We start from the raw sequence: 57,671 nt of genomic DNA, 5'->3' as shown, positions 1-57,671 counted from the left end.
TCGGTATTAGATTGTGATAAAGAATATGTAGTTAAGAGTAGGGAAAATAGGATTAAAAAATAATATTTCATGATATAGCAAGATTGATGGAATAAATATAATGATTATCTAGTTTTAAGGCTAGTGCATTTATTGAATTTTAATTGAATTTGTAAGAAAATACAAAATATATATGTATTTCGTCGAATAAATTATCCTTTTTGTCGTTAATTTTGTAGTTTTAACGATATGAATAGTCTAGGATTGTTTAAATATCAGCTTGATATTTAATGGAAATTTAAATAAGCCCTGATAAACAATTCTGAGTAATTTTTTTGATCTTCATATTTTAGTTAGTTAGTGAAAAGTCTCAAGATTTTCTGTCTTGAGACTTTTTTTCAATGTTGCTTCAAGAGTCAATTAATAGCTATTGACTAGCATAACTTTAACCCCTTTTTAGAATTTCGGAACTAAATCAAACTATTGCTATGCATTTCATAGGAGTTATTTGCATCCTAGGGAAGTTTATCGTCTAAATATGAGCTTTTATGCGAATATTTGAGCATGTATAAGGAATATTGGTTTAGTTTGATTAGCCTATTAATCATTAAATTAAACTTAATTGAATTGTTTGAATCTAAAAATAGCATCTATCTCTTTGTTGATGTTTTTATTGACTGTAGCACATGTATATGCTACTAACAATATAGGTATGTGTGAAGATAAACTCGATTTAGAGCAACCAACAAATGATTTAAGGCGTAAAATTAGGTTAGGCTTTACAGCCCCAAGCACAATGCACAGGCAGTTATTATTAACAGAAGATGAAAATGCAACTCCTGGTATTGATTGGGGTTATGATGGCGCTTACTTAGAAACGGATTATGCAGATATGTACTGGTTGATAGAAGATCAGTTATTTACAATCCAAGGAACAAATGCAGTAGATGAGAGTACTAATTTCCCAATAGGATTTCATATTCTTAATGATGGTATTGCGACCATAGGCATTGACGCACTAGAAAATATTTCTGATGATTTTAATCTTTATCTGTATGATACTGAACTTGACACTTATCATAATTTAAGGAATAGTGCCTACGAGTTTTATGCCGAAGCAGGTGAATACCTAGACCGTTTTGTGTTAGCCTTTTCAACATCGGAAGCTTCTTTATCAATAGATGAAAATAAAATCGATAAGTTCAAGATATACTATGACAGTCATATAAATACATTAACATTAAGCAATCCTTTTAGCATTACGTTAAGGAAATTATCTGTTTATAATATTGCAGGTCAATTAATTCATACGGATGTATTAAATGAAGCCTCCTTAAAGCTTAATGTACAATTTAGCAATAGACCGTCTCAAGGGACATACATTGTTTTAATTGAAACAGATACAGGAACAGTTTCTAAAAAGGTTTTATTTTATTGAGTATAAAACCCTGTTGTCATTGACAAAAAATAAGATTAAGAGCTATTAAAAAAGCCAATTCTATTGAATTGGCTTTTTCATCTCTAACTTTAAACTAGATTAAAAACAGTACTCGTTTTCCTCAGATAATTTATCCGCAATTTGAGTGCGAAGTGCGACAACATTTGGCATGTTGGTATATTTTGTGAAGCGTTTTAAGCCCATAAGCATCATGCGCTGTTCATCTCCCTCTGCAAAACTCACTATACCTTCCTTGGCATTTTTAGTAATGATGTCAATGGCATTGTATAAATATAATTTTGCCATGGCGATTTGATGGGTTTGAGCCTCTTCACCAAAGCGTTTAGCATTTTTTTCAGTTCTTAAAATTGTAGATTCTGTCATATAAATCTCAATTAAAATGTTTGAGGCAGCCATTAATAATTGTTGGTGTTGTTCTAAATCTGGACCAAATTTCTGGACTGCAGAACCTGCTACCATTAAGAATACTTTCTTCAACTTGGCGATAATCGCTTTTTCTTCTGAAAATAATTCTGAATAATCTGGAGTATCGAAAGATGGAATGCCCATTAATTCGTCGGCTACTTTCATTGCAGGACCCAATAAATCCACATGACCTTTCATAGCTTTCTTTACCAGCATACCAACGGCTAACATTCTGTTGATTTCGTTAGTTCCTTCATAAATACGGGAAATACGAGCATCTCTCCAAGCAGCTTCCATTGGTGTATCGGCTGAGAATCCCATACCTCCAAAAACTTGGATACCTTCATCAGAACAATTCTGAATATCTTCTGAAACAGCCACTTTTAAAATGGAGCATTCTATGGCATATTCTTCAACGCCTTTTAATTCCGCTTCATGATGTGAGTTCCCAGATTCTTGTCTTATCGCAATACGGTCCTCTATATTTTTAGCAGCTCTATAACAAGCGGACTCACCAGCGTAACAACTTGTAGCCATTTCAGCTAGTTTAGATTTAATGGCTCCGAATTTCACAATTGGAGTTTTAAACTGCACACGCTCATTAGCATATTTTACAGCTTCTGTAATAACACGACGTTGTGCATCTAAACAAGCGGCTGCTAATTTTATTCGGCCAACGTTAAGTGCATTCATTGCAATTTTAAACCCACCACCACGCTCAGATAACATGTTTTCCACAGGGACTTTGGTTTCATTAAAGAATACCTGACGTGTAGAGGAGGAGTGAATACCTAGTTTGTGTTCTTCTTCACCTAAGGTTATGCCATTGGGATTGTCCTTATCAAATTCTACAATGAAACCAGTAATATTCTTATCATCCTCAATTCTAGCAAAAACGATAAAAGTTTCAGCAAATCCAGCATTGGAAATCCACATCTTTTGCCCAGAAATCAAATAGTGTTTTCCGTCGTCAGAAAGCACAGCTTTTGTTTTTCCTGAATTGGCATCCGATCCTGCACCTGGCTCCGTTAAACAATAGGCTCCAAACTTTTCACCAGTTGCTAAGGCAGGTACATATTTTTGTTTTTGTTCTTCTGTACCATATAAGGTGATTGGCATGGTGCCAATTCCTGTATGCGCACCAAATGCCGTGGCTATGGATCCTGTCGCGCCAGAAATGTAATCGCAAACTAACATCGTAGACACAAAGCCCATTTCTAATCCATCATATTCAGCAGGTACTGCGATACCTAATAATCCTAATTCTCCAGCTTTATGCATTATCTCTTCAGTAAAGGCATAGTCTTTCTTTTCAAAACGCTCTTTGTTAGGCCAGATTTCTCTGTCCACAAATTCCTTTACGGTTTCTAACATCATTTTTTGTTCTTCGGAAAAATCTTCTGGTGTGAATACGTCTTCACAATTGGTTTCCTTAACAAGGAATTGCCCACCTCTTAAAATGTCTTTTTCAACAGTTGTAGTACTCATTTTTATTTTGTTTTTAGAAAAGAGAAAATAGAGTAGAGAGTGAAGACTTAAGCACTAAGTCCATTTTGAAATCCCATAGTCATTTTTTGAAATTCCTCTATTTTTTCTTCAAGTTTATTTAACGTTTGATTATCTATATAGTTTCTATAATGCGCAACTAAAAGTTGGGTGCTAAGTTCAAAAGAAGAGCCCAGTGAAATATTCAAATAATTAATAAATGATTTATCACTTTTTGCTGAACCTTCGGCAATGTTACTTGGCATTGATACCGAACATCTACTCATTTGAGATGATAAGTCATAACGTTCATGTTTAGGAAATTCAACAATAATATCTGAAACTTCAAATGAAATTTCCAAGCCTAATTGCCATATTTTCAAATTTTTATAGTTGTGTCTTTTTCTAGAGCTCATAAGTCTATAATCTTTTTTCTATAATCCCTTATCTTTTAATTAAGAAATTCGAATATCCCAGCGGCTCCTTGTCCAGTACCTACGCACATGGTTACCATGCCGTATTTATTCTGCATATCACGTTTACGCATTTCATCAAACAATTGTACTGAAAGCTTAGCGCCAGTACAGCCTAGAGGATGACCAAGTGCTATAGCACCACCATTCACATTGACGATATCTTGTTTTAAATCTAGTTCTCTTATCACAGCTAATGATTGAGAGGCAAACGCTTCGTTCAATTCAATCAATTCAATATCACTTTGCGAGAGTCCAGCTTGCTTTAATGCTTTTGGAATAGCAGCTACAGGACCAATTCCCATAATTCTTGGTGGTACTCCAGCAGCAGCATAACTTACTAATCTTGCAATAGGTTCTAGATTTAGTTCTTGGACCATATCCTCACTCATCACCAATACAAAAGCTGCGCCATCGCTCGTTTGCGAAGAGTTGCCTGCGGTCACTGAACCACCTTGCGCAAAAACAGGTCGTAATTTTGCTAAGGCTTCTTTACTCGTTCCCTGTCTTGGACCTTCATCTTTTGAAACGGTAAAATTTCGGTTAGCTTTTTTACCATTGGCATCGACATAGGTTTCAGCGACTTCAATCGGCACAATTTGATCTTGAAAACGCCCTTCAGCTAGAGCTTTTAAAGCTTTCATGTGCGAATTGTACGCAAACTCATCCTGATCTTCTCTTGATACCTTATACTTTTCGGCAACAGCTTCTGCAGTATTGCCCATTCCCCAATAATAATCCTCATGTCCAGAGTTGACAATCTCATAATTAAGTTCGGGTTTAAAACCTGTCATAGGTACCGAACTCATACTTTCGGCACCGCCTGCAATAATACAATCTGCCATACCTGCTTGAATTTTTGCAACAGCCATGGCAATGGTTTCTAATCCTGAAGAGCAAAAACGATTCACTGTAACTCCAGGCACATCAACTGTATTTAATCCTATTAATGATATGATACGTGCCATGTTAAGCCCTTGAGAGCCCTCTGGCATGGCATTACCAACAATAACATCATCAATTCTAGTAACATCAAAATCTGGTAATTTGTTCATCATATACTGAATCGTTTCAGCAGCGAGTTCGTCAGCCCTCTTAAATCGGAAACCACCTCTTTTGGATTTACCTACAGCCGTTCTATAGCCTTTTACTATATATACTTGTTTCATAACATAAAATCAATTATCGTATTCTAATCTTGCTTTAAATTTTTCTTGCTTGTTTGTTTCGTTACGGGCATCATAAACCCAATAATCACCTAGTACCGATTCATAGGCAATTTTAATATTTACATATTGTAGATTTTCTAAAAGGTCTCTGGTTTCATCTGTCCAACTAAGTCCCATCAACACTTGTTCCTCACCAGGTTTAAAGACATAGTTATTAACGTCATTTGTTTTTAAAATATCATATCCAAACGTTCTGTCTGGTTTTAGTGAATCCAAAAGTTCATCGATATCCTTTAAAGGGTGATTTTTAAAACTAACTTCAACCGATTTTACAAGAGCAGGGCCAATGCCATTATTAAAAACCTTAATATTAAAACCCTCGTTACTGTAACTTTGGGTGGTCTTTAAGTAAGGCCACACCATAGCTTTTTGCTGTGATTTCATAATGTTAGCCTCATAAATAGAAGTCACCATAGCTATCACACTTATAACTAGAGCCAAAATGGTTCCAAAACTTTGTAATCTATCTGTTCTCGACTTAGTCATGTTAAGGATTAATTACGTAATGGTTTACCTGTTTTTAACATATGCTGAATGCGTTCTAATGTTTTACGCTCAGTACATAGCGATAAGAATGCTTCACGCTCTAAATCCAATAAATACTGTTCAGTTACTAATGACGGTTCGGATAAATCACCACCAGCCATAACGTAAGCCAACTTATTTGCTATTTTTTGGTCATGCTCGCTTATGTAGTGACTCGCTTCCATAGCATCCGTCCCTACTAAGAACATGCCTAAGGCTTGCTTACCTAACACCTTTACATCTTTTCGTTTTACAGGATGCGTATAACCAGCATCAGCCATTAATTTGGCATGTGCTTTAGCTGTGGCAATCTGACGATCCTTATTCACAATTACGATGTCTTTTCCTTTTTGTAAGACACCTAAGTCAAAGGCTTCGTATGCAGAGGTAGCTACTTTTGCCATTCCTATGGTAAGGAAGTATTCTTGCAGCACATTTAACTCAACATCACCTTTTCTAAACGTATCAGATGCTCTTAGGGCCATTTCTTTGGAACCTCCTCCTCCAGGAATCACACCAACACCAAACTCCACCAGACCTATGTAAGTTTCTGCTGCAGCCACTACTTTATCGGCATGCATGGATAATTCACAAGCGCCTCCCAATGACATGCCGTGAGGTGCTGCAACCGTTGGGATGGCTGAGTAACGCATACGCATCATAGTATCCTGAAAATACTTAATGGCCATATTTAGTTCGTCATATTCCTGTTCTACAGCCATCATAAATATCATACCTATATTAGCACCAACAGAGAAGTTGGCTCCTTGGTTACCGATGACCAAACCTTCAAAATCTTTTTCTGCTAAATCAACTGCTTTATTCAATCCTGTAAGAACATCTCCACCAATGGTGTTCATTTTGGACTGGAATTCACAGTTCAAAATACCATCACCTAAGTCTTCTATAACAACTCCTGAGTTCTTAAATACTTCATTTGATGTTCTGATGTTATCAAGTATGATGAAACTATCTTGTCCTGGAATTTTCTCCTGTGATTTCTTTGGAATATCGTACGCGTATGTGGCTCCATCTTTTATAGTGTAGAACGAAGTACTTCCTGAAGCTAGCATGTCATTGACCCATGCACTTGGCTCTAACCCTTCGGCTTTCATCATGGCTATACCTGCTTCAACTCCTATGGCATCCCAAATTTGGAAGGGTCCATGTTCCCAGCCAAATCCTGCTTTCATAGCATCATCTATTTTGTATAAATCATCTGTGATTTCTGGAATACGATTAGATACATATGCAAATAAAGCCGAAAGCGTTTTACGGTAAAATTCACCTGCTTTGTCTTTACCTTTAGCGAGCACCTTGAAACGATCTGCAACTTTGTCTATGGTTTTTGTAAGCTCTAAAGTCGCAAATTTTGCACGCTGCTTTTCTCGATATTCGAGAGTGTTTAGATCTAAAGATAAAATGTCTTTCTTACCTTCAGGTGATACATGTTTTTTGTAGAAACCTTGCCCTGTCTTACTTCCTAACCATTTGTTTTCCATCATGGTATTGATGAAGTCTGGTAACTGAAATAATTCATGACGCTCATCATCTGGGCAATTTTCCCTAATGCCATTCGCTACATGTACTAAAGTATCTAAACCAACCACATCAACGGTTCTGAACGTTGCAGATTTAGGGCGTCCAATTACTGGACCTGATAATTTATCAACTTCTTCAATAGTTAAATCCAAATCCTTAACCGTATGGAATAAACTCATAATGCTGAATATACCTATACGGTTACCAATAAATGCTGGTGTGTCTTTGGCCACTACCGAGGTTTTTCCTAGGAATTGTTCTCCATAACCGTTTAAAAACTCTAATACTGAGGCATCAGTTTTTGGTCCTGGAATAATTTCGAACAATTTTAAGTAACGTGCAGGATTGAAGAAGTGCGTTCCGCAAAAGTGCTTCTGAAAATCCTCGCTTCGGCCTTCGCTCATGAATTTTATAGGAATACCTGAAGTGTTCGATGTAATAAGTGTGCCAGGAGTTCTGTATTTTTCTAATTTTTCAAAAACTTGTTGCTTAATGTCCAAACGCTCAACAACCACCTCCATAATCCAGTCTACATCAGCCACTTTAGCAATATCGTCTTCTAAATTACCTGTAGTAATTCTGTTTTTGAAAGAAGGGTGGTAGAGTGGAGCGGGTTTGGATTTGATAGATGCATTTAAGGCATCATTAACCAAACGATTTCTCACCGCTTTGTCTTCCAAAGTTAAGCCTTTAGCTTTCTCTTTATCATTAAGTTCTCTTGGAACGATATCCAGTAAAAGTACATCAACACCGATATTAGCAAAATGGCAAGCAATTCCGCTTCCCATAATACCAGAACCGACGATAGCGATTTTCTTTATTCTTCGTTTACTCATTATTTTAAAATATGTTCTTTTTGATTGTATATTTTTTTGTTAGATATCATATTGTTTATTAGCTCGGCAACTTCATAGAAATGCTCAATTTTTTCAGTAGAAATATTAGATCTTATGGCATTGTCAAAAATTAGTACACGCTCTTTGGAATACTCTCTTTTTTCCCTGCCAAAGTCCGTTAAGTGGATTAATACTCCACGACCGTCCTCTGGATTTGGTTTACGTTCTATTAACCCCTTTTCTTCCATCGTCTTTAGCGTACGTGAAAGACTGGTTGCTTCCATACCCATTTTTGGACCCAAGGAGGTAGAAGGAGTCCCTTTTTCTGGGTCAATACTCAACAATGCAAAACCCGTAGCCATCGTTGTGTCGAATTTAGAAGCTTCTTCATTATACATTTTATTTACTGCTAACCATGTGGTTCTCAGTACATAATCTATTGTTTTGTCTTTCATTGAATTTAGTTTGGTTTCCAAAGATAGTAAAAAATACTATGCATGCATAATAAATTATTCAAAATTAAGACAGCAGGTTTATAGTTATGTGATTTCAGTTTTATAGGAGTTTTCTAGTTATGGATAAATGATATCCATTAAGGCTTGTATCGCGAATTGCTAATTATTTAAAATAGAAGACCTTTGTAATTACATGTTCATAGCCAGTCTAAAAAAGATTGACTTTTTTATATGCTACTATTAGGGAACTAAAAAAGTATTGAGAGGAAACTACTGTGGGATAGTTCTCTATTAAGGGGAAGATATATCTTTTGCTTATTAGTTGTAGAATTGCTCTACGGTAACCTTAAGTTCAGCTTTAGCATTTTCAGCGACTATGTTTATTTTATAATATCCGATTGTAGGACTTTTAATTACTTTATGAATATTGCTTATTACATTTTCCTTTACAGTAGAACTTTGATTTGGAGTATCGGATTTTGAACCTCCTACAGTAAAAGACCCATAGTTTTTTCCTGTTTCAGAGTTTATAATTTCAACAGCTATTAAACCTTCCTTAAGTTCGCAATTAACCGTGAAATGAAGGCTTAATGCATCTTCAGTAACATATGTTTCAATAAAACGTTTTTCTGAGCTATCCTCAAAAACAAGCTCACTTGTAGTTTTAGAATAGGTGTCTTGACCAAATGTTGTGTTTGGTAATGCTAAAATGACAAAGCATACGATTACTGTTTTAAAATATTTCATGCGTTTTGTGATTAAATAGTTTTAAAATTAGGCATCAATTATTATTCCAAAATGGATTAATACAAAGATTAAAACTTAAATTATCATCTCGAACTTTTTTAGGGCTAACAATATCTATTATTGCCGATATATTTTTTCGTACAAATTGTCGTATTTTTCCCTGATAACACTTCGCTTCATTTTCATGGTAGGAGTAAGGTGACCATCATCAATAGTCCAAGCTTCGGAAGTCAACTCGAAACGTTTTATCTGCTCCCATTTTCCGAAATTCTTGTTGTATTTATCAACTTCCTTTTGTATGCGTTTAATCACTTTTTTTGATGTTGCAATTTCTTGTTCGGAAGTGCCAATGTCATGATTTTTGTGTTCTATCCAATCTCTAATGAATTCAAAATTAGGTTGGATAATAGCTCCTGGCATTTTTTCACCTTCTCCAACCACCATTACTTGTTCGATAAACAAAGATTGCTTTAAGTCATTTTCCAATAATGTAGGAATGATATATTTACCACCAGAGGTTTTAAACATTTCTTTTTTACGTCCTGTGATTTTCAGGAAACCATTTTTGTCTATAATACCTTTGTCGCCAGTATGGAAATAATCTCCTGTCATTACACTGGCTGTTTTTTCTTGGTCTTTGTAATAACCTAGCATCACATTTGGACCCTTAATTAGAATTTCGCCATCTTCTGCAATTTTAACCTCAACATTATCTATAGGTTTACCGACTGTTCCAACTTTGTAATGGTGATCTCTATACATTCCTACCGAGACCACGGGTGAGGTCTCAGTAAGCCCATAACCTTCCATAACTTGCATTTGGCCTGCACAAAAAACCCTAGATAATCTAGGTTGTAAGGCTGCACTACCAGAAACCATAGTTTTTAATTCTCCGCCTAGCGCTTCTCGCCACTTGCTAAATATAAGCTTGTTAGCGATGCTCAATTTAAATTCGTACCAAGAACCATTTGCTCTGTAGGGTTCCCATTTTTCGCCCAGTTCTACTGCCCAGTAAAATAGTTTCTGTTTTATTCCGGATAATTCATCAGCTTTAAGCATTATTTTATCAAAAACTTTTTCGAGAAGTCGTGGTACCACACTCATTAAATGTGGTTTTATTTCCTTGGCATTATCACCTATTTTATCCAAGCCTTCGGCAAAGTAAACACTTGTGCCTGCATACTGATATATATAGATAAGAACGCGCTCAAAAATATGGCAAATAGGTAAGAAGCTGAGAACTCTTGTTTCCCCATCAATTGGTGGCAATCGTTTTGACGCGTCTAGAGCATTACTCGTAATATTCCAATGCGACAACATAACCCCTTTAGGCTTACCTGTTGTACCAGAGGTGTATATTATCGTTGCTAAATCGTTAGGTTGTACAGCGTCCTTTCTAGCTTCAACTTCGTTTTGGTTGCTCTCATCTTTACCCAATTCAAGTAATTCAGAATAATGCTTACATCCATCAATATGGTCAAAGGAATAAACATCTTTCAATTTAGTATTGTCTTGTACCTTTTTTATTTTTTCCAAGACTTCTTCATCAGAAACGAAGCAGTAAATGGATTCACTGTGATTTAATACATATTCATAATCTTCTGCTGAAATCGTTGGATAAATAGGTATGTTCTGTGCACCGACCTGAAGCACACCAATATCCATAATATTCCACTCGGTTCGGTTCGTCGAGGATATCACAGCAATTTTGTCGTCTTTCTTTACGCCCATTTTTATCAGTGCACGGCTTACAGCATTGGCTTTATCAATATATTCTTGGGTTGATATTGGTGTCCATTCACCATTGTATTTAGTCACTAAGGCCTTAGCGTTTGGCTTATGTTGCAGTTGATAGTAAGGGAAATCAAAGAGGCGTTTAACGTCTGTCATAATTTAGAATATGCAAAAAATTAATAGGGATTTTTACGAAAATAAGAAATTTAGGTCGAATTTTTTTACCCTCTGTTAATTAATAAGATGAAATAGAATATTTTAAGATTTATTTTGCTTTTTAAAGAAATATAAAAAGGGCTTTATCGAATAAAGCCCTTTGAAATTGTGATACTTTTCACCCTAACAACTAATAAAATTTAAGTCACAATCCTAAGTGATTAATCAATATTATTAGCAAAAAAGTATCACGGTAAAAATAATAATAATTTATGATTAGTTGGTTGAATCTCAGCTATAAAGATTTCTAACCGCACCAATTCTTTTTTTAAAAGCTTAAGAAATGAAAAAATTATAATTTAAATAAATCCTGTAGTGCCTTAACTCAAACGTTTTCGCTAGCTATCCCTTTAATGACAAGGGGTTTTAAAAAGCAAAACATGATAAAAATCAGCATTAATGATTTATTTCATATCTAATTTTGTATTACAGAAAAGACAATTTTTAGATATAAATATTTATAGTAATCATGGAAGTAAAACAATTTTTAGAGGGTCTTTGGACTAAATCGATAAATGTAAGAAGTTTTGTGTTCAACAATATCACCCCATACCATGGCTCAAGTGAGTTTTTGGTTGGACCGACTGAGGCTACTAAGGCTTTATGGAAAACTTGTTTGGAGGCTATGGAAGAAGAACGAGCCAGAGATGGTGTACGTAGTTTAGACACAGATACCATATCTACTGTTGAGGCCTTTGACGCTGGATATATTGATAAAGAAAAAGAAGTTATTGTCGGACTTCAAACCGATGAGCTTTTAAAACGTGCCATGAAACCTTTTGGAGGTTTTAAGGTGGTTCAAAAAGCACTATCAGAACACGGTAAAGCGCCAAATGAAAAGTTAACTGAATTGTTTTCTAAGTATGTAAAGACCCATAATGATGGGGTATTTGATGCCTATAATGCTGAAATTAAAAAATACCGTTCTTTGGGAATTCTTACAGGCTTACCAGATAATTATGCCAGAGGACGTATTATTGGAGATTACAGACGGGTTGCACTTTATGGAATAAACTTTTTAATTGAGCAAAAGCAAAAAGATTTAGAGTCTATAACAGGTCCATTTACGGATGATGTTATTCGACTTCGAGAAGAAGTTTCGGAGCAGATTAAGGCATTAAAGGCCATGATAGTTCTTGGTCAAAAATATGACCTTGATTTAACTCGACCTGCTGAGAATGCAAAAGAAGCAGTTCAGTGGACTTACATGGCTTATCTAGCAGCTGTTAAGGAACAAGATGGTGCAGCTATGTCCTTAGGTAATGTATCAACGTTCTTGGATATTTATATCGAACAGGATTTACAAGATGGGACAATCACAGAATCTGAAGCTCAAGAGTACATCGATCAATTTGTGATGAAATTGCGACTAGTACGTCATTTAAGAATGAAGGCCTATGACGAAATATTTGCAGGTGATCCAACATGGGTAACAGAGGCCATAGGTGGTATGTTCACTGATGGTAGAACAAAAGTGACAAAAACCTCTTTCAGATTCTTAAATACCTTATATAATTTAGGCCCATCACCAGAGCCTAATATGACAGTGTTGTGGGCAGAAGATTTGCCCGAAAACTTTAAGAAGTTCTGTGCTAAAGTAGCTATTGAAACCTCATCTCTTCAGTTCGAAAATGATAGACTGATGCGAGATGTACGTTATAGTGATGATTACGGAATAGCATGTTGTGTGTCACATCAGGATTTAGGAAAATCTATTCAGTTCTTTGGAGCACGTACCAACTTAGCTAAAACATTATTATTAGCATTAAATGGAGGCCGTTGTGAGTTGACGGGAACCCAAATTTTTGATGGTGTACCTGAAGATAAGGATGAATATCTGGATTTTGATAAAGTTATGGTTAACTTCAAAATTGCCATGCAAGAAATTGCTAGGGTATATAGTGATTCTATGAATATCATTCACTATATGCACGATAAATACTATTACGAAAAAGCCCAAATGGCATTAATTGATACTAATCCTCATATCAATATTGCTTATGGTATTGCTGGTTTATCGATAGTTGCCGATTCACTTTCTGCTATAAAATATGCCAAAGTCAAACCAATTAGAAATGAACAAGGCCTAACCATAGATTTTGAAATTGAAGGCGATTTCCCTAAATATGGCAATGATGATGATAGAGTCGATACCTTAGCAGCACAGGCAGTAGCGGATTTCAATAATGAATTAAAGCAATTCCCAATTTATAAAAATGCAGAGCCAAGTTTATCTGTACTGACCATTACATCTAACGTGGTATATGGTAAAAAGACTGGTGCAACACCAGATGGACGTGCTTTGGGTGTGCCATTTGCACCTGGTGCTAATCCAATGCATGGCCGTGATGAAATGGGTGCGATTGCATCATTAAATTCCGTTGCAAAAATTAATTATGAAGATGCCCAAGACGGTATATCTAACACCTTTTCAATTGTACCTAAATCGCTAGGTGCTGATGTAGAAACACGTGTTGAAAATCTAACGGCAATATTAGATGGCTATTTTTCAAATAATGCGCAACATGTTAATATCAATGTCTTGGATAAGGAAACACTTCTTGACGCGATGGAGCGCCCAGAAGAATATCCTCAGCTTACAATTAGAGTTTCTGGATATGCTGTAAACTTTGTAAGATTGACAAGAGAACAACAATTGGAAGTGATTTCGAGGTCCTTCCATGAATCCATGTAATTAGTCAGTAAAAAAGCACCTAGACACTAAATTTTAGGTGCTTTTTTATATCAATCAAAATATGAAAATCATAAAACGTTTAGTACTATTAATGCTCTTTCTTTTTGCTTGCAAAGGCAAGACTGAACAAAATGGAGCTCCCCATCCAATTATAAGTTATCTAGAAACTAATAGAGTAGCCCCAACCACTTATGTTATCAATAAGTTCAATGACCATGATGTCATCTTTATTGGAGAAAACCACTGGATAAAACAACAAGTCGAATTTGTAAAGGATTTAATTCCTGTATTATACGAAAATGGAATCTACAATTTAGGTACCGAATTTTTAAACTATGAGGATACCGAAACAGCAAACCAATTGATTACTGCTGAGACCTTTGATGACAAACTCGCAGAAGAGATTGCCTTTAATTCAGATTGGGGTTGGGGCTACAAGGAATATATAGATGTCTATAAAAAAGCTTGGGAGCTCAATAAAAATCTGCCAAATGATGCAAAACGATTTAAAATATTTGGTATTCAAGAAGTGATGGATTTTAGTTATGTTCAAAAGGAAGAAGACTTTCAAAACCCAGAAATAATGTCTAAGGTTTTTGCTGGGAGCTATGAGTTTGATGAAGATGAAGGTTATTCTGCTCATGCCATTCAAACCGAAGTCTTAGATAAGGGAGAAAAGGCTCTCATTCATTCTGGTATTCATCATGCATTTACATCCTATTACCAGCCCAGATTTAATGCTGCAACCAAAAGTTTTGGTGGAGTATATGAAAAGGAACGTATGGGTAACCTAGTTAAGAATAAAATTGGTGACAAAACCATGACGATTTTTTTACACGGATCTTGGGGTTCGGAAGACGATACAGAGGAAGTATTTCCTGTCGAGGGCGTTTTGGATAGGCTATTTTCAATTGAAGACTATCAAAAATATATGCCATTTGGGGTGGATACTGAGAACACACCTTTTGGGGATTTAGCAGGTGAGAATTCAAAATATAAATATGGATATCCCAATTTTAGTTTGAAGGACTTTTGTGATGGCTATATCTTTTTTACTCCAATAAGTGATTATGAAGTTGTTACACAAATTTCCGATTTCATTAAGCCTGAACAAGTAGATTATATCAAAGGACAGGAATTTGAGTATCGAGACAAAGACCTTACCGCCAAAGATTTAAATGATACCATAAGGATATGGCTGGAAAAAGGACAAGAGAAATTAAACAATATCAAATATTAAAATACTGAATCATCAAAACGGCGGAAAACATATTAAATGTTCACTCTATTGAGACCTTTGGCACTCACGATGGGCCTGGAGTTCGGTGTGTGGTTTTTTTGCAGGGCTGTAAATTAAAGTGTTTGTATTGCCATAATCCCGATACTATAGCTATGGATGGTGGAAAACCATATACAGTTGATGAATTATTTAACATCATCATAAAATCCAAACCTTATTTTGGCAAACATGGCGGGGTGACGATTTCTGGTGGCGAACCTTTGCTGCAAGCCAAAGCATTAATTCCACTATTCAAAAAATTAAAGGCTGAAGGCATCCATACGGCTTTAGATACTAATGGTCGTATCCTAAATAATTTCGCCAAGGAGTTGATGGATGATTATACTGATTTGGTGATGTTAGATATTAAATCCATGAGCGAGGAAGGCTACCAACAAATTACAGGACAGAAAAACAAGGAAACCACCTTTAATGTATCTACCCATAGGGAAGCTTCGGGCAAACCAATGTGGTTGCGTTATGTATTGATTCCGGGACTCACCGATGCACCAGAATTATTGCATACCATGGGCGAGTACTTTAAAAGCTACAAAACCATCGAAAAACTTGAGATTCAGCCTTATCATAAATTGGGTGTCCATAAGTGGGAAGCCTTAGGATGGGACTATAAACTAAAGGATGCACGCGAAAATACAGAAGCTGAACTGCAACAAGCATCTACTTTATTACTAGCCTATTTTAAACAGGTTAGTATCAATTAACTCGAAACCAGTCAATCTTATAAGTCGTATGAAGAGCTATAAAGAACAGCATCAACCAGCATCAGCATTCAAAAATCGTTCTGAGTATTTAGAGCATGAACTCAAAATCATGAAACCAAGACGGTATAAACTTAATTTACCTGGTCGCGATTTTAGGTTCGAGTGGGAAGATTTGGTACCAGCCTTTGCAGGAACTATAGGTATTATTGCGATGTATTCCTCAGTTATGTTGGCTTGGGCAGAAGGTTTAACTGAAGCTTGGGACCATATTACACTCGGTAAAGCCTTTGCTATAGAAGTGTCTCGTGTGGAAATGCTCATCCCTGCATTACTCTTTGTAATTTTAGCTTCAGGTTTTTTTAACCCTAGAGCTAACTTAGCTGGTAACCATGGCCCTATGATTCCGTTGATTGCCAGTATTGCTCTTGCAGGTGCACATCCTCTGGCATTAGCCATTTTGATAGGTGTTTTTGGCTTATTGTTGAGTTATTTTAAAGGAGGCTCGCGCTTAGTGGATTTAACCAGTAAAGGTGTAGCAGGTGGTTTACTCATTTTTTTGGGATTTACAGGAGCGTTTAGTCAAATAAAAACGTTGCAGTCTTGGTCAATGGGTTTGCAATCCGAAATCATTGAAGCCGGTTCATTAGGTTATTTGGGTTTTATCATCTTGGTATCTACAGTCATTTTATACAGTTATTTGGCGCGTATTGATAAGCGTTGGTTGGCCATTCCAACTTGTGCTATTTTAGCTTTGGTCATTGCACTAATTGGTGGTTCTGGTTTTGATCTCCAATTTACTACCGAAATGGGCTTGCCTAATCTCAATCCTTTCTATTGGTGGGGAAGTACTGAAGAAGGTTGGATGTTAGGTTTGCCAAATATGCAACATTTTATTGCTTCGTTGCCGTTTGCTATTTTGGCGGTATCTATGTGGTCGCCAGATTTTTTGGGGCATCGTATTTTTCAGGAAATGAATTATCCAAAAGGTTCAGAAAAAGTATTAATGGACGTAGACGACACCATGACCATGTGCTCTTTTAGGCAAATGGTAGGTACAGCCGTCGGTGGTGGAAATATCACCTCGTCTTGGGGTACCTACATGATTCCTGCGGCTATTGCCAAACGACCAATTCCAGCAGGTGCAATTTTATTAGGACTATTAGTTATGGCTATTGCAATCATAGGAAGCCCAATGGATGTTGCCGTTTGGCCGCCTGTAACTACTACAGCCTTACTGGTTGGCGTATTTTTACCTTTAGTTGAAGCTGGTATCCAAATGGTCAAGGAAAGTGCAGCCGCTCAAGCAGCCGGGATTTGTATTTTTATGGCCATGGTCACAAACCCTGTATTGGCTTGGGCCTTAGCCATGTTCTTGGATAATAATGGCCTAATAGGAGATAGGGAACGTCCTAAAACATTGTCATTTGTAGATAAAGTAATCATACCTTTAGGTATTCTCTTTATCTGTCTGATTGCAGTTTTTGCTGTTGGTATGCTCAAAGGCACATACGGAATCGATGCCTTTTTATAAAATGAATTGTTGAAGATGGAGCTAAAAAACACAAAAAACAGATGGTTAATGGTATTGAGTGCTATCGCTATTCATATATCCATAGGCTCGGTATATGCCTTTTCAGTGATTACTGATCCCGTAAAAAGCATATTTAATGTAGATGCTTCAGTGGTAAAATGGGCGTTTCAAATTACCATACTAGTTATGGGCTTTTCAGCAGCTTTTCTTGGGCAATGGGTCACTAAAATAGGGCCAAAAAAAAGCACCACTATTGCAGGTATCTGTTATGGTCTAGGCATTTTAGGTACAGGATTGGCCTTACAGTTGCAATCTCTGGTTTTATTTTATATCGCTTACGGTCTTATCGCGGGCATAGGATTAGGTGTTGGTTACATTACACCAGTTAGTGTCTTAGTAAAATGGTTTCCTGATAGACGCGGTTTAGCAGTAGGAATTGTCATCATGGCTTTTGGATTGGCATCTATGGTATTTGGTCCTTTGATGCAATATTTATTTGAAACTATTGGTGTGACTTCAACATTTTATAGTTTAGGTGTCATTTATACGTTAATGATTCTTTTGGCTGCATCCTACATTGAAAACCCACCTGATGGGTATCGTCCTAAAGGATTCAAACCAGTCAAGACAAAATCAACAACTTCCCATTCTATAGATTTTACAGTTAAACAAGCCTTAAAGTCTAAGCGTTTTTATTATATCTGGATTATGATGTTTATCAATATTACTTGTGGTATTGCCCTGATTGCAGAAGCCAGCCAGATTTCACAATTCCAATTGAGCTATACACCCATGCAAGCTGCTGGCGTTGTTGGTTTAATAGGTGCATTTAATGGTTTAGGGCGAATTTTTTGGTCAGCATTTTCAGATTTCTTTGGGAGACCAATCACCTTTATCATTTTCTTTTTGATACAAATGATAGCGTTTTTCTTTTTGGCTCAAATCGGCCAAGAATTTTTGTTCTTAGGCGTTCTGATGCTCATCATAACTATATATGGTGGTGCTTTTGCAACACTTCCAGCGTTTTTAAGTGATTTATTCGGAACTAAACAACTTGGAACCATCCTTGGCGTGGTTTTGATTTCAAAAGGATTTGCAGGTTTGCTTGGTCCAGCCATTTATGATTATGTAAAGACAATGACTGGCTCATTGGATATCACTTTAAAGGTATTTTCTGGCTTATTTGTCTTAGCATTTTTAATTGCTCTAGTCATGCAGTTTTCAGTTAAAAAATCCCAAAAGCAGGTCCAGAGCAAAACAGCCTAATGTATAAAATCTACTATTCGCATTTCAGGCTTTTAAAAATTGAAATTTTAAGAAAAAATTAATGCATTTTTAATCAAAAAAACTCCTATTAGCTGACAATTGTCAGCTAATTTCTTGGTGTTTGAAAGTATCTTTATACTATGTTATTACAACATTACTTCACACGGAATAAGAATCATAAATACATATTAAAATGGAAGTACTCGAAGAGTTGAAAACTCGAGTTTACAGGTTTGGAAACAAAACTGCAGACGGAAACAGCAAAATGCGAAATTTACTAGGAGGTAAAGGGGCCAATTTGGCCGAAATGAGTTCCTTAGGAATTCCCGTACCACCAGGGTTTACAATAACGACCGAAGTTTGTACTGAATACAATACAATTGGTAGGGACGCTGTCATTGAACTCATTAAAGAAGAAGTAGAACAATCGATTGCCAACATAGAATCTGAAATGGGCACTACCTTTGGAGATAAGGATAACCCATTGTTGATATCTGTACGTTCTGGTGCACGAGTTTCAATGCCAGGTATGATGGATACGGTATTGAATTTAGGCCTCAATGATGAAGCAGTTCTAGGTTTGGCAAAGCGTGCCAAAAATGAAAAATTTGCGTGGGATTCATACCGCAGATTTATTCAAATGTATGGCGGCGTCGTTTTAGGGATGAAACCAGAATCTAAAGATGATATCGATCCATTTGAGGAAATCATGGAACATCTTAAGCATAAGCGTAGCATAGAACTAGATACTGAATTTACTATTCAAGATTTACAAGATTTAGTTTATGACTTTAAGGACGCTATTAAAAAACGTACAGGACAAGATTTCCCAACAGATCCTTGGGATCAACTCTGGGGCGCAATAATCGCCGTTTTTAATAGTTGGAATGGAGACAGAGCGGTTTACTATCGTAATATGCACGGCTATCCTGCAGATTGGGGAACTGCTGTAAATGTTCAGGCTATGGTGTATGGTAACATGGGCGACAATTCTGGTACAGGTGTTTGCTTCACAAGAGATGCAGGTACAGGTGAAAATGTCTTCAACGGCGAATACCTAATCAATGCACAAGGTGAAGATGTTGTAGCTGGAGTTCGTACACCGCAACAGATTACCAAATTGGGATCCAAACGCTGGGCAGAACTAGCTAAAATTGAAGAAAACGATCGACTAAAGGAATATCCATCTTTGGAAGAGTTAATGCCATCTATTTTTGATGAGTTAAACCGCTATCAGGATATACTAGAGAAGCACTATCGCGATATGCAAGATATGGAGTTTACCATCCAAAATGGGAAACTGTGGATTTTGCAAACAAGAAACGGTAAGCGTACTGGTGCGGCCATGGTGAAGATAGCCATGGACTTACTCAAGGAAGGCATGATTAACGAAAAAGAAGCTTTGTTAATGATGGAGCCCAACAAACTTGATGAATTATTACACCCTATTTTTGAACCTAATGCTTTAAAACGGGCTAATACTATTGCCCAAGGATTACCTGCATCACCAGGTGCTGCAACAGGTAAAATCGTCTTCTTTGCTGATGATGCGGATAAATATCGAAATACCATATTAGTACGTATGGAAACATCACCTGAAGATTTAAAAGGCATGAACATTGCCAAAGGTATTCTCACCGCTCGCGGTGGTATGACATCCCATGCTGCTGTGGTGGCTCGTGGTATGGGTAAATGTTGTATTTCTGGTGCAGGTGCGCTTAAAATCAATTATAAAAATAGAACTTTAACTGTCGACGGTAATGTGTACCATGATGGTGATTGGATTTCATTGAACGGTTCTACAGGTAATATTATTGAGGGTAAGGTAGAGACAATGGAGCCAACATTAGGTGGTGATTTTGCTGAAGTAATGACATTGTCGGATAAGTATCGCAAGATGAAAGTACGTACTAATGCAGATACACCTAGAGATGCCAAAACAGCACGAAACTTTGGTGCAGAAGGTATAGGCTTAACAAGAACGGAACACATGTTCTTTGAACTTGATAGAATTAAGGCTATGCGCGAAATGATTTTGGCTGATACTGTTAAAGAACGCAAGCAAGCCTTAGAAGAGTTGTTGCCTATGCAAAGAGCAGATTTTGAAGGCATTTTTGAAGCCATGGATGGTATGTCCGTGACCATTAGGTTACTAGATCCACCGTTGCATGAGTTTGTGCCTCACCAATTGGCTACACAAAAAGAATTGGCAGAAGATATGCACATTTCATTACAGGCGGTTAAAAACAAAGTTGCCGAATTAGAAGAATTCAACCCAATGTTAGGTCATAGAGGTTGTCGTCTAGGAAACACCTATCCTGAAATTACTGCAATGCAAACACGGGCTATCATTGAAGCAGCCCTTAATTTGAAAGAACGTGGTATTGTTTGTAAACCAGAAATCATGATTCCTTTAGTGGGAACAGTTCGGGAGTTTGAGGTTCAGGATACCATTATTAGAGAAACGGCCGAAACTATTTTTAAAGAACGGAATGACCATATTGACTTCTTGGTGGGTACAATGATTGAAGTGCCAAGAGCAGCATTAATGGCAGACCTCATTGCTGAGAAAGCGGATTTCTTTTCATTCGGGACAAATGACTTAACACAAATGACCTTTGGTTACTCTCGTGATGATGCGAGTAAATTCCTTCCAATCTACATTGAGAAGGGTATCCTTAAAAATGACCCATTCGAAGTGATTGATGAAGAAGGTGTTGGACAATTGGTTAAAATTGGAACACAACGTGGACGAAGTACAAAACCAAACCTAAAAGTAGGTATTTGTGGTGAACACGGTGGAGAACCTGCATCTGTTGAGTTCTGTTACAATACAGGAATCGATTATGTGAGTTGTTCCCCATATCGAATACCTATTGCGAGATTGGTCGCTGCCCAAGCGGCTATAAAAACTACCATTTAATAGGTTAGTGATTCAAGAAAGCCTGAAGTTTAACTTCAGGCTTTCTTTATTTAAGTTGATTACCCATGCAAAAAACTGATAATCAAATTTAATCATGTGTTATTAAGATAGGAATAGGACTATTAAATGTTTGCTTCAGGGTGACGCTACCACTAAATAATCTATCAAAAAAGTCTTTTTTTGTTCTAACTAAGCATAACAAATCAGTATCCTGATTTTGTACATGGACATTAAGTTGTTGATTTAAGTCGCCATTACCATCTTTGTGGGTTAACTTTGGGTTCAAATCTTTTATGGGACTTAAGATTACTTCAAAATCTGGGCTGCTATTTTCAGAAATATGAAGTACCTCTAATTGACTTTTATGTAATGTCAATACCTTTCGTAATGGTAGGGTAGATGTTTCTGAAAGAGCATTGTCTCCTACTGCAAATACAACTTGTTTTAAATCCTTAAAGTTATAATCAAGTGGTACAACAATAACTGGCGCAGAGGTTTTTGATACCACACCACCTGCAACGCTTCCCATAAATACTTCTTTCAAACCGCTGACACCTTTGGTGCCCATGACAATGAAATCGTAAATGCCCGAATTACCTAGTTCAGATATTGTGGAGATTGCATAGTTTTTGGCTAATTTTGTTTTAAAGCTTACCGATGGTGCTTCCGCCTCCATCTCCTTTACCAAAGCGCTCATTTGGTTTTCAGCCTCTTTAATTAAAATGCTGTCAATTGATTTCATCATCAATGCTGTGGACTGCGCACCATATATATGTAAAATGGTAATTTCCAATTCTATGCCTCTAAATAAGCTTGTGGCATATTTTAGCGCATTTTTTGAGGTATTCGAAAAATCTACGGGAACAAGGATTTTATACATTGTTAAATTGATATTTAGTTAAAAAGTGCATTTAAGATAACAAATATTATCAAAGTTATCAATTAATAATTACTGTGTATTTTCTAAAAGTAAATATCAAGTTAAGATATTAAAATAAACATGAGATATGTCATTTAATTTTTTTGAGATTTCATTAATTTTGACTAGATTCAAGATATCTTAAAAAGTCAAATTTAAAAGCTATCTTGATTATAATAAATCTTTAAAACCGTTAGAATAAATTATATGAAAATACTTGACAAAATCCTTTTTGCAGAAGATTTTGCATCAACATCGGAAAATCTAGAATCAGTTGCCATTTCCCTGGCTAAAACTTTTAAGTCAACCATAATACCTATGCATGTACTGCCAGATGACATCGTTAATTCGAAAGTCAAGGCTTTATTGGATGATACAGCATTAAACCGACTAAATGCAACCTCAGAGGCCATAAAAGCTGAAGGAGTTAATGTTGAATCACCACTAATCAAATATGGTGTAGCCCATGATCAAATCGTAATGGCAGCTTCTGCGACTAATGCCAACATGATTTTGGTAGGTTCGGGTGAAAATAAAGCTAAGGAGAAGTTTAAATTGGGTACCACCACTGAGCGGATTATTCAAAATAGTGAAAAACCTGTTTTGGTCATTAAGGAGGACGATACTTTAAATGTCAAAACTATTCTTTGTCCGGTTGATTTTTCAGACCCATCAAAGCGTGCCTTAAACAATGCTATTATTATCGCTAGACGTTTCGAAGCGCACCTTATTATTTTGAGTGTGTCTGAAGAAGAAACGTCTTCGTGGTTTAGTTCTAAAGAAGACCTACAAAAAGAAAATGCAGAACGTTTTGAAAAACACAAAAAAGATTTTGACAAGTTTTTAGAGCAGTTTAAGCTTGAAAATTTAAACTGGTCTAAAATGGAAAGATCAGGTGATGCAGCACAAGAAATATTGAATACCATTACCATAGATAATGTGGATCTACTCATAATGGGAACAGCAGGCCGTACGGGTTTAAATCGTTTGGTAGTAGGTAGTGTTACCGAAAAAGTCATTCGCGAGGTGCCATGTTCATTCCTAACTCTCAAATCTCAAGATGTGATTAGCCTACACTTAGAAACGGATATCAAAGACTTTGAAACTTTATTTGCTGCTGGAGAGCAACTTGAGAAAGACGGTTTTCTTGAAGAAGCTATTGAGCAATATAAAGCTAGTTTAGGTATAAATATTATGCATGTACCAGCGTATAGTGCTATTGCTAATCTATTTGATAAACTAAATGAACCAGAAAAAGCGGCGTTGTACAGAAAAAGTGCTAATGAAATTAAGGAGCGTATATGGTACAGCAAAGTTGAGAAGGAAGTCCGTAAGTTGAGGGGTAGCTAGTGGTACATATAAAACAAGAAGGTCTGTTGCCAGTTTAAGTGTCCCAACATCAAATATTGGGATGCACCAAGAATATGGATTTAATAAAAAATTGTAAAAAGAAAAATAAACGCAAAACACTTGGAAAAAGCAAAAGGTAAAGTTGTTAGTGTTAATGAATCCTTAGTAGGTGTTGAAAACACTCAAGGTTCAGTAATGAACGGCGAAGTAGCGTATATCATCCTAGAAGATGGAAAGCGATTAAAATCAGAGGTTATTGATGTAAAACCAGGTAAGCTGGTCTATCTTCAAGTGTTTGAAGATACATCATGGATGCGAATTGGTGATGCAGTAGAATTTACAGGCTTGCCCTTATCTGTAAAATTAGGGCCAGGTATTTTGGGTATGGTAACTGATGGTCTTCAAAATCCACTTTACGAACTCGCAAAAGAAGAGTGGTTTTTGGAACGTGGAATGGTCGTTGAACCTTTAGATAATAATGTCAAGTGGCATTTTACACCTAAAGTCAAAATTGGCGATACCGTAACAGGAAGTTCCACTTTAGGTTCGGTTCCTGAAAAACTATTTACACACAAAATATTTGTCCCGTTTTCGCTAAAAGGTGACTATACCATTGATTCCATTGTTGAAGAAGGTGATTACACTATAACGGATACTATAGCCACGATAAAGGACGATTCAGGAGATACAATCAAGTTAACCATGACTTTTGATTGGCCTGTAAAACAATCGATGCCATTTCATCAGCGTTCTGTTCCTACGGAAACCTTACCAACAGGGATGCGTATTCTAGATGCACTTTTTCCAATAGCCTATGGCGGTACGGCATGTAGTCCAGGACCTTTTGGCGCAGGAAAAACGGTATTGCAGCACAGTATTGCCAAACATTCTAGAGCAGATGTAGTGATTATAGCTGCTTGCGGCGAACGTGCAGGTGAAGCAGTGGAAGTATTCAAGGATTTTCCAGAGCTTACCGACCCAAGGACTGGGAAGTCTCTAATGGATAGAACCTACATCGTTGGAAATACATCGTCCATGCCAGTGGCAGCCCGTGAGGCCTCAGTATATTTGGCGACAGCCGTTGGTGAATATTACCGTAAACAAGGATTAGATGTGTTAATTTTAGCAGATTCAACATCACGTTGGGCGCAAGCACTTCGTGAAACTTCAGGTAGAAAAGAGGAAATTCCTGGACCAGAAGCCTTTCCAATGTATATTTCAACATTGATTTCAGCATTTTATGATAGGGCAGGTGTGGAGATTTTACCAGACGGTACCAAAAGTTCATTGAGTATTATAGGCACGGTTTCCCCAGCAGGTGGAAATTTCGATGAACCTGTGACCCAAGCCACATTACTAAGTACAGGTGCTTTTTTAGGGTTGTCTAGGGAACTATCAGATGCTAGAAAATATCCTGCTATCGACCGTATAGATAGTAGCTCAAAATATCCGTCACTCATTACAGAAAAAGAAGTGCAGTTTTTAAAAGAGTTGCTACGTGAAGGTAAGACCATAGCCTCTAATTTGTTGCTTATGGGCGAACGTGGTATTGCTAACGATGCCTATATCACTTATCAAAAATCCGAATTGTTAGATGCGGTGTTTCTTCAGCAAAACAGTTTTCATCCTATCGATGGCGTAACCAATCCTGAACGTTTGCGCATGATGTTCGATATGATAAAACATATTATCGATGCGCCTTTTCATATTGATACCAAGGATGATATTCGCTCGCATTTCAACTTTTTGCGTCAGGCCTTTATCGATTGGAATAACTTAAAACTTGATGACCCCAAATTCGATGACCAAAAATCAAAAATTGTAAATCTGGTTAAACTTAAAGCGCATGCTAAGGAAAACGTATGAAAATATAGATAGTATTGGAAGAGCCATCTTAACGATTGAAGCTAAAGATGTACACAATAAAGAACTGGCTGAAGTCATTTATCCAGATGGTAAAAAGGCTTTCGCTCAAGTCATTGCCCTCAATGGCGACAAGGTAACTTTGCAACTTTTTGGCGGCGGTTTTGGAGTGTCTACCGATTGTAAGGTGCGTTTTTTGGGTCATCCTGTTCAAGTGGGTTTTTCAGATGATATGTTGGGTCGTGTGTACGCAGGAAATGGTCAACCCATTGATGGTGGGCCACAGCTAACTTCAGATATGACACGTGTTGCAGGTCCATCCATTAATCCTGTAAAGCGCCTGATTCCAAAGAATATGATTCGTACCGGCGTACCGATGATTGATGTCTTTAATACCTTAGTGCGATCTCAAAAGATACCTATTTTCGCTAGAGCAGGCGAACCTTACAATCGACTTTTGGCCAATGTCGCCACACAAACCGATGCCGATGTCATTATCATTGGTGGTGTCGGACTCAAATATGACGAGTACCACTATTTTAAGGAGCGTATTGAAGAAGCAGGAAGTAAGAGTAAAACCATTATGTTTATCCATACCCATCGTGATTCAATCGTTGAAGGTTTGATGGTGCCAGATTTAGCTCTTGCTGTTGGTGAGCGCTTTGCATTACAAGGCAAAAATGTCTTTGTCTTGTTGTCCGATATGACGCAATGGTCCGATTATCTGCGTCAGGTGGCTAATGCTCAAGACCAGATTCCTGCAAATCAGGGTTACCCTGGCGATTTATACTCGCAATTGGCAAGCCGTTACGAGAAAGCGGCAGATATTGAAGGCTCTGGTAGTTTAACTATTTTAGGAGTAACCACTATGGATGATGTAACACATCCAGTTCCAGACAATACAGGTTACATTACAGAGGGCCAATTTTTTATGAAAGATGGTTATTTGGAATTATTTGGGTCGTTAAGCCGTTTGAAACAACAGGTCAATGATAAAACTCGTGATGACCATCGTGGTATCATGAATGCCATGGCGCGTTTACTTTCCGAGGCGGAAGAGCGTGTTAAGGCACAAAAATTTGGTTCAGTGAAGGACGATTATTCGTTACGATTGTTAGATTATCGTAAAACCTTCCAACGTGAATTAATGGACCCATTTCGATATTTGGAGTTAGAGGATGCGTTGGATTTATGCTGGGACATTTTATCCAATCACTTTAAGAAAGAAGAAGCTGGATTATCATCCGAGCTAGTAGAAAAATATTGGCCCGAAAAAGGAAAGTTTAAGATTTTAAAAGCACAGTACGCATGAGTGAACAAACTTTAGATGGATTGATTGCCAAAGTAAAATCTGAGGCTATTGAAGCTTCAGAAAAAGAAGCCAAGCAAATCATTGATGACGCCAAGCAAAAAGCAAAACAGATAGTGTCTGAGGCAGAAACTGAAAAAGAAGCACTTCTTAATGATGCCCAAACTAAGGCTGAAGCGTTAGTGGATAAAGGCAAGGTTGCCTTAAATCAAGCGGCACGTGATGTCCAGATTTCAGTAAAAAATGACATTCAGAAATTATTCAAATCTATATTGGAGGACGAGGTGAAAGATGCCTTTACACCAGATTTGTACACTACTGTTATTTCTAAAGTTATGGACAGTTTAGGCAATAATGTCGCTATCGCCTTACCAGCCGACACCGAAGACCAATTGATAAAGGCGATTCAAAAGAAAGTAGCATTATCTGGGACAGCGCCTCAAATTATAAAGAAAGAACAATTGCTCTCTGGTCTTTCGGTAACAAAAACCGACGAAGGCTGGAGTTACGATATTACGGCCGAAGAAGTATCCGAGTTGTTGAGCCAACACCTAAGTCAGAAATGGGTAGAAGTATTAAAACTAAAATAAAATTTAAAGCATAATTATTTGAAGCTAATGTCACCTCGAGCGCAGTCGAGAGGTCTTTAAATTAATAGAACATGTTTAACGGAAACCTAGAATATCTCATCAGTAGCCTACCGAATTTATCCTTTAGCGATTCGGAAACCGTTCAGCAGGACGTTAAGGTACTGTTTAAAAAATATGCATCTACCTCAGAAGCATCAGATAGATTGGTTTCCATATTAAATGAAGAAGCTTCAAAATATCTATCCTTACAGGATTTTCAAAAGTTTGAAAGCATTCAGTTAAGTACTATACATAAAGAGCAATTTCAAAATAGCAATATAAAAGTCGTTTCAGAGTTTTCGAGATTCATGTTCCAATTAAAAAGTGAATTGAAGACGTTTCGCGTGGCCCGAAAATCTGAAGAATCATTTGGTAAAATTAGTTATGAACTACTAGGTGAGCTACCCGAGAATCCATTAAAGGCTGAGGAATATTTACTCGATATCAAATGGCAAAAATTGGATACCTTGTCCATTGGACATTATTCAAACTTATCAGCATTGGTGCTTTATAAACTGAAACTAGAAGTCTTGTTACGTTGGTGGCAATTCGATGCGGAAGTTGGATTTCAAGTTTTTCAACAATCCTTAAATGTAGCGTGATATGGCGGACAAGATTTTAATGAATAAAAATACCTTGGCTGCCTTAAAGAACGAATTGAAAGGCTATCGAACGGCACTTCCAGTTTTTGAAATGAAAGAGCAGCAGTTGAAAGAAGTTATTCAGACTATTGAAACAGCCGTTGAACGTTTGCAGGAAGCTATTGAAACAACCAATACCGATGTGAGGCAATGGGCGGCTGTTATGGCAGAACCTACTATCGATTTAGGTAAGTTGTTTAGGGTAAAGGAACTTAAAACCAAAACTCGTGAAATAGCAGGTGTTATCATTGAGCAATTTGTTTCTATTGATTTTGATGAAAGCGATATTGACTATTTTGAAACGCCACTATGGGTTGATGCTGCGTTAGTAGCTATTAAAGACCAGACTACCAATCAGGAGATGTTGAAGTTAGAATTGAAGAATTTGGAGAGTGTTAGAGAGGAATTGGCAGAGGCTAGACGCATGAAAAATGCACTTAAAGAAGTCTTTATTCCTGAAACCCAAAATAATATCCGAAAGATTGAGATTTATTTAGGTGACGTGGAACGCTTAGCGATTGGATGCGCTAAACTGGTGAAAAAGAAAAAACAGGTAAAAAGTGAAGTTGCATGATAGTTAGAATGAAAGAAATACTGCTTTTTACCAGTGCTCATTCTGTTGATGCCACCATTCAGAAAATAGGCGAACTCGGCGTTGTGGATATTAAAGAGGTGAATCCACCCTCAGGAGATATCATAGAACGGTGTTTGCAAGATATCGATGATACCCATCAGGCATTATCCATTTTAGAACAGCATGAATTGACGGATAAGGCTAATAATGATGTCATAGATACTAATGGAAAAGACCCAAAGCGTATTGTTGGTCGATTGGTAAAATCTAAAATAGTCAAGCAAAACATCTATAAAACTCTGGAAGACGTCAACAGCCAATTGGAGTTTTTTGATACTTGGGGTAAGAAGTTCCATCAGAGAGAACTCGACTATCTCAAGGAAAAAGGAATTTTTGTTCGATTGTACATGTTGAGCAAGTCTCAGTTAAAAACGCTCCCAAAAGATCGAGTAACCGTCACATTTACAGAGAAGGAAGGCAAAATACCTTTAGCATTGTTTTCGCAAAATGCCAAGGCTAGACTCAATTTTAAAGAAGTCGCTATTCCAGATATGCCATATTCTGCTTTACAGGACATTAAAAAAAGGAAAGAACGTCAACTAGAGCAGGTGGAGGTATTTCTCAATGAAATGAAGGGCTTTGAGGAATTATTGTCCGACTATAGTCATTTTTTAAATGATCGCTTGAATTCTGAAACGGCTCTAGATAGCATGGGTGATATTGAAGGCAAAGTGAAATTTTTAAGAGGATATCTCCCTAAAGATGCTTTGGATGGTTTTACTTCCGTGGCCAAGAAAGAACATTGGGGCTATTCCATTACCGAGCCTACCAATATGGATGAAGTACCTGTATATATTAAAAATCCAAAATGGATAAGCATTATCAATCCCATGATGAAGTTCATTGATATTGTTCCCGGTTACAAGGAAATTGATGTGTCTATCTATTTTTTAGTTGCTTTTGCCTTGTTTTTTGCCATGCTGGTTGGCGATGCAGGCTATGGTGTCATTTTCTTGATATTGGCTATCATTTTCAGAAAAAAAATGGCTTCACAGCTGCGTGCTTTAATTTTTGTGTTGAGTGGTTCGACCATTATTTGGGGCGTGTTGAGCGGGACTTATTTTGGTGCTGAACAAATTGCACAATTACCATTTTTGAAAGATTTGGTCATTCCAAATATTGCCAGTTTTGGCGTAGATAATATCAACTTTATGATGCATTTATCGTTTCTGATAGGTGCTATTCATTTAACGGTGGCGCATGGTATTCGAGTGTTTCAGTTTATCAATTCAATTAAAGCTTTAAGCGAAGTCGGATGGATAGCATTGGTTTGGGGACTCTTTTTTATAACAGAACAATTGGTATTGGGAAACCCAGCACCAAGCTGGTATAATTGGCTGTTTATAGTAGGGGCAACTTTAGTAGCATTGTTTTCCAAAGAAAGTAATAGCTTCTTTAAGAGTATGGGAGCGTCGATTGCTAATTTACCTTTGAGTTTAATTAGTGGATTTTCGGATATTGTATCTTATGTGAGGCTATTTGCTGTTGGAATGGCAACTGCTGCTGTAGCGGCAAGCTTTAATAATATGGCATTGCCAGATGGTATCGCTGGAATGGGTATTCTAGATTTTGTGATGGCTGCTGTTGCATTACTCTTAGGGCATACCTTAAATATTGCCCTGGCTTTAATGGCAGTTATGGTGCATGGTATACGATTGAATATGTTAGAATTTGCTGGCCATTTAGGTGTGCAGTTTTCAGGTGAAGCATATAAACCGTTTAAGTTAATGGTAAACAATAAAGAATGAAAAAGAAAAGAGTTTTGTCTCCTTGAGCATTGGTTGAGATAAAAATATATTTTGATTGAAAGCACGCTGCGAAGCAGCAGAAAGGTTGACAAAACATCTCGACTGCCTGTTCACCGTACGAGACTTTGGAAGGCGTGGCGCTCGATGTGACATTTAAATAGTCTCAGAGACAAGCGTCAATTCAGGTTTCGAGAATAAATTAAATTAAAGGATTTTAACTAAATAACAACGTTTTAAAATAAGATAACTATGAGTTTTTTAACATTTATACAAACATCAGTCAACGGCTTGGGGGATATGGGTATGTCCTTGAGCATAGCAGCCATTGGCTCTGCTATTGGAACAGGTATTGCGGGAATGGCTGCCATTGGCGCTTGGAAAAAGATGATAACCAGTGGGCAAAAAGCAGCAACAGCTTTATTAATTTTTGTTGGTGCGCCGTTATCCCAGGTGATTTATGGTATGATTTTAAAAAACGCAATTACCGATGCTAATCTCAACCCAGATTCTTATGTTTGGCAAATCATCATTGGATTATTTGCTGGAGCTGCTATGGCGGGTTCAGCGATTTTTCAAGGAAAAGCAGGTGCAAGAGCTTGTGATGCAATTGCCTCTGGTGCCAATGATACGGCCAAGTACATCATGATTATTGGCGTGGTCGAAACCGTAGCACTGTTTGTCATGATATTTACCATGACTGGGTTGCCAGGATAGAAAGGAGACTCAATTTTTAAGAAAAACAATAGACCTAATAAGCAAACTTGTTAGGTCTTTTTTTGAATGCCCCATCTACTTAAAAAGGGTAGCAGTATATTTTGGATTCATCAAATTATCCACACTTAAAATTTTATCCAATTCAGCCTCGGTAAGTAGTTTCTTTTCTAAAACCAGTTCTCTTATGGATTTTCCTGTGCTAATAGCTTCTTTTCCAATAATATCTCCCATATGATGCCCTATATACGGATTTAAAAAGGTAATAATACCAACCGAATTCATTACCATTTGCTTGGTGTGTTCTTCATTTACTGTAATGCCATCAATACATTTTTTGGCTAATGTGGTACAGGCATTAGAAAGTAATTCAAAAGATTCAAACAAACATTGGGCAATTACGGGTTCCATGACATTGAGTTGCAATTGACCAGCTTCTGCAGCGAATGAAATCGCTACATCATTACCAATAATCTTAAAACAGACCTGATTGACCACTTCGGGAATCACAGGATTCACCTTTGCAGGCATAATAGAAGAGCCCGCTTGTAGTTCTGGTAGATTTATTTCGTTGAGACCGCAACGCGGTCCTGAAGATAACAATCGCAAATCGTTGCAGATTTTAGAGAGTTTTACGGCAGTACGTTTTAGTGCACCAGACATCATCACATAAGCACCACAATCTGATGTGGCTTCAATTAAATTGGCTGCGGGTACAAAACTAGCCTTAGTGAATTTTTGAAGATAGCCAATAGAAAGCTCGGTAAAACCATCGGGTGCATTAACACTAGTACCTATGGCAGTGGCCCCTAAATTCACTTCCAGTATTAAATCGCGCGAATGTTTTAAATTTTTGTTTTCTTCTTTCAAATTCACGGACCAAGCCCCAAACTCATCTCCTAAAGACATAGGCACAGCATCTTGCAATTGGGTACGTCCCATTTTTAGAACATTCTTAAACTTAGATGCTTTTTTGTCTACGCTTGTTGTAAGGGTATTAAGATGCTCTAACAATATATTCATGTAAAAATACAATGCCACCCTAAACCCAGTAGGGTAGGCATCGTTGGTAGATTGCGACTTGTTGACATGGTCGTTAGGATTTAATACATCATATTCACCTTTATAATAGCCGTTAAGCTCTAGAGCTACATTGGCAATAACCTCGTTGGCATTCATGTTTACTGATGTGCCAGCACCACCTTGAAATACATCTGAAGGAAAAAATTCTGCATACTTTTCAAAATTTTCCAAAATGTGATCACAGGCCTGCATAATCATTTCAGCCTTTTCCGAGGGAATAGTACCTATTTCCAAATTTGCCGCTGCACAGGCCTTTTTGGTAAGAATTAAACCTTTTATAAGTAGGGGATAATCACCAACTTTGGTGTTGGAAATCTGAAAATTATCAATAGCGCGTTGGGTATGTATGCCGTAGTAGAGGTGATTGTCGATTTCTAGCTGCCCTAAAAGGTCGGTTTCCTTTCGTTTCATAGTGATAGGTTTAAGTTTGTACCAAAGTCATTGGTGTTATAGACGAGTTTAGCCAAGCATTTTTTGTTTCAACCAACTCGAATTCATTTCAGCAATATTCTTAATAGATATTCCTTCTGGACATTCTACTTCACATGCACCAGTATTGGTGCAATTGCCAAAACCTTCAATATCCATTTGATAGGTCATTTGTTCCAAGCGTTCTTTTGCTTCGGCCTTTCCTTGAGGTAAACTGTTGAGGTGGTTAATTTTTGCTGAAGTAAATAAAGCAGCAGAAGCATTTTTACAGGTTGCTACACAAGCACCACAGCCTATACAAGCTGCGGCATCCATAGCTTTATCGGCAATAGCTTTAGGAATAGGAATGGCATTGGCCTCAGGTGCGGTTCCTGTTTTTGAACTAATGTAGGCTCCAGCTTCGATAATTCGATCAAAAGCCGAACGATCAACTACCAAATCCTTTATTATTGGGAAAGCTGATGCCCGCCATGGCTCAACTGTAATGGTTTTACCATCATTAAAACTTCGCATGTGTAACTGGCATGTGGTCATATTGGGATGAGGACCATGGGCTCTTCCATTTATAAACACACCACACTGACCGCAAATACCTTCACGACAATCATATTCATAGGCAATTACTTTTTCGTCTTTTAACACCAATTCTTCATTAAGATGATCTAATGCCTCCAAAAAAGACATGTCTTCTGTTAATCCATCGACCTCATAGGTTTTGAAATCCCCTTTGGAATTGGGATTATCCTGTCGCCATATTTTAAAGGTTACTTTCATGCTGCCTGTTATTTATAACTTCTCACTGTGGGTTTTACAAATTCAAATTCAAGTTGTTCTTTATGCAATTTGAAATTACCTGCATCATAGTCCCAAGCCGAAACAAAGGAATAGTCTTCATCAACGCGCAAAGCCTCTCCGTCTTTAGTTTGGTATTCTTCCCTAAAATGCGCACCGCAAGATTCTTCACGCTGTAAAGCATCGGTACACATTAATATGCCTAACTCAATGAAATCTGCCAAACGATACGCTTTTTCTAATTCGGTATTCATTTCGTTAGAATTTCCAGTAACTTTCACATCAGTCCAAAATTCTTCTTTAAGTTGCTTTATCTGAATAATTGCCTTTCCGAGACCTTCTTTAGTGCGACTCATAGCACATTCATTCCACATAATCTTACCTAGTTCCCTATGAAAATGATCTACAGTTTTTGTTCCATCTATAGATAGAATTTTTCCAATATGTGCTCTAGCATCGTTTTCTGCTTTATCAAACTCAGGATGTTCTTTGGTTGGATGGTCTGCTTTTATTTCATTAGCCAAATAATTATTTATGGTATTCGGTAAAATAAAATAACCGTCAACACTTGCTTGTAAAAGAGAATTGGCACCCAAACGATTGGCACCATGATCTGAAAAGTTGCATTCTCCAACGGCATAAAGACCAGGAATGGTAGTCATTAGCTCATAATCTACCCAAAGGCCACCCATGGAAAAATGCGCTGCAGGGGAAATAAGCATTGGTGTGGTGTAGGCATCAATTCCTGTGATTTTTTTATACATATTGAACAAGTTACCATAGCGGTCTTTTATAGTGTCTAATCCGAATTTTTCAATAGCGTGTTTAAAATCTAAATAAACCGCATTCTTAAGACGACCAACACCATAACCTGCATCTATACGTTCTTTAGCCGCTCTTGAGGCAATATCCCGAGGTGCTAAATTTCCAAAGCTTGGATAGCGACGCTCCAAATAATAATCGCGTCCATCCTCAGGAATATCTTTCGGCCGTCTGCTGTCTTCTTTTTGTTTGGGAACCCAAATACGACCATCATTTCGCAAAGATTCTGACATTAAGGTCAATTTGGATTGTGCTTCACTTGATTGTGGTAAGGCGGTTGGGTGAATTTGCGTGAAACTAGGTGCTGCAAAGAATGCTCCTTTTTTATGGGCTTTCCAAATAGCGCTGCCGTTGCAACCTATGGCCAAGGTTGACAAACGGAATACTCTTGAGTAGCCACCAGTTGCCAAAACCACGGCGTCGGCAGCATAGCGCTCTAATTGACCGGTCACTAAATTTCTAACAATAATGCCTTTAGCTTTACCATCGATAAGTACTAAATCCATCATCTCGCTTCGTGGGTACATGGTTACTTTTTTGGCACGAATCATTTTATAGAGTTGTGAATAGGCTGCTAATAATAATTGCTGACCGGTTTGCCCTCTGGCATAAAATGTACGTTGTACTTGGACGCCACCAAAGCTACGGTTCACCAAAGTGCCACCATATTCGCGAGCGAAAGGCACACCTTGTTGTACAAAATGGTCAATTAAAGGTGCGGAAAGTTCGGCTAAGCGATAGGTGTTGGCTTCTCGAGATCGAAAGTCTCCGCCTTTTAAAGTGTCATAAAACATGCGGTATACACTATCACCATCATGTTGATAATTTTTAGCAGCATTAATACCACCTTGCGCAGCTACAGAGTGTGCGCGTCTGGCAGAGTCCTGATAGCAAAAACATTGAACATCATAGCCCAATTCTGCTAATGTTGAAGCAGCACCAGCACCGCTTAAGCCAGAGCCCACAACGATGACATTTAATTTCTTCTTATTTGCGGGATTAATGAGTTGAGATTTCAACTGGTAGTTTCGCCATTTTTTTTCTAATGGTCCTTCAGGTATCTTAGAGTTCAATTGAATTTTCATCACTTCTAAGATAATCGAAAAACTAATCTTTTACAAGATAATTGTACTAAATAAGTGTCGAAATTTGTTGCCCTTCAGTAGTCAGATAATTTTTCATTAAATCTACAGTCATGCATGAGTGCACAGGCAGAACAAGCACATAATCTCCTATTGTGTAGCTATCAAAATCCTGAAATGGAACCTTAATAATACCATGCTCTTGAGATAAGTTTTTTACATAGGTGTTTGCTAGAACCTTGCCCCAACCATTTTTGGTTTTCTCTACGACTTTTCCGTAGATGGTGATATCGTTTTCAATTAATCGGTCCTTGGAAAAATGAATACCACCACCATATATTACTAATTCTGAACGATTTTTGTGTTTTGCTACAATTGGGCAAGCCATAGCGACAGCTATATCTTCGATGGTATTAGATCCGATTTGGTATTGCATTACATCGTAAAACACAAAATTACCTGGGCGTATTTCATCAATTCCAGAAAAATCTTCTGACACACTGCAGCTCGGCGTATCACCAAGGGATATGACTATATTAGGATATCTAGAAAGATAGTTGTTCTTCAGTTGGTTAATGACCTTTAAACTTCTATTATGGGTGTCCTTAATACATTCTACAGAGTCACACTTGTAGGTATGACCAGAATGCGATAAGAAACCTTCAAATTCCATTAACGGACAATTCTCTATCACTTCTAACAGAAAATTTATATCATCAATATGACTAGGGTCAATGCCTGTTCTGCCATAACCCACATCAATCTGAATAAAAATATTGACCTTGTGCGTAAGATGGTTTTTTAAGTACAGAATACTTTTACTATTCTCAACCGTTAAATTAAGTGTAATTTTTGATGCCAAACTGTTAATCGTCTTAATTTCCAGAATATTAGTAGGGAAGGCCACGGTGATATCATTCCATTCCTTGGAGAAATAGTCAGCCATGGTCAAAGATGATACGGCAATCTTATTAACTCCATAATTCTTAAACCATAGACCGATTTCGAGTGATTGGTGGGTTTTAAAATGCGGACGAAATTGTAGTTGGTGTCTTTTAGCTTTTGAAGCCATTCTTTGAATATTCATCATGCATTTTTCCTTATCAATAATAAGGGTTGGCTTCGTTATGTTAAGATTTTTGTGCATGATGTAATTAAGCTAATTCCGTATTTAGCCTACAAGTTATAAAACCTTTTGAAATGATTTTAAACTAGTGCTGTTCCACCCATTTTCTAGCATTCACAAAGGCTTCTAACCAAGGTGAGACTTCATCTTGTCTCCCTTTAGGATAGTTAGCCCAATTCCATTGAAACGTTGATCGTTCTATGTGTGGCATCGTTACTAAATGCCTACCTGTTTTGTCGCACATCATGGCCGTATTAAAATCTGATCCATTGGGATTGTGCGGATAGCCTTCATAGCTATATTTTGCTACAATGTCATATTTGTCTTCAGAATATGGGAGATTAAACTTCCCCTCTCCATGCGAAATCCAAACGCCTAATTGGCTGCCCACTAGACTTGATAACATCACGGAATTATTCTCTTGAATTTTAACTGATGTAAAAGCGCTTTCATGCTTATGCGAATCATTATAGGTCATTTTTCCATGCACTTCGTGCTCTGGATTAATGAGGTCTAATTCCATCCAAAGTTGACAACCATTGCAGATGCCAACGGAGAGGGTATCTTCTCTTTGGAAGAAATCCCAAATGACTTTATTGGCCTTTTCATTGTATTTGATGGCACCAGCCCAACCTTTGGCAGAGCCCAATACATCCGAATTGCTAAAGCCTCCTACAGCTCCTAAAAACTGAATATCTTCTAAAGTTTCTCGACCAGAAATAAGATCGGTCATGTGCACATCTTTCACATCAAATCCAGCCAAATACATGGCATTTGCCATTTCACGCTCGGAATTACTGCCTTTTTCTCTTAGAATGGCAGCTTTTGGTCTTTCGATACGATTCGTGTTAGACGAATCACTCGAGGTGACAGGGAGTTTACCCGTAAAATGCTTAGGAAATGTGTAGTTTAATGGCTGGTGTTTGTAATTTTCAAACCGTTTGTCAGCTAAATTGTTTGCAGTTTGTTTGCGGTCGAGTAGAAGCGAGGTTTTATACCAAACATCTCTGAGACGAGATATAGTCATAGTGTAAACTTGATTGTCATTTATCAGACCAAGCACATCACTTTCGGTGACCTCTCCAATTTTATGGAACGAGATATCGGCATCTGTCAATTTCTTTTCTATTGAATCATCTGCGGATTGAATTACTATTCCAGCATTTTCAGAAAACAGTACCTTAAACGTATCTTTTTCGCCAAGACTTGTAATCTCTAATTCGGCACCAATATTCTTATCAGCAAAACACATTTCGAGAAGTGTTGTAATTAAACCACCTGATGCCACATCATGTCCAGCCACAATTTTTTCATCTTTAATTAATTGCTGAATGGTGTTGAATACGCTAACGACATATTTAGCATCTTTAATAGTAGGTGTTTCGCTCCCAATTTTATTATTGATTTGTGCAAAAGAACTACCACCAAGTTTAAAACTATCTTGAGATATATTGATATAATAGATAGAGCCCTTATCTTTTTGAAGAACAGGTTCAATAACCTTAGTAATATCATTACAATGAGCTGCTGCAGAAATAATCACAGTTCCTGGAGCAATGACATCACCATCAGGATATTTTTGTTTCATGGATAGTGAATCTTTTCCTGTTGGAACATTTATGCCAAGGTCGATTGCAAATTCTGAAACCGCTTTCACAGCTTCATACAGTCTGGCATCCTCACCTTTATTTCTACAAGGCCACATCCAATTGGCTGAAAGCGATACACTTTTTAAACCATCTTTTAATGGAGACCAAATTATATTGGTCAAAGCCTCAGCAATTGAATTGCGACTTCCCGCAATTGGGTCTATTAGTGCCGAAATTGGGGAGTGTCCGACAGAAGTAGCTATCCCTTCTTTGCCTTTATAATCGAGTGCCATTACACCAACATTGTTGAGTGGTAATTGTAATGGGCCAACACATTGTTGCTTAGCTACTTTTCCACCAACGCAACGATCTACTTTATTGGTTAACCAGTCCTTACAAGCAACAGCTTCAAGTTGTAATACTTGGTCTAAATAATCATAAAATTTGTCTGTATTATATGAAATGTCAGCGTAATGCTTCGCAACGGTAACATCATTCATTATGGTTTTTGGAGAACTTCCAAACATATCTTCTAGGGCTAAATCCATTGGCTTATCGCCTTTGGTTTTAGATTCAAAAGTAAATCGATGCTTGCCTGTAGCTTCTCCAACATCATATATTGGTGAACGTTCTCGGTCTGCAATTTTGTGCAAGGTTTCTAGATGCTCATCCGCTATGACTAATCCCATTCGTTCTTGGGATTCGTTACCTATAATTTCTTTTGCTGAAAGTGTAGGGTCACCAATAGGAAGTTTGTCCAAATCTATATGTCCTCCAGTATCTTCGACTAATTCCGATAAGCAATTGAGGTGTCCACCTGCACCATGATCGTGAATAGAGACGATGAAGTTCTCGTCACTTTCTACCATACCTCTAACAGCATTGGCGGCACGTTTTTGCATTTCGGGATTTGACCGTTGCACAGCATTCAACTCTATGCCTGAATCAAACTCCCCTGTATCTGCTGATGATACTGCTGCTCCTCCCATGCCGATTCTGTAGTTGTCCCCACCTAGAATAACAATTTTATCGCCAGCTTTAGGGATATCTTTTAGGGCTTGGTTTGCTTTTCCGTAACCAATACCACCAGCAAGCATAATCACTTTATCGTATCCGAGTTTTCTGGACACTGAGGCTCTCGAAGTCTCCTGAGTACCTTCGAGAGCCTCAGGCACCATATCATTTTTTTCATTGTGTTCAAACGTGAGCACAGAACCACAAATAAGTGGTTGCCCAAACTTGTTACCAAAATCTGAAGCTCCATTACTAGCTTTGATTAAAATATCTATCGGAGTTTGATATAACCATTTGCGTTCTGGGAAAGCTTTTTCCCAATCCCGATGGCTATCGGAATCTTCAAGTCTCGAATATGAGGTCATGTAAACTGCTGTTCCTGCTAATGGAATAGAGCCTTTTCCACCGGCTAACCTATCCCTGATTTCACCTCCTGAGCCCGTTGCCGCACCATTAAAAGGTTCTACGGTCGTTGGAAAATTATGCGTTTCTGCTTTTAACGAAATAACGGATTCAAAATCTTTGGTCGTATAGTAATCTGGAATATCTGCACGTTGAGGCGCAAATTGTTCAACAACAGGGCCTTTGATAAATGCTACGTTGTCTTTGTAGGCAGAAACAATATCATTGGGATTCTTATTTGAGGTTTCTTTAATCATTTTGAACAAAGACAATGGTTGCTCTTTGCCATCAATTACAAAAGTGCCATTAAATATTTTATGTCGGCAATGTTCGGAATTAACTTGCGAAAACCCAAAAACTTCAGAGTCTGTTAATGGTCTCTCTATTTTTTTGGAAACATCTTCTAAATATTCGATTTCTTCATCACTTAATGCCAAACCTTCTTGTTGATTGTATGATGCAATATCTTCAATATTTTGAATAGCTTCTGGTTGAATATCTATGGTAAAAATACCTTGATGCAGACTTCTGAATTTCTCAGATATCATTGGGTCATACCCTTTGAAATCTTCAGTCGTGGCTGTAAACTCTTCAATCCTGATGATTCCAGATATTCCCATATTTTGGGTGATTTCAACAGCATTTGTACTCCAAGGTGTAATCATGGCAGCTCTAGGACCAATAAAAAAAGCATCGATTGATGCTTGCTCTATTTTGGGCTGGTTGCCAAATAACCATGTTAATTTAGATGTTGTTTCAGTTGATAATTCTTTTGTGGCTTGAACAGCAAAAACTTTACTGTTTTGGTTTCCAAAGAAGTGAATCATTAGATGCAGGAATTGTTGCGATTAATAAACAGCAAATTTACGCTTTTTTACGGGAAATTAAGTGTTATGTCCTTATCTAAAAGATGAAGTTATTCACTAGTAATTGACATTAGAAATAGGATTTTAAAATACGCTTTACAGATCCATAATAGGTACTGCCAAAAATATTGAGATGAACCAATAAATAGTATAATTGATACAACTCAATACGTTGATTATAGAAATTGGTTATAGGCCGATTGCTATGGTAGGCTTCATAAAAACTCAAATTAAATCCGCCAAAAAGTTTGCTCATGGCAATATCAATTTCTGAATGGCCATAATATGTAGCTGGGTCTATGAGATAAGGCGTTCCATCTTCTGCTATAATAAAGTTTCCTCCCCATAAATCCCCATGAAGTAGCGAAGGTTTAATACCATTGCAAATTCCTTCAAACGTCAATTTAATGTTCTGACTAGAGGGAATTTCAGATGAATTTAGCACCCCTTTTTTAAGTGCCAATTTTAGTTGGAAACCTAGTCGTTGTTCACTATAAAAATTAATCCAGTTTTCAGTACGCGTATTTCGTTGTTCAAGACTTCCAATATAATTGTCACTGTTTAATCCAAAATTTTCTGATGTATGATTATGAAGTTGAGAAAGTTGAAATCCCAGTTTTGAATAATCTTTAGAGGATGGTGATTTTGAAGGTATATACTCCATGAGAAGGTAAGCGCTGCCATTATGAATTCCAGAATTGATGACCTTGGGTGTGGCAATGGTATTGGTTTTAGCAATTAACTTGAGTCCATTTGCTTCAGCTTCAAACATGTTTTGCGAAACGTTTAAACGACTGCACTTAAGAATGTAGGACAACCTTTTGGATGTATCTATTCTAAAAACAGAAGCGGTATCACCACCGGATAATGAGGAGTAGCTTAATATTGATGATTCTAAAACATTTTCAAAAAGACTTTTTAGCCCCTCATCCAACAACATTGTTATTGCTTAACTAGTTTAATTGTCTTATTTTGATTACCAAGAAATAATTGAATAAGGTACATTCCCCCTTCTAAATCACCGATGTTTATCTCACCATTATTTGTAAAACCTTTAGCGACTTTTGTTCCGAGAATTGAAAATATTTCATATTCAAAAACTTCATTAGAGCTTAGATATAAAATGCTACCTTTAGATGGGTTAGGATAAATTTTGATATTATTCAGATTATATTCAGCAGAACTTAATAGGCCACAAGTCCAAGACATATTATCAAACATAACTCTATTAGACGGAATACTGTTGTTGTTGATCTCTAAAGTGTTAAAAGGAGTAATATCTGCATTAATTGTCGTAGTAGTTGGTGTATCACTATAAGGTATATTGCCTACAACGGTTCCATTTATAACTAAATCAAATGTACCAGAGCCTCCACTAAATACACGCTGTGTTGTAATTGAAAAAGATTCAATAACAGTGCTAAAACTATCTGTATATTGCAAAGTGCCATTTCTTATGGTTATGGCTCGTCCATCTAAAGTCTGATCTGTCCTTGCATCGGTAGCGCTATAAGAAAATCCATTATTGCCAACCCACATTACGTTTGTATATTGACTAGAATTCGCCGGCATATTATCAAAGGTTTCATTAGTACAATTTAAATCACTACCGTCATTTAAAGTGGCATCACAAGACTCATTGCTAAAATCAGATTCGTTGCCAGCAGCATCTCTTGCTCTTATGGTAAAACAGTAAACAGTATCTGTTATTAAACCGAAGGCTGTTGTATTTGTATTTGTATTACCAGTATTGAATGAGAAAACGCTATTAATATAAATATCATAAGACGTTACAGCAACATTATCTGTGGATGCTGTCCAGTTTAAATCGATGCTGCTAACCGTTGGGTTGGAAGTTATTAGGTTAGTTGGATTTGTTGGAGGTGTTGTATCTGGTGTAGCATTCCATATGGCATTGGCATAACTAGGATTGTCAACAAAAGGATTACGATTGTTTTGATAATTAAAAACGGTGTTATTTCTATCTATTTCTTTTTGTGAAACAGGATCATTATTATGCCAAGTCAACAAAATGTTTAGGAATGGATCGGCTATAGCTTTGTCATTACTACCATCAAACATTGGGTAACTGCTCCAATTATCGACTTGGTCTTCATAGCGTGTAACAAAATAAAAGTATATTCTTGCTACATCACCTTTAAATTCATCGATGGGTTCAAAAACAGTATTTGTATAACCAGCAGAATAGCCGCTGTTGAGGTTGCCGCCAGCCTTAGAACCATTCATTGTTGGATTGCTAATACCACTCTGAGAAATCAATTGATTATCATCCACACGGCCAAAAGGTAAATTACTTCTTAATCCATTAACTCTGCCATCAGTAGGAATAACGGTGTGTGCATCATCTACCATTGGACTTGCTTCGTTATATACGGATCTAGGTATTATATGTTCTTTATTGTAGCATTCCCCTTCGCTACTAAAATTCCCTGCACATTCATCAGTTAGAAAATTGTAATTGTAAGGATCTGAACCGCTTGGATTTTCTGAATAAATATCTAAAATGGTGCTATCATTCTCATAATATAAATCAAGGTCACTTGTGCCGTAAAGATTGTCTAAATTATCCCCTTGGTCATTATGTAAGAATTCTGGGGAAAGCCCATTATTGTTGTCATTTATGATTCTCTTTAATTGGGATTTTAAAGCAAAACCGGTTAGTCCATTTGCTGAATCATAGTAGCCTGTTGGAGCTTGTCCAAAGGATAACAATGAGATAAGCATGAATGTGAGTATGTAGTATTGTTTCATAAATCTAATTTATTCATTTATTTTTTCCAATAGTGCCATATAAAATCCATCATAACCAGATTTATGAGCTAGCACTTTTTTGTCTTTCACAAAAGTAAACGCTTTTCCCATTTCGGAGGTTAAAAATTTATCAATTTGTTTTTCGTTTTCAGATGGTAGAATTGAACAAGTGGCATAGACCATTTTTCCGCCAGGTTTTACCATTTTGGAGTATTGATGCAACGCTTCGGTTTGAGTGTCTTTTATATTATCAATAAACTCTGGTGTTAACTTCCATTTTGCATCGGGATTTCGTCTTAAAACACCTAAACCCGAACAAGGTGCATCTATTAGTAATCGATCAGCTTTGCCATGCAGCTTTTTAATGGGCTTGGTAGAATCAATAACTTTTAGTTCCACATTATGAACTCCATTTCGTCGTGCTCTTACTTTTAACTTTTTTAATTTACTTTCGTAAATGTCCATTGCAATAATCTGGCCTTTATTCTCCATAAGAGAAGCCAGATGCAATGTTTTACCACCTGCACCTGCACAAGCATCAACGACTTTCATACCTGATTTTACATCGAGAAAATCGGCAACCAATTGTGACGAGGCATCCTGAACTTCGAACCAACCCTTTTTAAACGCTTCTGTTCTAAAGACATTGGCACGTTCCTTAAGTCTTAATGCTGAGGCGTGTTGTGGAAGAAATTCTGTTTCTATATTCTCAGATTGAAGCTTTAGACGTAAATCTTTTTTATTGGTTTTTAATGTATTGACTCTTAGGATAACATCTGCCTGTTCGTTTTGTTTGGTAATTTCATTCGTCCAAACGGATTCACCGAGCTCTTCAAGTCCTAGGCTGTCCATCCAATCAGGAATGGATTCTCTATATTTCCTGACCTTGCTCAATTCGTCAAAGCGCCCTTTTATTTTTCGAGTTGGTGTATCGTAGAAATATTTCCAATCTGGTAATCTTATGCCTTTTAGTGTGGCCCACACTGCAAATAATCGCCATAAATTATCCCTATCGTAAGGCGCTTTTACATTGGCTATTTCAGCATATAAGCGCTTGTAGCGTACAATTTCATAGGTGGTTTCTGCTATAAAACCTCTATCACGGCTTCCCCAACGTTTGTCGCGCTTTAGTAATTGTTGTACAACTTTATCTGCATATTCGTTCTCATTGAAGATTTGGTGTAGACCATCAATAACTGCAAAGCATAAGTTTCTGTGTAAGCGCATGTTGTTAAATATAAGCGCGCAAAGTTACATTTAATTCATTAATTTGTAGAAGATAATTTATCAGTATTTGGAGCAAAACGACTTTATTAAGAGATTAATAGCAGGGGAGGAGTCAGCTTATGGCAAATTGATATACGATTTTCAGCAGAAAGTGTTTTCTACTTGTATCTCTTTTGTGCCAAATAAAGAAGAAGCTGAGGATTTGGCTCAGGATGTTTTTGTTGAGGTATTTAATTCTATTCATAAGTTTAAAGGGAAATCAAAACTTTCGACTTGGATTTACAGGATTACCACCAATAAGTGTTTGGAGTTTATTAGGAAGCGCAATACAAAAAAACGATTTGCTTTTTTACAGTCTTTAAGTGGAAATACTATTCCTATTGATAAGACTTCATATTTCACTGAGATGAATCACCCAGGTATTATTTTAGAAAATAAAGAGAAAAGTGAAACTTTATTCTTGGCTATAAATAGTTTGCCTGAAGCTCAGAGAGTCGTATTTACACTTCATAAAATAGACGGGTTAAGTTATCAGGAAATTAGTGAGATTACTCAAAAAAGTATATCCTCGGTAGAGTCTTTGATGTTTAGGGCAAAGAAAAATTTACAAAAGCTATTGGAGGATTTTTATAAAAAGAACATGTAACGCAAGTTTTTACAAACTATGACATCTAAGTATATGAATATGGAAACAAATAAAGATATAACAGACAAAATTGAAGCGACTCTTAATAGTGTTGATACTATTGAAGAGGTTAGTGTTTCGCCTTTTTTCAAAGGGAAAGCGATGCGTCAAATTTTTGCTGAGCAAAAACAGGAACCAAAGGTTTTGTGGTCTTGGCTGACTCCTCAGGTTCAATTAGCGACATTAGTTTTAATTGTTGCGATTAATGTTTTTGCAGTGATGCAACTGAGAAATGAAAGTTACGACAATGAAATTTCAAACTTTGCAGAAAGTTATGGTCTAACTGAGGATGCTTCAGAATCTTTAATTGATTAGAAATGAAAAAACAACTACCTCTCTATATCTTATTGGTCTTTTTAATAGCCGTTAATGGATTCTTCTTATATAAGTTTTTAGGCGATTCAAAAGAAAATGACCTTAGAGGCCCAAAAGGCCCAAATAGTTTTATTACTAATAGGTTGAACTTTAATGATACTCAATTAAAGGAATTTAATGATTTGGAACAGGTACATAGAAAGAAAATGATGTCCATATCCGAACAGATTAGAGCTACTAAAGACGTACTCTTCGATAATATTTCTAAAGCAGGCGTAGACACTTCCCTAATAGATTCTATTACTTCTGTAATTGGTAATTATGAAAAGGAAAAAGACATGGAGATTTTTCGACATTTCAGAGCTATTTACGAAATCTGTGATGAATCCCAAAAGGCGAAATTTAATCGTCTTGTGAAAGATGCATTACATAGAAGACCACCGCCAAAGGGGAAGCGACCACCAGATGGAATGGGAAGGGACAGACATGGCCCACCGCCAAGACATTAGGATTTAAAAGATTGCTAGACCTCTAATTCAGAGGTCTTTTTTTGTGGTTTATTTAACATTTATACGTACAAGTTATTGGAAACAATGGCATCTAAACTTCTATAATCAAAAAGAAAAAACATGGAAAGTAAGACATTAAAATTAGGATTGATAACAGGTGCACTATCGCTGGTATTTATGTTAAATGGAAACGCCCAGCAAGAAAGACCAGATCGCGAAAGGCGAGAGCCGCCAACGTTTGCTGAACTTTTAAAGCATATGGATGAAAATGAAGATGGCAAGCTATCAAAAAAAGAAGTTAAGGGTCCACTAAAGGAACACTTTGATAAGGTAGATTTAAATGAAGATGGCTTCATAACAGAAGAAGAATTCAAAAAGGCACCTAAGCCAAAAAGAAGAAATCGAGACAATTAATTCTTCTTTAGGCACAAGTTTTTGTCAAAGTATTCATCTAAAGTTAAAAAGAAGCTACTTTTTACCTAATCTCTAAATCAATCATTATGTTTAAAAATCAAAATCTTGGACTGACACTTTTAGTTTTACTATTACTCAATTGTAATAGCCATAAAACAGACTATGCACATAGCCATGATGGTACATATCATTCTCGTGAGACTATAGTTGAAATGAATGACTATTTTGGGGAATATACACTAAATAGTATATCCTACGGGACGAAGACTGAAGTCAAAATGAAAGGTAATCAGCGTGTGATGACGACCAACTCGTTGCCAGACCATAAAACAGGTTTGTTTCCTAATCAAGGCAATCCAAACAGTATTTCATCACAGAGTAAAACTTATGTATTTCCGCTAAACCCTAAATACACTGGCGAAGCTAAATGGGCTAGGGAGCCTGGAGTGGCATTAAACGGTGTAAAATTTGAACCCGGAACCGCAGAGGTCGTTATTTGTGATTCTGGTGAAAATTATCGTGTCGAAGCACTACAAGATGTGATTAATCTAGGATTAGACTTTAATCATGCGCATGTACAACCAACAGGAGCCTATCACTATCATGGAACACCAACTTCAGTAATAGAGAATTTTGATACTGGTGAAGATTTGGTGCATATCGGTTTTGCCCATGATGGTTTCCCGATGTATTACTCTAAAAGTGGAAAATACAAGCCAAGTTATAAGGCTGTTAGAGGCACTAGGGAAGGAGAGGATTGTACTTATGAAAATCCTATGGAACAAATGGATATTTCGGTGGGAGGTCATCATGATGGGACCTTTACATCAGATTTTGAATACATCGAAGGCTATGGAGACCTAGATGAGTGCAATGGTATTACAATAGATGGCAATTACATGTATTTGGTAACCAACGAATTTCCCTATGTGAGTAGATGCCTAATGGGAGAATATCAAGAAACACATAGGCCTCAATTTGGTAATGCTAATACTAATGACAGAGCTCGGCGTACTAGGAGAAGAACACCTAGCTATGCCGAACTTTTGAAAGAAATGGATACCAATAACGATAAGAAAATCAGCAAGAAGGAAGCAAAAGGCCCTTTGATTGATTTTTTTGATCGTGTGGATACAAACAAAGATGGTTTTATTTCAGAGAACGAAATCAAGAATGTACCAAGACCAGATAGGCAAGGGCCACAGAGGAGAGGCTAACTTTTACTAATCACAAGTTGAAGATGCAGGTTGTATCTAAGCTTTTAAATCAAATCAATTATTATGAAAAATCTCTTTAAACTTTTAGCATTAATACTATCACTATTTATGATAAGCATAGCTTGTTCTAGTGATGATAGCAACTCATCTTCTGATGACTCAGGGACAACAGATGATGATGGAAGCATACCAACGGAATTACACGCTGCATTTAGTGAGTTTAATTCTGATGCAACGACAATTTACTTAGATGGGTCTAATGTAGTTATAGAAACGACAGGTCTGCCAGATCATGAAACTGTTTATTGGGGCGTGGGACACGAGCTTTATATTGAAGAGCCAGACGTAGATTTAACGCCTAGTATTATGTCTAGTAATAATAATGCTGTTACAATTGTAGTTGATGCCACACCAAACTTAACAGGTAATACGATATCTACCACTTTTGATACGATTGGTATAGCGGTGAGTGGAGCTTCAATTTTCAATGATCAAGAAGGTGGAGGGCCACTAAATCAAGCAGCAGCAAGTTTAGACTGGACAGGAGGTCATATAGGCCCAGGTGTATACCATTATCATCTAGAACCAAAAGCAATCACAAATGACGATGATAATTTAGTGGGTATATTATTAGATGGGATTTTCTTGTATGGAAGACGTGATTATCCTTCAGGAGATTATCCTACCGATTTGGACGAATCTGGTGGTCATTTTGGCCCAACGCCACATAATCCAGATGGTGAATACCATTACCATATCATTAACGAAGTATATTCTACAACAGGGTCTTACATCGCATTTGCCGGACCGTATCAAGGCTATTAGAATGATGAGGCAGTTGATTTCAATAATTATAGTGGTGTCATTTTTAGGTTGTGAAGAATCTAAAACCAATAATGGTAAAGATAACGATATTGAAGTATTAGTTAAAAAACCAGTCGTTATAAAAGCTGTTGAGGTCAACAAAGACGAACTTATTTTAAATCAGGTTGAAGGTATATGGTATTATAATGAAGAACCCTATAATGGATATGCCTTAAGATTCCATGCCAATGATACCTTAGGAGAGCGTATAGGTTTTTACAATGGAAAACGAGAGGGTGTAGCAAGACAGTGGTCGCCCTATGGTGTGCTTCGGGTAGAATCACATTACAGAAATAATCGCTTGAGTGGTGTCTATAAATCTTGGTGGGAAAACGGAGAATTATCAAGAGAATCCCATTATGAGAAAGGCTTGCTTAATGGCTTAGAAAAGCAGTGGTATTCAAACGGGCAACTTTCTAAATTGAGGCATATAGTAGATGGTAAGGAAGAAGGCATTCAAAAAGGATGGTTAGAGAATGGGAAATTGTATGTTAATTATGAAGCTAAGAATGGTCGAATTTATGGAATGCGAAGAGCGAATTCATGTTATAAGTTAGAAGATGAGGTGGTTATCAAAAATTAAGATATTGAACTATTTATGGTTTTTGGCACTATTAATTTTTACCAATTGTAAAAATGATACAAAAGGAGATAGTACCAAAGAACTAGCTAATCTTCCTTATTACAATGAGAAATCATTTACACCTAACTGGTTAAAGCCAAATAGTGATGAGGAACGGGACTTTCACAAGATTCCTGATTTTAAATTAGTGAATCAATTAGGTGATACAATCACAGAACAGACCTTTGAAAATAAAATCTACGTCACGGATTTTTTCTTTGCGAGTTGTCCAGGGATTTGCCCGCTAATGACAGGAAATATGTACAAGTTGCAAGAAGCATTTATAGACGATGACGATGTTTTGTTTTTATCGCATACAGTAACACCAACAAAAGATTCAGTTTCAGTTTTAAAGAATTATGCAAGAATCCATGGCGTGATTGATAATAAGTGGCATTTGGTAACGGGAGACCGAACAGAGATATATGATTTAGGAAGAAACCAATATTTTGTGGAAAATGATTTAAGCGAGCCTAAGGATTTAAATGATTTTCTACATACCGAGAATTTTCTATTGATTGATAAGAATAAGCATATTAGAGGGATTTATAATGGCTTAAACAGAGCTTCTATGATGCAATTGATTGAGGATATAAAGGCATTAAAAAACGAAAAATAAATTTTGGTTAGTTTATAATTTGATTGATAGTTTATTGTTAATTTGAAAAGCTTTACAGCTATATCGTAAAGCTTTTCTATTTTTAAGGAAAATTGAAAGTATGAGAATCTTTTTAATCGGATTATTGCTCGTTGGTCTAAGTTCTTGCAAATCAGAGGAAAACATCAATAATAAAGACCACAGAAAGATAACAAGAATTTGGATAAAAGAAGTATTGGTAGATTCCACACTTAGCATTAGAACTATTCAAGAAATTGACTCTAATATTTATTATGGTGCACAAAATGGAAAAATCGGAATTAGTTTAAAAAATGGAGCAAGAGTTTCAGATTTAAAACAAAAAGATTCAATTTTCCCTTCTTTTCGGTCATCAGCATTTAATGGTCATAACTTGTTCTACATGTCTATAGAATCGCCAGCTTTACTTTATAAAATTGAAAAAAATGATAGGGTAGATGCATTTATTTCAAATACTAAAATAGTCTACGAAGAAAGTCACCCTAAGACATTTTACGATTCTATGGATTTTTGGAATGATGATGAAGGTATCGCCATAGGTGATCCTACAGAAGGTTGTATGAGTATCATCATTACCAGAGATGGTGGTGAGACCTGGACTAAATTATCTTGCGATGAGTTGCCAAAAGCAAAAGAAGGTGAGGCAGCTTTTGCCGCTAGTGACACTAATATCGCCATAGTTGGAAACCATACTTGGGTGGCAACTGGAGGAAAAGCTAGCCGAATTCTATATTCGCCTGACAAAGGTAAAACTTGGGAAGTTTTTGATACGCCAATTATTCAGGGTAAAGAAACCACAGGGATGTATTCTATAGACTTTTATGATGAAAATAATGGGTTTGCAATAGGAGGAGATTACACCAAGCCAAACGATACATTAGCCAATAAAATTAGAACCGCAGATGGTGGCAAGACTTGGCAAATCATGGCTAACGGTAAAGGCCCTGGCTATAGGAGTTGTGTACAATATGTACCTGATCGCAATGCCAAGGAATTGGTGGCTATAGGGTTTAAAGGCATTGATTATAGTAACGATGCTGGAGAGACGTGGAAACATCTTAGTGATGAAGGCTTCTACACCTTACGGTTTTTAAATGATTCTGTAGCTTATGCCGCTGGCATAGGACGCATCAGTAAATTGACGTTTAGGGAATAAAAAAAGAAGCCATATGGCTTCTCTAATTTTAGTTTTTTCTATTTCGTCTTCGCTCCCTGAATTCTTTTAATTTATCCAGTAGTACTTGATTAAATTGGTCTTCAGCAGCTTTAAGTTTTATAATCTTTTTCGATGATAATACCTTTTTTAAATCTTCCACAAGTTGAAGCTTGGCATTATGCATATTAGCTTCCGCAGTCATAACTTTTTCCAAAATTTCATCAGCCCTTTTATCGGATACATCACCACTGCGCATTTCCTTTTTTAAGGGTCTTAAGTCTTCAGATTTGATTTTCTCCAGCTTAGCTTCAAAGGCATTGTAAATAGGCCAGAATTGTTGCGCCTCTTGTGCGGTTAAGTTTAACTTTTCGGTAATGAAGGCGATTTTTTGAGCCTTAATACGTTCTTGCATTTTTTCGCCTCCTTGAGCATAACTTGTGAAACTTATCAGTAAGACTAGTATTGGGATTAATTTTTTCATTATTGTATTTTTATTGTTGTAAAACAGATTCAATATCGGTGTTTTCTAAAAGATATGATTCTAAATTTTCTTCATTATACTCGGGTTCAACTAAGATAAAGTCTTCTTCAAGTATTTCAGCATCAACCAGTAGCTCGGCTAATTCATAACTGTCTAAGTCGCTCTCTTGAAAATAAGTTTCTACCATTTCGGCAGAAATCTCTTCATCGCTTCTATTTATATAAATTGCAAGCATTAATGCTAATGATGCAGCAATGCCAGCGACATAGTAAAAGGTTTTTCTAGAGTTTAATTTAACTACAGGTTTATCATCGGTATTTAATTTGCTAATGATTTCGTCATCGAGATCATTAAAATAATCTTTAGGGACTTTAAAACCAGTGTCGTTAATTCCTGCTATAGTTGCTTTTTCTTCTAAACGCTCAAAGAGTTTATCTTCAAAAGACTCGAAGTAATCGTCTGGTGTTTTAAAACCTGTAGATTTGATCTTATGTAATTTATCATTTTTCACCTTGTGCTGAACTTGTTTCAGTATATATCTATGACTTCAAAATACTAAAATGGTTTAATCTGAGGTCAAAAAGCGTTCTATTTTTTTTACGGCTAAATGGTATGATGCCTTAAGTGCTCCTTCACTGGTTTCTAAAATATTGGCAATTTCCTTGTATTTTAAATCATCAAAATATTTCATATTAAATACTAACTGTTGTTTTTGAGGCAATGTAGCAATAGCCATCTGAAGTTTTAACTGAATCTCATCACCTTCAAAATAGACATCAGCAGTTAAATTGTTTATGGCTATGGTCTGTTGTTCTTCGTTTGATATTTGTAAACGCTTGGCATTCTTATTAATATGCGTTATAGATTCGTTAGTGGCAATACGGTATAACCAAGAATATAATTTGCTATCACCTTTAAACTTATCAATACTACGGTAAACCTTTATAAAGGTATTTTGTAAGACATCGTCTGCATCATCATGCGTAATCACGATTTTTCGTATATGCCAATACAAACGCTCTTTATAGAGTTGTAGGAGTTCTCTAAAAGCTGCTTCTTTAGACAAGGGGTCTTGAAGGCGTGATATGAATTCAGTTTCGTTAATCAATAAAAACTTTACTATTTAGACCATTTAAATCACTAAAAGTTTAAAGGTAAAAAATATTATTTTTTGATTGATTCAATAAGTGTTGATTATCAAGTTATTACGTTTTATTTAATCGATTAAAAGCAAAAAAATACGATAAAAAGCGTTTTTTCCTTGGTTTATAACATTATTTATTATATGTTTGACACAGCTTAACCTATTAACTGTTATCAGTTCCCCAAATCTGGTAACAAAATGAGAAGGGTGCACGTAAAAGTGTACCCTTTTTGATTCTTAGTTTAATCCTACTTGGCTGGCATTTTATGGGTTACCTCGATTTTATTTTTAGATTATAGAAGAAAAATTGTACATTTCGTTAGTTCTATTTTAAGATTTAATTGAGATGAAACGATTTTCCCTACTTTTTTCACTAGTGCTTCCTATACTTATTTCTGCTCAAGTAGGTATTAATACTGATAGCCCACGAAGTACTTTAGATATTAATGGAAATTTATCTGTGAAAGTGGTTAGCTTAACTGGCAATGGCATCGGCAACCAAACAAATACAGGAACTACTGTAGATATAGATGATGGTGTTTATATTTCGATTAATCCTCAGGTTCAAGACGACACTTTTGAATTACCTGATCCTTCTGCAGTGCCAGGGAGAGTGTATTTTATTAGAAATGTAAATCCAACAAATACTGTTACGGCCAAGATAGTTACATCTGCAGGTCAGTTGTTTTCTTCTGGAAGTACCACAGGCGGTGCAAATGAGATATTTCTTTATGAAAATGCGGCTGCAAATGAGTATTTGAAAAGTATTATCGTCATTAGTGATGGTGTCAACTGGACTTATTTTTTCGGCTTATTATAGAAATCAATCAAAACTCTGCATTTCAACGAGCTTTTTATAAACTCCGTTTTTAGCAATTAATTCGGAATGGGTGCCATGCTCAGCGATTTCGCCTTTTAGCATCACTACAATAACATCTGCATTTTGAATGGTCGATAAGCGATGCGCAATGACAATCGATGTCCTGTTTTTCATCATATTCTCGAGCGCATCTTGCACCAAACGCTCACTTTCGGTATCGAGAGCAGACGTCGCCTCGTCCAAAATCATAATGGGTGGATTCTTCAATACAGCTCTAGCAATACTTAAACGTTGTTTTTGTCCGCCAGATAATTTATTCCCAGAATCACCAATATTGGTTTCGATACCTTGAGGTAAATCCTTTACAAATTCCCAAGCATTAGCAATTTTAAGTGCATCAATAATATCTTCGTCAGAAGCCTCTTCTTTTCCTAAAAGAATATTGTTTTTAATACTATCATTAAAAAGTATGGAATCTTGGGTAACAATACCCATAAGATTACGAATGGAGTGCTTGGTAAGGTCTTTGATATTCTCTCCATCAATGCAGATGCTCCCTTCATTCACATCATAAAAGCGTGTAACCAAATTAGCAATAGTACTTTTTCCACTGCCAGACTGTCCAACGAGCGCAACGCTTTTTCCTTTGGGAACGATTAAAGAGAAATTTTTAAGAACCAAGTCATCTTCATACTTAAATGAGATGTTATTCAGTTTTATTTGGGATTCAAACGTGTCTTTCGATTTGGCATTTGGTAGGTCTTCCAGAGGTGATTTCGTTTCTAGAATTTCCAAAATCCTGTCCGCTGCTGCATTACCTGCTTTTACTTTATAACTTGCTTTACTTATTGCTTTTGCAGGTGTTAATATCTGATATGCAAGTGCCATATAGGTAATAAAAGCACCACCTGTTAGTGTTTTATCTATTAATACCATAGAACCACCATACCATAGAAGTGCAGCAATAGTAACAATACCTAAAAACTCACTGGTAGGTGAGGCCAAATTTTGTCGATTCATTAATTTGTTAGAAAAACCATAGAATCGATTTGTTGATTCTTGGAATTGATTATTGAAACGACCTTCAGCATTGAAGCCTTTAATGACCTTGAGTCCGCTTAAAGTTTCTTCTAAAGTTGAAAGGAAAATACCTTGTTCTGTTTGAACTCTGTTGGATTTTTTCTTCAAACTTTTTCCAATTCTTGAAATAATAAAACCAGAGATTGGAATAAATAAAAAAACAAATATGGTTAGTTTAACAGAGATTGTAAACATTGCAATAATTGCAAATAAAATAGTCAATGGCTCTTTTACTATTAATTCTAAAATTGCAAGAAGCGAGTTTTTAACCTCATTAACATCACCAGAGATTCGAGCAATGATATCTCCTTTTTTCTTTTCTGAGTAGTAGGATATAGGTAAAGTTAAAACTTTGTCATAAATATCATTTCTTAAGCTTTTTAAAACCCCGTTTCTCAGAAATGTGATAAAATATAATCCTAAATAATTAAAGAAATTCTTGAGTAAAAACAGCGAAATGATTAGAATTATCATATACAGCAAAGAGCGCTGAGGTCCAAATTGCTCAGAAGTTGTAGTTATAAAATAATTCATTAAACTCTCTAAGTATTCTTTCAGATTTGTAAAGCCAGAATACACTGGTTTTACTGAAACTTTTTTGCCTTCGCCAAAGAGCACATTAATCATTGGCATCAATGAGACCATCGCCAACGTGCTAAAAAAGGCATAGAGAACATTAGAAATTATATTTAAAATCCCATAGCGTTTGTATGGGATAATAAATCTAGAAAGTTTCTTTAGATAATTCATGCATTATAAATTCATATCCTCAAGGATAGCATCAATCTTGTTTTCCAATAATTGCTCCGTTTCTTTAAAAGCAGACACATTGTCAAGCCCGGTGTTAACGCTAATGTAGAATTTAATCTTTGGTTCCGTACCACTTGGCCGTAATGCAATTTTACTTCCATCTTCAGTATAATATATAAGCACATTGGATTTAGGAATGTCAATAATTTCTTCTGTACCATTGATCATATCTTTAGCGATAGAAAGTTGATAATCCTCTACGCGAATCACTTTTGAACCATTGAGTTCCTTAAACGGATTTTCCCTGGAATCGATCATGATTTGTTTAATCTCTTGTGCTCCTTCAATCCCTTTTTTAGTCAGGGAAACTAAGCGTTCTTTGTAAAAACCATGTTCTACATATAAGTCAATTAAAGATTGATACATGGTTTTCCCTTCAGCTTTGGCTTGTGCTGCAATTTCACAAGCTAAAAGGGTAGAGGTAACAGCATCCTTATCCCTTACAAAATCACCAACCATATATCCAAAGCTTTCTTCTCCACCTCCAATAAAATCAAGTTCAGGAAAGTCCTTTATCATTTTAGCAATCCACTTAAAACCAGTTAGACCAACTTTGCATTCTACACCATAAGCCTCTGCCAATACTGACATCATTGGTGTAGAAACTATGGTAGATCCTACAAATTGATTGCCATTTATTTTATCAGCATTTTTCCATTGTTTCAACAAGAAATCCGTCATTAAAAGCATGGTCTGATTACCATTAAGAATCACTAATTCACTTTCTAGGTTACGAACAACAACTCCCAAACGGTCACAATCTGGATCTGTACCAATAACGATATCACCATTCACTTTTTCGGCAAGCTCCATGGCCATTTTTAAAGCTTCAGGTTCTTCTGGATTTGGTGAAACCACTGTTGGGAAATCACCATTTGGTTCAGCTTGTTCCTCAACAACATGTACGTTAGTAAATCCTGCACGTTTTAAGGTTTCAGGGATTGACATAATAGATGTGCCATGTAAAGACGTAAAAACTACATTCAAGTTTTCTCTTGCCCGAGAAGACGTGTTAAAACTTCCGTTTTTTATGGACGATTCTATAAAAACAGCATCAACCTCCTGTCCTATGTATTGAATTAAATTAGGATGGGATCCAAATTTAACTTCAGAATAATCCAATTGATTGATTTCTGCAATGATTTCCTCATCTTGTGGTGGTACCAGTTGCCCACCATCCTGCCAATAGACTTTATAGCCATTATATTCAGGCGGATTATGTGAAGCCGTTAATACAATGCCACAATGGCAATTTAAATGTTTTAAAGCAAAAGAAAGCTCTGGTGTTGGTCTTAAATCTTCGAATAAATAAACCTGAATACCGTTAGCTGAGAACACGTCCGCTACGACTTTCCCAAATGTTTTACTATTATGTCTGCAATCATAAGCAATAGCTACCTTTATATCTTCATTTGGAAATGATGTTTTTAGATAATTGCTTAATCCTTGTGTATTTTTTCCTAGCGTATATTTGTTAATTCGGTTAGTACCCAATCCCATTATACCACGCATACCTCCAGTCCCAAACTCTAAATCCTTGTAAAAACTTTCTTCTAATCCCTTTGGGTCGGAAGCGATCATGTGTTTTATCTGCTCTTGTGTATCGTTGTCAAATGTTGGTGTTAACCAGGAATTAACACGTTCTAAAATTTCAGGTTTAATGTAAATCATGAGAAAAGTTATTGTAACACAAAAGTAAACAATCTTAGAAATGGATGCTTAAATCTCAACGATAATTCTACGTTATGATATATTTAAGGCTTCTTTAATATGGTAGCGTTGTTGCTGACGATTAGACCTTAAAATGAGTTCTCCTAGGAAGCCGGCAATAAATAACTGCGAACCAATAATCATAGTGGCAAGGGCAATATAAAACTGCGGTCTATCGGTGATGAGTCGGCCTGTTGGATTGAAGAATAGTTTATCCAAGCCTAAGTAAAATGCAAAGCCAAAACCAATAATGAACATAATAACACCTAGAGCACCGAAAAGATGCATTGGTCGTTTTCCAAATCGAGACACAAACCATATTGTGATCAGGTCTAAGAATCCGTTTATAAAACGGCTCATCCCAAATTTGGTCTTCCCATATTTACGCGCTTGATGCTTCACTACTTTTTCACCGATATTTACAAACCCAGCATTTTTTGCTAATACAGGGATATACCTGTGCATTTCTCCATAAACATCAATGTGCTTTACCACAGTATTACTGTAAGCTTTGAGCCCACAATTAAAATCATGTAGTTTTACACCAGAAGTTCGTCTTGCCGCCCAGTTGAATAGTTTTGAGGGTAAGTTTTTAGTAATAAGAGAATCGTAGCGTTTCTTTTTCCAGCCAGAAATAAGGTCGTAGTTATCTCCTGTGACCATTTTGTACAATTCTGGAATCTCTTCTGGATTATCCT

49 protein-coding genes (1 of these 49 running past the window's edge) are annotated in these 57,671 nt (G+C 36.7%); 25 read left to right on the top strand and 24 right to left on the bottom strand.

The features are described from left to right. Positions 1 to 71, bottom strand: the start of a protein-coding gene (locus tag Q0992_RS16300) for a nuclear transport factor 2 family protein (RefSeq protein WP_299526879.1). The gene continues 1,540 nt to the left of window position 1, outside the view; the window shows 71 of its 1,611 coding nt (coding positions 1-71); its start codon is at positions 69 to 71; its stop codon lies off the left edge, out of view. Positions 72 to 610: 539 nt separating this feature from the next. On the opposite strand from Q0992_RS16300, the gene Q0992_RS16295 reads away from it, so the two are divergent. Further along, positions 611 to 1,417, top strand: coding sequence for a T9SS type A sorting domain-containing protein (locus Q0992_RS16295; RefSeq protein WP_299526877.1), 807 nt, complete (start codon positions 611 to 613; stop codon positions 1,415 to 1,417). Positions 1,418 to 1,516: 99 nt separating this feature from the next. On the opposite strand, the gene Q0992_RS16290 is transcribed toward Q0992_RS16295, so the two are convergent. The 8 genes from Q0992_RS16290 to Q0992_RS16255 all read right to left on the bottom strand — a co-directional run bounded on the left by Q0992_RS16290 (position 1,517) and on the right by Q0992_RS16255 (position 11,025). Next, positions 1,517 to 3,331, bottom strand: a complete 1,815-nt coding sequence (locus Q0992_RS16290) for an acyl-CoA dehydrogenase family protein (protein WP_299526875.1) — start codon at positions 3,329 to 3,331, stop codon at positions 1,517 to 1,519. Positions 3,332 to 3,378: 47 nt separating this feature from the next. After that, positions 3,379 to 3,744: a four helix bundle protein gene (locus tag Q0992_RS16285; protein ID WP_299526873.1), complete on the bottom strand. Its 366-nt coding sequence runs from the start codon at positions 3,742 to 3,744 to the stop codon at positions 3,379 to 3,381. A gap of 35 nt (positions 3,745 to 3,779) precedes the next feature. Further along, positions 3,780 to 4,970, bottom strand: a complete 1,191-nt coding sequence (locus Q0992_RS16280) for an acetyl-CoA C-acyltransferase (RefSeq protein ID WP_299526871.1) — start codon at positions 4,968 to 4,970, stop codon at positions 3,780 to 3,782. A gap of 9 nt (positions 4,971 to 4,979) precedes the next feature. Next, positions 4,980 to 5,516 (bottom strand): hypothetical protein, encoded by a 537-nt coding sequence (locus Q0992_RS16275; protein WP_299526869.1) that lies wholly within the window; start codon positions 5,514 to 5,516, stop codon positions 4,980 to 4,982. Positions 5,517 to 5,524: 8 nt separating this feature from the next. After that, on the bottom strand, positions 5,525 to 7,933 hold the full coding sequence (locus Q0992_RS16270) for a 3-hydroxyacyl-CoA dehydrogenase/enoyl-CoA hydratase family protein (protein ID WP_299526868.1): 2,409 nt from the start codon (positions 7,931 to 7,933) through the stop codon (positions 5,525 to 5,527). Beyond that, positions 7,933 to 8,388 (bottom strand): MarR family transcriptional regulator, encoded by a 456-nt coding sequence (locus tag Q0992_RS16265; protein ID WP_299526866.1) that lies wholly within the window; start codon positions 8,386 to 8,388, stop codon positions 7,933 to 7,935. The genes Q0992_RS16270 and Q0992_RS16265 overlap by 1 nt, the downstream gene beginning before the upstream one ends. Before the next feature lie 318 nt (positions 8,389 to 8,706). Further along, positions 8,707 to 9,135, bottom strand: a complete 429-nt coding sequence (locus Q0992_RS16260) for a hypothetical protein (RefSeq protein WP_299526864.1) — start codon at positions 9,133 to 9,135, stop codon at positions 8,707 to 8,709. Between the two features lie 117 nt (positions 9,136 to 9,252). Further along, positions 9,253 to 11,025, bottom strand: a complete 1,773-nt coding sequence (locus tag Q0992_RS16255; RefSeq protein ID WP_299526862.1) for a long-chain fatty acid--CoA ligase — start codon at positions 11,023 to 11,025, stop codon at positions 9,253 to 9,255. A 529-nt stretch (positions 11,026 to 11,554) separates the two neighbouring features. On the opposite strand from Q0992_RS16255, the gene pflB reads away from it, so the two are divergent. From pflB to ppdK, 6 genes are all read left to right on the top strand, one after another. Then, positions 11,555 to 13,780, top strand: coding sequence for a formate C-acetyltransferase (pflB, locus tag Q0992_RS16250; RefSeq protein WP_299526861.1), 2,226 nt, complete (start codon positions 11,555 to 11,557; stop codon positions 13,778 to 13,780). Between the two features lie 61 nt (positions 13,781 to 13,841). Then, positions 13,842 to 15,020 (top strand): hypothetical protein, encoded by a 1,179-nt coding sequence (locus Q0992_RS16245; RefSeq protein ID WP_299526859.1) that lies wholly within the window; start codon positions 13,842 to 13,844, stop codon positions 15,018 to 15,020. Between the two features lie 8 nt (positions 15,021 to 15,028). Next, positions 15,029 to 15,781: a pyruvate formate-lyase-activating protein gene (gene pflA, locus Q0992_RS16240; RefSeq protein WP_367277978.1), complete on the top strand. Its 753-nt coding sequence runs from the start codon at positions 15,029 to 15,031 to the stop codon at positions 15,779 to 15,781. A gap of 28 nt (positions 15,782 to 15,809) precedes the next feature. Further along, complete coding sequence (locus tag Q0992_RS16235) at positions 15,810 to 17,312, top strand: DUF3360 family protein (protein WP_299526857.1); 1,503 nt, start codon at positions 15,810 to 15,812, stop codon at positions 17,310 to 17,312. A gap of 15 nt (positions 17,313 to 17,327) precedes the next feature. Further along, positions 17,328 to 18,578, top strand: coding sequence for an OFA family MFS transporter (locus Q0992_RS16230; RefSeq protein WP_299526855.1), 1,251 nt, complete (start codon positions 17,328 to 17,330; stop codon positions 18,576 to 18,578). A gap of 193 nt (positions 18,579 to 18,771) precedes the next feature. After that, positions 18,772 to 21,501 carry a pyruvate, phosphate dikinase gene (ppdK, locus tag Q0992_RS16225; RefSeq protein WP_299526853.1) on the top strand — a complete coding sequence of 910 codons (2,730 nt, stop codon included), beginning with the start codon at positions 18,772 to 18,774 and terminating at the stop codon, positions 21,499 to 21,501. Between the two features lie 88 nt (positions 21,502 to 21,589). On the opposite strand, the gene Q0992_RS16220 is transcribed toward ppdK, so the two are convergent. Continuing rightward, the gene (locus Q0992_RS16220) at positions 21,590 to 22,381 is read right to left on the bottom strand and encodes a universal stress protein (protein WP_299526851.1); all 792 of its coding nucleotides are present in this window, start codon (positions 22,379 to 22,381) and stop codon (positions 21,590 to 21,592) included. Between the two features lie 246 nt (positions 22,382 to 22,627). Between Q0992_RS16220 and Q0992_RS16215 the strand changes: the two genes are divergently transcribed. From Q0992_RS16215 to Q0992_RS16180, 8 genes are all read left to right on the top strand, one after another. Further along, on the top strand, positions 22,628 to 23,770 hold the full coding sequence (locus Q0992_RS16215; protein ID WP_299526849.1) for a universal stress protein: 1,143 nt from the start codon (positions 22,628 to 22,630) through the stop codon (positions 23,768 to 23,770). A 120-nt stretch (positions 23,771 to 23,890) separates the two neighbouring features. Then, on the top strand, positions 23,891 to 25,636 hold the full coding sequence (locus tag Q0992_RS16210; RefSeq protein ID WP_299526847.1) for a V-type ATP synthase subunit A: 1,746 nt from the start codon (positions 23,891 to 23,893) through the stop codon (positions 25,634 to 25,636). Beyond that, positions 25,617 to 26,945: a V-type ATP synthase subunit B gene (locus Q0992_RS16205; protein ID WP_299526845.1), complete on the top strand. Its 1,329-nt coding sequence runs from the start codon at positions 25,617 to 25,619 to the stop codon at positions 26,943 to 26,945. Before Q0992_RS16210 ends, Q0992_RS16205 begins: the two co-directional genes overlap by 20 nt. Beyond that, entirely contained in the window at positions 26,942 to 27,532 is a 591-nt protein-coding gene (locus tag Q0992_RS16200) for a hypothetical protein (RefSeq protein ID WP_299526843.1), read from the top strand. The genes Q0992_RS16205 and Q0992_RS16200 overlap by 4 nt, the downstream gene beginning before the upstream one ends. A gap of 71 nt (positions 27,533 to 27,603) precedes the next feature. Next, on the top strand, positions 27,604 to 28,173 hold the full coding sequence (locus Q0992_RS16195; RefSeq protein ID WP_299526841.1) for a DUF2764 family protein: 570 nt from the start codon (positions 27,604 to 27,606) through the stop codon (positions 28,171 to 28,173). 1 nt (position 28,174) lies between these two features. Continuing rightward, complete coding sequence (locus Q0992_RS16190) at positions 28,175 to 28,786, top strand: V-type ATP synthase subunit D (RefSeq protein WP_299526839.1); 612 nt, start codon at positions 28,175 to 28,177, stop codon at positions 28,784 to 28,786. Beyond that, on the top strand, positions 28,783 to 30,594 hold the full coding sequence (locus Q0992_RS16185; protein ID WP_299526838.1) for a hypothetical protein: 1,812 nt from the start codon (positions 28,783 to 28,785) through the stop codon (positions 30,592 to 30,594). Before Q0992_RS16190 ends, Q0992_RS16185 begins: the two co-directional genes overlap by 4 nt. Positions 30,595 to 30,843: 249 nt before the next feature. Then, positions 30,844 to 31,308: a hypothetical protein gene (locus Q0992_RS16180; protein WP_299526837.1), complete on the top strand. Its 465-nt coding sequence runs from the start codon at positions 30,844 to 30,846 to the stop codon at positions 31,306 to 31,308. Between the two features lie 75 nt (positions 31,309 to 31,383). Here Q0992_RS16180 and aspA read toward each other — a convergent pair whose 3' ends face one another. The 8 genes from aspA to Q0992_RS16140 all read right to left on the bottom strand — a co-directional run bounded on the left by aspA (position 31,384) and on the right by Q0992_RS16140 (position 44,509). After that, positions 31,384 to 32,799 (bottom strand): aspartate ammonia-lyase, encoded by a 1,416-nt coding sequence (aspA, locus tag Q0992_RS16175; RefSeq protein ID WP_367277975.1) that lies wholly within the window; start codon positions 32,797 to 32,799, stop codon positions 31,384 to 31,386. 48 nt (positions 32,800 to 32,847) lie between these two features. Further along, positions 32,848 to 33,591 (bottom strand): succinate dehydrogenase/fumarate reductase iron-sulfur subunit, encoded by a 744-nt coding sequence (locus tag Q0992_RS16170; RefSeq protein WP_299526835.1) that lies wholly within the window; start codon positions 33,589 to 33,591, stop codon positions 32,848 to 32,850. Between the two features lie 8 nt (positions 33,592 to 33,599). Next, positions 33,600 to 35,510, bottom strand: coding sequence for a fumarate reductase/succinate dehydrogenase flavoprotein subunit (locus Q0992_RS16165; RefSeq protein ID WP_299526895.1), 1,911 nt, complete (start codon positions 35,508 to 35,510; stop codon positions 33,600 to 33,602). 52 nt (positions 35,511 to 35,562) lie between these two features. After that, positions 35,563 to 36,660, bottom strand: a complete 1,098-nt coding sequence (locus tag Q0992_RS16160) for an alanine racemase (RefSeq protein WP_299526833.1) — start codon at positions 36,658 to 36,660, stop codon at positions 35,563 to 35,565. Between the two features lie 64 nt (positions 36,661 to 36,724). After that, on the bottom strand, positions 36,725 to 40,471 hold the full coding sequence (purL, locus tag Q0992_RS16155) for a phosphoribosylformylglycinamidine synthase (protein ID WP_299526831.1): 3,747 nt from the start codon (positions 40,469 to 40,471) through the stop codon (positions 36,725 to 36,727). 109 nt (positions 40,472 to 40,580) lie between these two features. Next, positions 40,581 to 41,450 carry a fructosamine kinase family protein gene (locus Q0992_RS16150; protein WP_299526829.1) on the bottom strand — a complete coding sequence of 290 codons (870 nt, stop codon included), beginning with the start codon at positions 41,448 to 41,450 and terminating at the stop codon, positions 40,581 to 40,583. Between the two features lie 2 nt (positions 41,451 to 41,452). Continuing rightward, complete coding sequence (locus Q0992_RS16145) at positions 41,453 to 43,282, bottom strand: endonuclease (RefSeq protein WP_299526827.1); 1,830 nt, start codon at positions 43,280 to 43,282, stop codon at positions 41,453 to 41,455. A gap of 9 nt (positions 43,283 to 43,291) precedes the next feature. Beyond that, positions 43,292 to 44,509: an RsmB/NOP family class I SAM-dependent RNA methyltransferase gene (locus tag Q0992_RS16140; RefSeq protein WP_299526825.1), complete on the bottom strand. Its 1,218-nt coding sequence runs from the start codon at positions 44,507 to 44,509 to the stop codon at positions 43,292 to 43,294. Between the two features lie 67 nt (positions 44,510 to 44,576). Between Q0992_RS16140 and Q0992_RS16135 the strand changes: the two genes are divergently transcribed. From Q0992_RS16135 to Q0992_RS16095, 9 genes are all read left to right on the top strand, one after another. Then, entirely contained in the window at positions 44,577 to 45,155 is a 579-nt protein-coding gene (locus tag Q0992_RS16135; RefSeq protein ID WP_299526823.1) for an RNA polymerase sigma factor, read from the top strand. A 39-nt stretch (positions 45,156 to 45,194) separates the two neighbouring features. Continuing rightward, positions 45,195 to 45,509: a hypothetical protein gene (locus tag Q0992_RS16130; RefSeq protein WP_299526821.1), complete on the top strand. Its 315-nt coding sequence runs from the start codon at positions 45,195 to 45,197 to the stop codon at positions 45,507 to 45,509. A 2-nt stretch (positions 45,510 to 45,511) separates the two neighbouring features. Next, on the top strand, positions 45,512 to 46,018 hold the full coding sequence (locus Q0992_RS16125) for a Spy/CpxP family protein refolding chaperone (RefSeq protein WP_299526819.1): 507 nt from the start codon (positions 45,512 to 45,514) through the stop codon (positions 46,016 to 46,018). 120 nt (positions 46,019 to 46,138) lie between these two features. Continuing rightward, entirely contained in the window at positions 46,139 to 46,432 is a 294-nt protein-coding gene (locus tag Q0992_RS16120; protein ID WP_299526817.1) for an EF-hand domain-containing protein, read from the top strand. 86 nt (positions 46,433 to 46,518) lie between these two features. Further along, on the top strand, positions 46,519 to 47,649 hold the full coding sequence (locus Q0992_RS16115) for a YHYH protein (protein WP_299526815.1): 1,131 nt from the start codon (positions 46,519 to 46,521) through the stop codon (positions 47,647 to 47,649). 63 nt (positions 47,650 to 47,712) lie between these two features. Further along, complete coding sequence (locus tag Q0992_RS16110; RefSeq protein WP_299526813.1) at positions 47,713 to 48,474, top strand: YHYH protein; 762 nt, start codon at positions 47,713 to 47,715, stop codon at positions 48,472 to 48,474. A gap of 1 nt (position 48,475) precedes the next feature. Beyond that, positions 48,476 to 49,096, top strand: a complete 621-nt coding sequence (locus Q0992_RS16105; protein WP_299526811.1) for a hypothetical protein — start codon at positions 48,476 to 48,478, stop codon at positions 49,094 to 49,096. Continuing rightward, complete coding sequence (locus Q0992_RS16100; RefSeq protein ID WP_299526809.1) at positions 49,074 to 49,754, top strand: SCO family protein; 681 nt, start codon at positions 49,074 to 49,076, stop codon at positions 49,752 to 49,754. Before Q0992_RS16105 ends, Q0992_RS16100 begins: the two co-directional genes overlap by 23 nt. 100 nt (positions 49,755 to 49,854) lie before the next feature. After that, complete coding sequence (locus Q0992_RS16095) at positions 49,855 to 50,928, top strand: oxidoreductase (RefSeq protein WP_299526807.1); 1,074 nt, start codon at positions 49,855 to 49,857, stop codon at positions 50,926 to 50,928. A 28-nt stretch (positions 50,929 to 50,956) separates the two neighbouring features. On the opposite strand, the gene Q0992_RS16090 is transcribed toward Q0992_RS16095, so the two are convergent. From Q0992_RS16090 to Q0992_RS16080, 3 genes are read right to left on the bottom strand one after another with little or no spacing between them, the layout of a single operon-like run. After that, entirely contained in the window at positions 50,957 to 51,409 is a 453-nt protein-coding gene (locus Q0992_RS16090) for a sensor of ECF-type sigma factor (RefSeq protein ID WP_299526805.1), read from the bottom strand. Between the two features lie 10 nt (positions 51,410 to 51,419). Then, positions 51,420 to 51,920, bottom strand: a complete 501-nt coding sequence (locus Q0992_RS16085; RefSeq protein ID WP_299526804.1) for a hypothetical protein — start codon at positions 51,918 to 51,920, stop codon at positions 51,420 to 51,422. A gap of 54 nt (positions 51,921 to 51,974) precedes the next feature. Then, complete coding sequence (locus Q0992_RS16080; RefSeq protein ID WP_299526802.1) at positions 51,975 to 52,517, bottom strand: RNA polymerase sigma factor; 543 nt, start codon at positions 52,515 to 52,517, stop codon at positions 51,975 to 51,977. Positions 52,518 to 52,899: 382 nt separating this feature from the next. Between Q0992_RS16080 and Q0992_RS16075 the strand changes: the two genes are divergently transcribed. After that, a complete protein-coding gene (locus Q0992_RS16075; protein ID WP_299526800.1) occupies positions 52,900 to 53,373 on the top strand; it encodes a hypothetical protein in 474 nt (157 codons plus the stop codon). Positions 53,374 to 53,376: 3 nt separating this feature from the next. On the opposite strand, the gene Q0992_RS16070 is transcribed toward Q0992_RS16075, so the two are convergent. From Q0992_RS16070 to Q0992_RS16060, 3 genes are all read right to left on the bottom strand, one after another. Next, positions 53,377 to 55,203 (bottom strand): ABC transporter ATP-binding protein, encoded by a 1,827-nt coding sequence (locus Q0992_RS16070; RefSeq protein ID WP_299526798.1) that lies wholly within the window; start codon positions 55,201 to 55,203, stop codon positions 53,377 to 53,379. A 3-nt stretch (positions 55,204 to 55,206) separates the two neighbouring features. Next, a complete protein-coding gene (locus tag Q0992_RS16065; RefSeq protein WP_299526796.1) occupies positions 55,207 to 56,934 on the bottom strand; it encodes a phospho-sugar mutase in 1,728 nt (575 codons plus the stop codon). Positions 56,935 to 57,006: 72 nt separating this feature from the next. Beyond that, a partial coding sequence (locus Q0992_RS16060) for a glycosyltransferase (protein ID WP_299526794.1) occupies positions 57,007 to 57,671 on the bottom strand: 665 nt, incomplete at its 5' end.

Origin of the sequence: Winogradskyella sp., from assembly GCF_028289625.1 — a bacterium.
In the GTDB taxonomy this organism is placed as follows: domain Bacteria; phylum Bacteroidota; class Bacteroidia; order Flavobacteriales; family Flavobacteriaceae; genus Winogradskyella.
Note: the sequence above shows the minus strand (reverse complement) of the source record. Positions and strands in the feature narration are given on the sequence as shown.

Bases quoted from the DNA above. Each gene is read 5' to 3' on its own strand.
- Q0992_RS16290 (WP_299526875.1), bottom strand. From the start codon at position 3,331: ATGAGTACTACAACTGTTGAAAAAGACATTTTAAGAGGTGGGCAATTC.
- Q0992_RS16285 (WP_299526873.1), bottom strand. From the start codon at position 3,744: ATGAGCTCTAGAAAAAGACACAACTATAAAAATTTGAAAATATGGCAA.
- Q0992_RS16280 (WP_299526871.1), bottom strand. From the start codon at position 4,970: ATGAAACAAGTATATATAGTAAAAGGCTATAGAACGGCTGTAGGTAAA.
- Q0992_RS16275 (WP_299526869.1), bottom strand. From the start codon at position 5,516: ATGACTAAGTCGAGAACAGATAGATTACAAAGTTTTGGAACCATTTTG.
- Q0992_RS16270 (WP_299526868.1), bottom strand. From the start codon at position 7,933: ATGAGTAAACGAAGAATAAAGAAAATCGCTATCGTCGGTTCTGGTATT.
- Q0992_RS16265 (WP_299526866.1), bottom strand. From the start codon at position 8,388: ATGAAAGACAAAACAATAGATTATGTACTGAGAACCACATGGTTAGCA.
- Q0992_RS16260 (WP_299526864.1), bottom strand. From the start codon at position 9,135: ATGAAATATTTTAAAACAGTAATCGTATGCTTTGTCATTTTAGCATTA.
- Q0992_RS16255 (WP_299526862.1), bottom strand. From the start codon at position 11,025: ATGACAGACGTTAAACGCCTCTTTGATTTCCCTTACTATCAACTGCAA.
- pflB (WP_299526861.1), top strand. From the start codon at position 11,555: ATGGAAGTAAAACAATTTTTAGAGGGTCTTTGGACTAAATCGATAAAT.
- Q0992_RS16245 (WP_299526859.1), top strand. From the start codon at position 13,842: ATGAAAATCATAAAACGTTTAGTACTATTAATGCTCTTTCTTTTTGCT.
- Q0992_RS16235 (WP_299526857.1), top strand. From the start codon at position 15,810: ATGAAGAGCTATAAAGAACAGCATCAACCAGCATCAGCATTCAAAAAT.
- Q0992_RS16230 (WP_299526855.1), top strand. From the start codon at position 17,328: ATGGAGCTAAAAAACACAAAAAACAGATGGTTAATGGTATTGAGTGCT.
- ppdK (WP_299526853.1), top strand. From the start codon at position 18,772: ATGGAAGTACTCGAAGAGTTGAAAACTCGAGTTTACAGGTTTGGAAAC.
- Q0992_RS16220 (WP_299526851.1), bottom strand. From the start codon at position 22,381: ATGTATAAAATCCTTGTTCCCGTAGATTTTTCGAATACCTCAAAAAAT.
- Q0992_RS16215 (WP_299526849.1), top strand. From the start codon at position 22,628: ATGAAAATACTTGACAAAATCCTTTTTGCAGAAGATTTTGCATCAACA.
- Q0992_RS16205 (WP_299526845.1), top strand. From the start codon at position 25,617: ATGCTAAGGAAAACGTATGAAAATATAGATAGTATTGGAAGAGCCATC.
- Q0992_RS16200 (WP_299526843.1), top strand. From the start codon at position 26,942: ATGAGTGAACAAACTTTAGATGGATTGATTGCCAAAGTAAAATCTGAG.
- Q0992_RS16195 (WP_299526841.1), top strand. From the start codon at position 27,604: ATGTTTAACGGAAACCTAGAATATCTCATCAGTAGCCTACCGAATTTA.
- Q0992_RS16190 (WP_299526839.1), top strand. From the start codon at position 28,175: ATGGCGGACAAGATTTTAATGAATAAAAATACCTTGGCTGCCTTAAAG.
- Q0992_RS16185 (WP_299526838.1), top strand. From the start codon at position 28,783: ATGATAGTTAGAATGAAAGAAATACTGCTTTTTACCAGTGCTCATTCT.
- Q0992_RS16180 (WP_299526837.1), top strand. From the start codon at position 30,844: ATGAGTTTTTTAACATTTATACAAACATCAGTCAACGGCTTGGGGGAT.
- aspA (WP_367277975.1), bottom strand. From the start codon at position 32,799: ATGAAACGAAAGGAAACCGACCTTTTAGGGCAGCTAGAAATCGACAAT.
- Q0992_RS16170 (WP_299526835.1), bottom strand. From the start codon at position 33,591: ATGAAAGTAACCTTTAAAATATGGCGACAGGATAATCCCAATTCCAAA.
- Q0992_RS16160 (WP_299526833.1), bottom strand. From the start codon at position 36,660: ATGCACAAAAATCTTAACATAACGAAGCCAACCCTTATTATTGATAAG.
- purL (WP_299526831.1), bottom strand. From the start codon at position 40,471: ATGATTCACTTCTTTGGAAACCAAAACAGTAAAGTTTTTGCTGTTCAA.
- Q0992_RS16150 (WP_299526829.1), bottom strand. From the start codon at position 41,450: ATGTTGTTGGATGAGGGGCTAAAAAGTCTTTTTGAAAATGTTTTAGAA.
- Q0992_RS16145 (WP_299526827.1), bottom strand. From the start codon at position 43,282: ATGAAACAATACTACATACTCACATTCATGCTTATCTCATTGTTATCC.
- Q0992_RS16140 (WP_299526825.1), bottom strand. From the start codon at position 44,509: ATGCGCTTACACAGAAACTTATGCTTTGCAGTTATTGATGGTCTACAC.
- Q0992_RS16130 (WP_299526821.1), top strand. From the start codon at position 45,195: ATGGAAACAAATAAAGATATAACAGACAAAATTGAAGCGACTCTTAAT.
- Q0992_RS16125 (WP_299526819.1), top strand. From the start codon at position 45,512: ATGAAAAAACAACTACCTCTCTATATCTTATTGGTCTTTTTAATAGCC.
- Q0992_RS16120 (WP_299526817.1), top strand. From the start codon at position 46,139: ATGGAAAGTAAGACATTAAAATTAGGATTGATAACAGGTGCACTATCG.
- Q0992_RS16115 (WP_299526815.1), top strand. From the start codon at position 46,519: ATGTTTAAAAATCAAAATCTTGGACTGACACTTTTAGTTTTACTATTA.
- Q0992_RS16110 (WP_299526813.1), top strand. From the start codon at position 47,713: ATGAAAAATCTCTTTAAACTTTTAGCATTAATACTATCACTATTTATG.
- Q0992_RS16105 (WP_299526811.1), top strand. From the start codon at position 48,476: ATGATGAGGCAGTTGATTTCAATAATTATAGTGGTGTCATTTTTAGGT.
- Q0992_RS16100 (WP_299526809.1), top strand. From the start codon at position 49,074: ATGAGGTGGTTATCAAAAATTAAGATATTGAACTATTTATGGTTTTTG.
- Q0992_RS16095 (WP_299526807.1), top strand. From the start codon at position 49,855: ATGAGAATCTTTTTAATCGGATTATTGCTCGTTGGTCTAAGTTCTTGC.
- Q0992_RS16090 (WP_299526805.1), bottom strand. From the start codon at position 51,409: ATGAAAAAATTAATCCCAATACTAGTCTTACTGATAAGTTTCACAAGT.
- Q0992_RS16075 (WP_299526800.1), top strand. From the start codon at position 52,900: ATGAAACGATTTTCCCTACTTTTTTCACTAGTGCTTCCTATACTTATT.
- Q0992_RS16070 (WP_299526798.1), bottom strand. From the start codon at position 55,203: ATGAATTATCTAAAGAAACTTTCTAGATTTATTATCCCATACAAACGC.
- Q0992_RS16065 (WP_299526796.1), bottom strand. From the start codon at position 56,934: ATGATTTACATTAAACCTGAAATTTTAGAACGTGTTAATTCCTGGTTA.